Origin of the sequence: Chitinophaga sp. CB10, assembly GCA_001870995.2 — a bacterium.
Taxonomy (GTDB): domain Bacteria; phylum Bacteroidota; class Bacteroidia; order Chitinophagales; family Chitinophagaceae; genus Chitinophaga.
In genome coordinates this window covers 173,014-230,684 of record MLAV02000009.1, presented here as the reverse complement: position 1 = coordinate 230,684, position 57,671 = coordinate 173,014, and the positions used below count along the sequence as shown (strand labels likewise).

The window sequence follows — 57,671 nt, the reverse complement described above, 5'->3', positions numbered from 1 at the left end:
GCCGGAAGAGGAGGAGGAAGATTATACGGAAGAGGAACTGGCGGCCGCAGGGCCTATGCTCTACATCGACGAATCCGTGGAGAAGGCCCAGGACCTGGCCATGACCCAGGAGCCGGTAGCCAAAAAGAAGCACAACGCGGAGGAAGTGACGTTTGAAATCAAATCCACCTACAGCGATGCGGAAGAGGAAGCGGAAGAAATTGTGCCTGTGCGGGAAGCCGTGCCGGTAGACCCTTACGATCCTTCGCTGGACCTCAGCAATTACCGCTTCCCCGGCCTGGACCTGCTGGAAAACCACAACGCGGATAAAGTGATCGTGCAGGATACCACGGAGCTGGAAAAGAACAAGAACCAGATCATCGATACGCTGAAAAACTACGATATCTCTATCCAGAAGATCAGCGCTACCGTAGGGCCAACGGTAACCCTATACGAAATTGTGCCGGCGGCGGGGGTGCGTATTTCCAGGATTAAGAACCTGGAAGACGACATTGCCCTGAGCTTATCCGCCCTGGGTATCCGTATCATTGCGCCGATCCCCGGTAAGGGTACCATCGGTATCGAGGTGCCGAATGTGAAGAAGTCCATCGTATCGCTGAAAGCCCTCCTGGCCAGCGAAAAGTTCCAGAACAGCACGATGGACCTGCCGATTGCCATCGGTAAAAAGATCGACAATGAAAACTTCATTGCCGACCTGGCCAAGATGCCGCACCTGCTCATGGCAGGGGCCACCGGCCAGGGTAAATCCGTGGGTATCAACACCCTGCTGGTTTCCCTGTTGTACAAGAAGCATCCTTCCCAGCTGAAGTTTGTACTGGTAGACCCCAAGAAGGTGGAGCTCTCCCTGTACAAGCTGATTGAAAAGCATTTCCTGGCCAAGTTGCCGGGAGAAGACGATGCCATTATTACCGATACCAAGAAAGTGATTCATACCCTCAATGCGTTGTGCATTGAGATGGATTTGCGTTACGACCTGCTGAAGGAAGCCGGTACCCGCAACATCCGCGAATACAACAGTAAATTCACGCAGCGCCGCCTGAACCCGCAGAAAGGCCACCGCTACCTGCCGTTTATCGTGCTGGTGGTGGACGAGTTTGCGGACCTGATCATGACGGCCGGCAAGGAGGTGGAAATGCCGATTGCGCGCCTGGCCCAGCTGGCCCGCGCCGTGGGTATCCACCTGATCATTGCTACCCAGCGTCCGTCCGTAAACATTATCACCGGTACCATCAAGGCCAACTTCCCGGCCCGTATAGCCTTTAAGGTATCCTCGAAGATCGACTCCCGGACCATCCTGGACATCGGGGGCGCGGAGCAACTGATCGGCCAGGGGGATATGCTCGTATCCTTCAACGGGGAGCTGGTAAGGCTGCAGTGCGCCTTTGTGGATACGCCGGAGGTAGAGAGCGTGGCGGAATTTATCGGTAACCAGAAGGGCTACCCGGATGCGTTCCTGCTGCCGGAGTATGTGGATGATAAAGACCCAGACGGCCGTGAGCTGAGCCTGAGCGACCGGGACCCGCTGTTTGAGGAAGCCGCCCAGGTGATCGTACAAACACAGCAGGGGTCTACCTCTTTGCTGCAGCGCCGGATGAAGCTGGGGTACAACCGGGCGGGCCGCCTGATGGACCAGCTGGAAGCCGCCGGTATTGTGGGCCCTAACATGGGCAGCAAGGCCAGGGAGGTACTGATAAAAACCGAATCAGAATTACAGGAAATCCTTAATGATTTGTTATAATCATTATAAATAAATCAAATATGATGGTGCTTTTCGTAAGATTTTGCGAATTTTGGACCCTCAAATGACTCAACCAGCCCTGACGGCATAGCTTTTGACTATACGGGGGTAAATTAAAAACGAACTACGATGAAGAAATTTTTATTAACAGGATTGTTACTGAGCGGAATCATTTTCAGCGGTATGGCGCAGTCTAAGCAGGCGAGCGATCCTAAGGCCAAAACCGTACTGGATGGCGTAAGCTCCAAATTCAAAGCCCTGAAATCCGTAGTCGCCAATTTCGTGCTGAAGGTGGAAGGCGCCAACAACAGCGTGGCCGAATCCAAGAAAGGCACTGTATATATGAAAGGTTCCAAATACAAGGTAACCATGGAAGGCCAGGAAATTATCAGCGATAACAAGACCTCCTGGACCTATGCGAAGGATGTGAATGAGGTGACGATCAACAACGTGGACCAGAGCAGCGGCGCGATGACGCCGGCCAAGCTGTTTACCAATTTTTACGATAAGGACTTCCTGTACCGCCTGACACCGGAAACCACCGAAAAGGGGAAGGTGCTGCAAAACATCGAAATGACGCCTACTGACAAATCCAAGAACATCTTCAAGGTGATCGTGTCAGTGGACAAAAAAGCCCAGAATATCGCGAAAATGAAGGTTTTCGAGAAAAATGGCAACCGTTATACTTACGAAATCACCAACTTTACGCCAAATGCGGCCGTGAATGACGCAACTTTCGTGTTCGACCCTAAGAAATACCCGGGCGTGGAAGTGGTAGACCTCCGATAATTAATTCCGGATGTGGAATTCAATAATTAATTTCTACCTTTGGCAAGTTTTATAAAAATTAAACAATATGGCATACGACGTTATCGTAATTGGTAGTGGGCCCGGCGGATATGTGGCTGCTATCCGTGCTTCACAGCTGGGATTTAAGACCGCTATCGTGGAAAGAGAAAACCTGGGTGGTATCTGTTTAAACTGGGGCTGTATTCCTACTAAGGCATTACTGAAATCTGCACAGGTATTGGAATATATGCAGCACTCCAAGGACTATGGTATTACCGTTGCTGACGCACAGGTGGACTTCCCGGCAGTAATCAAACGTAGTCGTGGCGTTGCTGATAAAATGAGCAGGGGCGTACAGTTCCTGATGAAAAAGAACAAGATCGATGTGATCATGGGCAATGGTAAACTGAAAGCCAAAGGCCAGGTAGAAGTTACCGATAAAGATGGTAAAGCTACCGTATATGATGCAAAACACATCATCCTGGCTACAGGCGCCCGTGCGCGTGAACTGCCTAACCTGAAGATCGATGGTAAAAATGTGATCGGCTACCGCGAAGCACTCGCCCTGCCTACACAGCCTAAATCCATGATCGTTGTAGGTTCCGGCGCTATCGGCGTGGAATTCGCTTATTTCTACTCTACCCTGGGTACCAAAGTAACTATCGTTGAATTCATGCCTCGCATCGTTCCGGTGGAAGATGAGGATATCTCCAAAGAACTGGAAAAGATCTACAAGAAGAAAGGTATCGAAATCATGACCAATTCTTCTGTAGAAGCGGTAGAAGCTACCGGCAACGGCGTGAAAGCGAAAGTTAAAACCGCTACCGGTGAAATCACCCTGGAAGCAGACGTGGTACTGAGCGCGGTAGGTATTGCTGCCAACATCGAGAACATCGGTCTGGAGCAACTGGGTATCAAAACTGACAAAGGTCGCGTTGTGGTAGACCAATACTACCAAACCAACGTTCCGGGCATCTATGCCATCGGCGACATGGTTCCTGGTCAGGCGCTGGCGCACGTAGCTTCCAAAGAAGCGATCGTTTGCGTGGAAGCACTGGCTTACAACGAGAAAAAATACGCGCACAAACCAGCTACTATCGACTACATGAACATTCCGGGCTGTACTTATTGCGCGCCTGAAGTAGCATCTGTAGGTTATACCGAGAAAGCTGCACGTGAAGCAGGTTACGAAGTGAAAGTGGGTAAATTCCCATTCTCCGCATCCGGGAAGGCAACTGCTGCCGGCGCTACAGACGGTTTCGTAAAAGTGATCTTCGACGCCAAATACGGCGAGTGGCTGGGTACGCATATGATTGGCGCCAACGTTACCGAGATCATCGCTGAAACCGTGGTGGCACGTAAACTGGAAACTACTTACCAGGAAGTGCTGGATTCTATCCACCCGCACCCAACTATGAGCGAGTCCGTAAAAGACGCGATCGAAGTTGCTTACGGCGAAGCAATTCACCTGTAACCGGTATTCATCCGAATTACTTTAATTAAGCATATAGATGAATAAGCCCTCGCATCAGCGAGGGCTTTTGTTATTTGTGGCGATGTGGCTTTCAGCTATTTGGCGGCGGTTTCTCAAGGATCCGCTTACTGCTTTATAAACTTCCTGTTGAATATCCGCTGCCCGTTATAGTAAATCGTACAGTTATACATCCCTGCCGGCAGCCGGGATACCCCTATCCCCTCCAAACTATCCGTTATCGTTACCCGCATGCGTTCCCGCCCGCTCATATCCGTGATCACTACCTGCCGCTCCCTTACCTGCGGGTCCATAATACCCAGCGTATTTACCACGGGGTTAGGGAATACCATGATATGGTCTGATTTGAAAATCTGTACTGTAGACACGCCGGAGTAAAACGCCCGCCCATCGAAGGTATTGAGCTGCACCCGGTAGTGCATCAGGCCTTCCCAGGTATGGGAATCGGTCTGGTAATACAGCAGGGCGCTGGTAATAGGCGTGGTGGCCAGGTTCTCCCAGGTTTTACCGTTGTAACGCTGCCATACTACTTCTTTCAGCTGGTAGGTACTGCCGAGGATGAGGGTGAGCGGCACGGCATTGTCCACCGTTCTGTCCGCGATGAGGCTTTTTACATAGCAATCCACGCCCTGGGTGGTAAAATCTACCGTATAGCTGCGGTAGCCTTCCCAGCCGGCAGCATGCACGGGGCTCACGGCGAAATTGCTGGATGCGGGTTGGGATTTACCGATGAATAAAAACGTATCGGCGGTTTGCCGGTATGGCTGCAGCTGGGTTTTGCCCATATTATAGATCTCGTAACGCTCAGCCCCGGGGATGGGGTTCCAGAAGATGAAGGCGCTGTCTGCACAATTAAAGCCCGTTTGTATGCCCACCTTCGGGGAAATGATGAAGGCAGGGCTGGCAAAGCTGGTATCCGGCAGCTGGAAGCGCAGCAGGGCTTTGCTGAATACGTTCGGCACGTACCAGTTCAGGTAGCCGCTGCTGACGGGATAATCCGTAATGATGGTCTGCCAGGTGGCGCCACTGTCCAGGCTGTACTGCAGCTGCCCGTTGCCGCTCATGGTGCTTTCCCAGTAGAGGTCTACGTTGGTAGTGGCTTCCATGATGGTATGTGCGTCCGGGTGATGCCAGGCGAAAGTGGCCTTGGGTACACATTCATACGCGATGTACCAGGGCTGCGCAGCGCGCAGCTGCCCGGCGCTGACGGTGATGTGCGCCTTGCCGGCCGCGGGGTTGGAAATAGTCACCTGTTCCACATTATTCAGCGTATCCCTGCCGCGTTTGGCGGGCAGGGCGAGGGAGTCCGGCGCTGGGTTTAATATCCAGGGGAGATATAAACTACCATCGGCAGCGGTTACACGTAAATCCAAATCGTGTACGAGCGCTTTATGCCCATTAACGGCGCCGGGTATATCATTCCAGTACAAAGTTACCTTCAGTTCGCGGGTATTATCCGGGACGTTAATGTCGATGCCGGTAGCGCCGTTGCTGGTAGCGCTGCCTTTACTGTAGCGTTTATCCGCCAGGGTTTGCAGGGCATGCAGCGCGTTGGCGCTGCCGTAGCCGGAGCGGTAGTCAGGCCCGGCGCCCGGCGCCCGGGTGGCGCTGTTGAGCAGTATTACCTTCAGCAGGGCGGAAGGCATGGCGGTGAAGGTTTGTTGCTTCCAGTAGTCCTGCAGCAGCGTGCTGATGCCTGTAATGGTGGCCGCTGCGCCGGAAGTGCCGTCCTGCCCGAAGGCGGAGAGCTCCGGCTTTATGCGCCCGTCGTAAGCGGGGCCGTGGCTGGACAGGGAGATGAAGTTGCCGGCAGCGTCCGTACCGCCTACTACGAGCAGGTTTTTAGCCTGCTTCACGTTGCCGGTGAGGTTGGCATAAACCAGCCCTTTATAAATGCCGTCAGTGGCAGGCTGCGCGCCTACGTTGCCGGCGGAAAACACATGTTGCAGCGTATCCGCTGCATAGATTTGCTGATCGTATGCGGCGGCATCGGGCCCGTAAAAGTTTTCTATTTCCGTACCGTAAGAGTGGTTTTGCAGGGTGATGTTATACTTGCGGTAGTAGGTGGCTGTGTCAGGGAGCAGGGTAATGTTAAAGTTGGAGCTGCTGAGGCCTGCCGCCGGCGCCGCTCCCAGCCCCAGTGCGCCTGTATTGCCGGCCCCTGCGATGATGGTAGCCATGGTGGTGGCGTGGGAAGTTAAGTTCGTAGAGGCGTCCGGGTTATAGATGATGCGCCCGGCAAAGTCGAGGTCCGTCGTATCAAACCGGTCCTCTTTAACGCTAACGGCTATACTTTTTCCATCGATGCCGGGATATTTTTCCCGGGCGATGTTGATGCGGTTTACATAGGGATTGGCGCCGTTGAGTATCATTTCCGTCCGGGCCTTGCGGGGCTTATCCGCGAAGGCGATCATCGTGTCCGCGATGAATTGCGGCCACCGCTTCACGGGCAGTTGAACCATCGCGATATTATAATCTTTCCTGGAGCTGATTACTGCCACATAAGCGGGCGCAGTCCATTCATTTTTCAGACTAACCCTGACGGTGATGCTATCGTCCGGGGAGGCTTGTTCCAGCTGCTGCAACAACGCTTCACTTGCTTTCCAGTTGCAGTTGGCAGGCCCCTGGTAGGAGAGTTGTTTTGCCAGTTCATTATCAGGGATTTGCTGTTGTATAATATACGCTTTACCGTTAATGACTTTGCGCAAACCGTAGGCTTCGAGGCGTTGCGGCGGAACGGATTTCTTAAAGATCACGAGCCAGTTTTCCGCCGTAGTCTTTGCCTGCGTTTCAGCAATCGGTTGTAATGCGTAACGGTACCGCACACTGTCTGCCGGTAAATATTGCTGCGCGGAAATGTTGCGGCAGCATAACAGCAAAGTGAATAGCAGAACGGATTTGGGCAGATAGTGGTTCATGCGGGACAAAGCAAATATTGCGTTTAGAATGGCAATGGACTTTCTAATCTACTGCAATAAATTGTTTAGTCCAATTTTTTTCTGAAGAGTTTTGCAAAATGTTTTTTTAAATAAACCGAAAGTTGTAATATTGAATACGTAAGTCGTAATTGAAAAACATCAACAAAATCTGACTAGATCGCACAACAATTAGTTAGTTAATCTGAAGAGCAAATCTGAATTATTACCGGTTCACGCCGGCGTCGTAAATCATCACCAATCATTAAGAAGAACTGCCGTTTATGGAAGCCTCCTCGTGAGCTGTAGTTTTGCTATGAGAACAATTGAGAGCCTTTACTTGCCCGCAACAAGTACGCACTGTAAACTATAGCAATCACCGAGTTACCATCAATGTTAGTTTCATAGCGTTAGTAAATTCTGCCTGCCTGTAAACAGGCGGGGTGAAGATATTTTTTTATTCTAAAAACCCAAAATCTGAGTCTATGAAAAAACAAACACTTAGTGTTTTATTCTGCCTGCTGGCAGCATTCGCCATTGTATCCTGTCAAAAGAGCAACACAAACACAGATGCGAAACCCCAGGAAGTATCAGACGACGTGTTGGCCCAAATCAAAGCCTATGGCTTCTCTACAAACGATGTACATGCAACCGACGGGGGCGTGATCGTGGAAGGGGATATCTTCCTTTCCCATGATCAGCTGAAACAAAAGGTTAGTGGTCCTACCTTACAGGTAGCGCAAACCGAACAGTATCGCACCACCCGGCTGGTAACCGGATTGCCTCGCGTCATCAAGGTTAAAGTATCCGGTTTAGGTACTGCCTTCATTGCCGGTACTGATACCGCCATTGCCCGTTACAACAGGCTGGGGCTGCGTATGACTTTCCAGCGCATCACTTCCGGTACCGCCAACATTACTATCCAGGGCTTCAATGAAGGGCCAAGCGGCGGTTACATTACCCTCGGTTCTTCCGGTTTCCCGACTGCTAACGGTAACCCTTACAGCCAGATCCTGATGAACACTAACCAGTATGCCTATGGCACCAATCCGGATGTGCTGTATGTAGGCTCCGTTATCCAGCACGAAATTGGCCACTGCATCGGTATGCGCCATACGGATTACATGAACCGCGCTTACAGCTGCGGCGGTACGCCTACCAACGAAGGTTCTGCCGGCGTGGGCGCTATCCTGATCCCCGGTACGCCTTCCACTGCTGATCCTAACTCCTGGATGCTGGCTTGCTCCAACGGTGGTAACCGTACCTTTAACGCAAACGATATTATCGCTTTAAGATACCTGTATCAATAAGGTATCCGCTTATTCCTGCCATTCATCCTGCAGGTTAAATTCCCGGGAGGCGCAGCCAGGGTTTGCCCCGTATCATATTTTGGGTGTAAATCTGTCGAGCAGAAAAGTGCTGCGCCTCCTTTCTTTACCAATTTGGTAATACGGCAGCAGGCATCGCTATTTATGTTCGCGGCCGATGCACTATTCTGTCAGCGGCAATTTTATCTCCATATAAACCCACCAATTTTAAAACAACATGATAGTACCCATCCTGCTCTTCTGTGACCAACGTATAGCGGTCGGGGTAGAGATGGTCCAGCCGTTGTATCGTGTTGGCAATGCCAACACCGGTGCGGCTCTCCGGTTGCCCTAACCGGAATATCCTGTTGCTGCAGTTGAACTGCACGGCATCTTCCTCTATATGCAACGCAATGTGAATCGTGCTGGGTTCATGATTGCTGATGCCGTATTTAAAGGCATTTTCCACAAAGGGCAACAGTATCAGCGGGGCAATGCATTTAATCCCCGCTTCCCCGGAAACGGCAAAGCCAACGGAGGTTTGCCTGCTCAGGCGCAACCGTTGTAAGTCGACATAATCATTCAGGCAGGCAATTTCGTGCTGCAGCAATACATAGTTTTTATTTTCTTCCGTCACGTACCGCAGCATATTGGAGAGCTTCATGATGCTGGGGCCGGCAAACTCGCTGTGCGTAATGGCCAGGGAGTAAATATTGTTCAATGTGTTAAAGAGGAAATGCGGGTTGATCTGCGCTTTCAGGAAGGACAGCTCCGCCTGCGTTTTACGCGTTTCCGCATACAGGGCCCGTTTCTCCGTTTGCCTGCGGCGGTGCGTGGTTTCAATGGCCACGCTGAGCGCGATGGTCAGCAGGAAGAGGAACATACTGAAATAATCAAAATGAAACCTTACCGGCGGCGGCCCTGGCAGGTGCAGGTGCGGCCCCTTGAAACGGCGGAACAAATGATCGAAAGGCTGCATCAGGTTCACCATCAGCAACAACAGCAGCAGCGACAAAAAGTACAGTAGGTAATGCTTCCGGAAAAATAACTGCGGGAACAGGAAGTTGGTATGAAAGTAAAAAAGCGCGGAATAGGTGAAAATGAAAACGAAGAACTCGGGAGAGCAGAGTACTTTCCAGGCCCGGTCATCGTCCGCCTGGCCGCTGGTAAAAAACAGCGACAGGCAAACCAGGATCAGCCACCCGGTCAGGTGAGAGAGAACGACAGATGATTTTAAGCGGATCATGCACGACAGAATTTAATACGCTATCCGAAATTTGGGTCAATCTGCCCAATAATCTGTCAATAACTCTTCAAACCGGGGGATTATGTCGATGAATGATGTAAATTGCCAGCTTTATTAAAAGAATATCAGATATGTTGTTAAAATCAGTGAAGTCAAGCCTGCTGCTGGTACTCATGGTACTATCGCAGCACGTGTATGCTACTGAGGGAATGTGGTTACCGCAGTTGCTCTCTAATCTCAACGAGAAGGAGATGAAGGGTATGGGTATGAAAATCAACGCCTCAGATATCTATAGTATCAATAAAGGCAGTCTCAAAGACGCGATTGTTAGTTTCGGCGGTTTTTGCACGGCGGAAGTAATATCTTCCCAGGGGCTTATACTGACCAACCACCACTGCGGCTACGGCTCCATCCAGAAGCATTCCTCACTGGAACATAATTACCTGGAAAACGGGTTCTGGGCAAAATCTTTTGCTGAAGAGCTGCCAAACCCCGGGCTCACGGCTACTTTCATCGTCCGTATCGACGATATTACCAAAGAGGCCACTGCCGGCGTCACCAAATCCATGTCAGAAACGGAAAGGCAATCCGCCATCGACCGGAAGCTGGCCGAAATCCGGCAATCCGCCAAGCGGGAAGCCTGGCAGGATGTGATGATCAAACCTTTCTTCGAAGGCAATAAATACTACCTGTTTGTAACGGAAACGTATAAGGATGTACGTTTGGTGGGCACGCCGCCCTCTTCCATCGGGAAGTTTGGTTCCGATACGGACAACTGGGTATGGCCGCGCCATACGGGCGACTTCAGCATGTTCCGCATTTACGCCGGCAAAGACGGTAAGCCTGCGGAGTACTCCAAAGACAACGTGCCTTTAAAGCCTAAATATTTCCTGCCTATCTCCATGAAAGGCGTGAAAAAAGACGATTTTACCATGGTGATGGGCTTCCCCGGCCGTACGATGGAGTACCTGCCTTCCGAGGCGGTAAAACAGACCGTAGAGGTCCTGGATTTCGCGAAGGTGGAAATGCGCGATGCCGCCCTCAAGATCATTGACGGCTACATGCGTAAGAATGAGCAGATTAAAATCCAATACGCCGCTAAATTCGCCTCTACCGCCAACTACTGGAAAAAATGGCAGGGCGAAATGCTGGGTATCAAAAAGACAGACGGCATCGCTAAAAAACAGCGCTATGAAGCAGCATACAATCAACTGCTGCATGCCAACCCGGCCCTGCAACAACAGTATGCAGGCGTGCTGGACACCCTGAACGCCCTCTACATCCGGATCAACCCGTATGCGCAGGCCCGCGATTACTACAGCGAACTGACGAAGAATGCGGAGATCTACAGCGCCATCGATAAATTCATGGAGTTTACCGACAATGCGGAAAAGCAGAAAGCTAACGCGGACGGCTATGCGAAAACACGCGCGGCCTTCCAGGAAGCGATCCAGGCATTTTATGCCAACTTCAACGCCGGCGTGGATAAAGATGTGTTCATCAGCCTGATGGATATTTATGTGAACAAGGTACCGGAGCAGTTCCGCGATGATAAATTCAATGCCTACTGGAAAAAATTCAACGGGGATAGCCGCAAGCTGGCGGACTACGTGTATGCGACTTCCGCATTCACCGGCTACGACAAGGTGAACGGCCTGGTACAATTACCATTTGACCAGATGATGCAGCAGGCGGTGAACGACCCGGCCGTACAGCTGGCCATCTTCCTGCGGGAAGGCTTTGCCCGAAAAGTAGCGCCTGCCCTCAACGCCCTGCAGCTGGATATCAACAAGCGGCAGCGCACTTACATGAAAGCGCAGATGGATGTATTTGAAGGGAAGAAGAACTTTTACCCGGATGCCAACAGCACCCTGCGCGTAACGTACGGTAAAGTGGATGGCTACAGTCCGAAAGACGCCGTGGAATACGATTACTACACCTGGCTGGATGGCGTGATGGAAAAATACATTCCGGGGGATTATGAGTTTGACGTGCCTGCGAAACTGATTGAGCTGTATAAGCAGAAAGACTATGGCAGATACGGCGTAAACGGCCGTATGCCGGTATGCTTCATTGCTTCCAACCATACTACCGGCGGCAACTCCGGAAGCCCTGCGCTGAATGCGTATGGCCAGCTGATCGGGCTTAACTTTGACCGCACCTGGGAAGGGACGATGAGCGATATTAATTACGATCCTTCTATCTGCCGCAATATTATGGTGGATATCAGGTATGTGTTGTTTATCGTGGATAAGTTTGCCGGATGCGGCAGGCTGGTGGATGAGATGAAGCTGGTGAATTAAAAGGATGATACTGGAAAGAGGTGGCCTTTCAGCCACCTCTTTTTTTATTTCACTACAATTTATGCTTCCAACTTACACTCATATACGATCGAGCTGCATCTCTCCACCTGTTTCAATCCTCTCCTGTAGGACCTCAATCCGTGTATAAACCCTTGAAACAGCCTGCTTTTCCCCGTCTTATACTTTTCGCTTAACAGACTTACATAAAACCCGTCAAACACCATGGGATGTTTTTTCACGACCTTAATCCCGTGAAATGCCAGCAGCTGCTCCATCGAATCAGGGGAGAAGTGGTAGAGGTGCCGCGGCACATCATACGCCGCCCAATACGCTTTATAATATTCCGCATCCAGGGATGTGTAGTTGGGCACGGCAATCAGTATTGCGCCTTCGGGTTTTACCAGCTGGCGGATTTGTTTGAGATAGGCATGCAGTTCGTGTACATGTTCGAGTACGTGCCACATTGTGATTGCATCGTACTGCTGTTGCGGCAGGTGAAACAACTGGTCTACCGGCAGGGCTTCTACCTGGTAAAGTTGTTTGGCGTTGTGGCGGGCGGTTTCGTCCGGCTCCAGGCCGGTTACTGTCCAGCCGCCGGCTTTCATATAGTGCAGGAATGCGCCGGTGCCGCTGCCGATGTCCAGTACGGAACCGGTTTTCATGCCGGTGGCATTGCGTACCCAGTTCTGTTTGGAGCGCAGGGTGATCTTACGCACGCTATGGTATAAACGATTGATGAGGCCTTCTTTTGTTTCGGAATGGGAGATGTATTCCTGGGATTGGTAATAGGCGCCGATGTGCGCGCCGTCCGGCACATTTTGGGTAAAGCGGCCGGTACAGGTACCGCAGTGCCAGATACCAAAGCTTTCTTTAGATACTGTGTAGTCTTTTGCAGTTAATACTTCATGGATCTGGGAAGAACCACAAAGCGGACAAGTATTACGGTAAATCAAGTTATGCAGTTATTTTGTGTCGCAATTTAATATTAAATATTTTTTTCCTTAATGATATTCTCCCCATTCGGCGCGAAGGGCGTCGGCAATTTCGCCGAGGGTAGCCAGGTTTTCCACGGCTTCCACTACGATGGGCATTAAGTTTTCCGTCGTATGCGCTGCGGCGCGGATGCGTGCCAGCAGGGCGTTTACGGCTTCGTTGTTGCGACGTGCGCGGAGGTCCGCCAGCCGCCCGGACTGCACCTTACGGATGCTGTCATCAATCCGGAATACTTCCGGCGGATTGTTGTCCGTGGAGGTGAATTTATTTACGCCTACAATGATCTTCTCCCCGCTCTCAATATCCTTTTGGTAGCGGTAAGCGCTTTTTGCAATCTCATCCTGGATGAATCCCTGTTCGATTGCGCTGACGGCGCCGCCCATGGCATCTATCTTTTGTATCAGCTCCCATGCCTTGCTCTCCACTTCATTGGTGAGGGCTTCCACGTAGAAGGAGCCTGCCAGCGGGTCTACCGTATCGGGGATGCCGCTTTCGTAACCCACGATCTGCTGGGTGCGCAGCGCGATGCGCGCCGCCTCTTCGGTAGGGAGGGAGAGGGCTTCGTCGTAACCGTTGGTGTGGAGCGATTGCGTGCCGCCCAATGTGGCGGCCATGGTTTGAATGGCTACCCGTACAATATTATTGAGCGGCTGTTGCGCTGTGAGGGTGCTGCCGCCGGTTTGCGTGTGGAAGCGCAGCATTTGCGCCTTGGGGTCCGTAGCGCCCAGCTCCGTGGTGATCTTCGCCCACATGCGCCTGGCCGCGCGGAACTTTGCAACTTCTTCAAACAGGTGGTTATGGGCGTTGAAGAAGAAGGAGAGGCGTTTGGCGAATACGTTGATGTCCAGCCCTTTTTCCAGGGCCGCTTTCAGATAGGCCTTCCCGTTAGAGAGGGTGAAAGCCAGCTCCTGTACGGCGTTGGCGCCGGCCTCGCGGATGTGGTAGCCGGAAATGGATATGGTATTCCATTTCGGTACTTCGCGGCTGCAATAATCAAATATATCGGTAATGATACGCATGGAAGGCTTGGGCGGATAGATGAAAGTGCCCCTGGCCGCGTATTCTTTTAAAATATCATTCTGGATGGTGCCGGAAATCTTTTTCAGATCGGCGCCCTGCTTTTTGGCAAGCGCGATGTAGAGGGCGAGCAGAATGAAGCCGGTAGCGTTAATGGTCATGGAAGTGGAAATCTTTTCCAGCTCTATGCCTTTGAAGAGCCGCTCCATATCTTCCAGGGAGTCAATGGCTACGCCTACTTTTCCTACTTCCCCTTCGGACATCGGGTGGTCGGAGTCGTACCCTATCTGCGTAGGCAGGTCAAAGGCCACGCTGAGGCCCATCACACCCTGGCTGAGCAGGTAATGGTATCGTTCGTTGGATGCTTCCGCTGTGCTGAAACCTGCGTACTGGCGCATGGTCCAGAGCTTGTCACGATACATGGAGGCATGTATGCCGCGCGTAAAAGGAAATTCCCCGGGAAGTTCATGCATGGGCACTTCCTGCGTATATACCGGCGCAATCTGAATGCCCGAATCGGTTTGTATTTGCTTTTCCATCGTAGATTGGTGCTGACGTTGCAATGTTACATAATTATTATGGTACTTCGCCGTGGAGAAAAATATTGATATTTTGCAGTAAAGTTAACGCCACCGATGATCATCTACCTGCTGCTTGGCATTACGTTACTCCTGGCTTTTTTCAGCATCCGGCTTATCTGGAAGTCGGGCCGCCGCCCGCTGCCGGCCGCTTACAGCACATTATTGGCAGGCTGCGCGCTCGCCGTGTTCCTCTATCTCTTTGGTACCTGGGTGTACCTGACCATCTATGCAGGCTATGCCTTTGGGGTACTGGCCTTGCTGGCGCTGGCAGGGAGCTGCTTCCGGAAAAAAGATCAAACACTGCCGCCGCCGCGCCGCTGGAAGGTAAGGCTAAACCTGTTTTTTACTGGCTTACTAACGGTATTGAGCATACTCTATTTTACCGGCACCACCGGCAAGCCGGATGTAATTGAGCTTTCATTCCCGTTTAAAAAAGGCAGTTACTTTGTATTACAGGGTGGGAAGGGGCTGCCGACTAACCTGTTTCATTTTAGCCTCCGGGGCGCCGTGTACGCGATGGATATTGTAAAGCTGAACCGCTTCGGCGGCCGGGCCAACCGCATCTTCTCCCGGAACCTGCATGACTACGAAATTTTTGGCGATACCGTGTACGCGCCCTGCAATGGCCGCGTGGTAAGGGCTTACAGCAACAACCCGGATAATATCCCGCCGAATATGAAGCGGGGGCCTAAGAACACCAACCAGGTGCTGATTGAAACGGCCAACTGTTATATTTTTATGGGGCATCTGCGAATGAACAGCGTGCTGGTGCACGAAGGGGAGGAGGTGACTACCGGGCAGCCGCTGGCTAGCATCGGTAACTCGGGCTTCAGTACGGAACCGCACCTGCATATACAGGTGCATTTTAAACAGCCGGGTATCCCCTGGTACCTGGGCTATCCGCTCTATATTCACTTCAATGGAAAAGGCTACCTGATGAATGAGGTGATCCGCGTCAGATAGCCTTTTCGGGAATTATTTCATCAGCTTTTTTGCTTCGGTATTGATGATCTGCGCTACCAGCTCGGAAGGGGAGGCGCCTGCTTCGGCAAATACTTCCAGCAGCTGCTTGTTCAGCTCCATGGCCGGCGCATCCGGCGGCAGCGTGGCAGCCACCTGGTTGATCACGGAAATGGTTTGTTCCTTCAGGGTTTTGATGGCATCCCAGGTTTGGGCGGATACATAGATTTGCTGGGTAACGTTATGATCGTATTCCGCTTTGATCTGCTGCACCATGGCCAGCTGCATATCCACCGTGGTCATGCCCGGCTGATAGATGCGGCTGATCAGGCTTTGCGGCGATATTCTTTCCACGTACAGCGCCATGCGCTCATAGGCTTGCAGCTGCAAAGGCAATATGGTGCTGCTGTTGCTGTTGTTATTGGAAGGCGCCGGCTCCCCCGGCTCTTTGGATGGCTTCTTCTTGATCAGGTCTTTGGCGGTACTGTATATCATATACCCGGCGCCAAGCGCCAGCACGATGTACAGTAGTTTCTGAGTATCCATGTATCTATTCAGGTTTTTGCAGATACAAATGTAGAAAATAATTATATAAATAATGGAGAGAGGGGAAGGGACCTTTTCGATCTCTTCCCCTCTCTGAATAATGTTAGTATAACAATCTGCCGGAGTTAGCTCAGCTTACCTAACCATTCCTTCATGCGTTTTACGCCTTCCTGCAGTTTGTCCATAGAGGTGGCGTACGACAGGCGGATGCAGTTGGGCTGCTGGAAAGCCGCGCCGGTAACGGTGGAAACGTGCGCGCGGTGGAGCAGGTACATGCAGAGGTCATCTGCGTTATTGATCGTCTGCCCTTCGTAGGATTTACCGAAGAAGGCGCTCATGTCCGGGAACATATAGAAGGCGCCTTCCGGATCATTCACGAGTAATCCCGGGATTTCTTTCAGGGCTTCGTGAATAAAGGCACGGCGTTTTTTGAATTCAGCTACCATGGCATGTGCGGAGCTGAGGTCGCCGGTGAGGGCGGTAACGGCTGCGCGCTGCGTAATGGAGCAGGTGGCAGAGGTGAACTGGCTCTGGATTTTATCGCATGCCCTGGCGATGTCCAGCGGTGCGGCCAGGTAGCCGAGGCGCCAGCCGGTCATGGCAAAGCCTTTGCTAAGGCCGTTGATGAGGATGGTCCTGTTTTTCAGGTCCCCGAACTGGGCAATGCTTTCATGTTTGCCCACGTAGTTGATATACTCATATATCTCATCGGAGATGATGTAGATATTCGGATGTTTTTCGAATACTTCCGCCAGCGCTGCCAGCTCTTCTTTGGAATATACTGAACCGGTAGGGTTGCAGGGGGAAGAGAACATGAACAGCTTGGTTTTAGGCGTGATAGCGGCTTCCAGCTGTGCGGGCGTGATTTTATAATTGTTTTCGATGCCGCAGGGCACAAACACGACTTCGCCCTGGCAAAGTTTCACCTGTTCGGAATAGGTGACCCAGTAAGGCGTAGGGATGATGACTTCATCTCCCGGGTCTACCAGTGCGAGTACGGCATTGGCCAGGCATTGTTTGGCGCCGGTACTCACCACGATCTGTTCCGGCGTATAGTCAAGACCGTTATCGCGTTTCAGTTTGTGGATCACCGCCTGGCGCAGGTCAGCGATGCCCGCAACGGGGGTATAGTGGGTAAAGCCTTCGTCGATCGCCTTTTTGGCAGCTTCGCGAATATGCTCGGGCGTATCAAAGTCAGGTTCTCCAATACTAAGGTCTACAATGTCTATTCCCTGGGCTTTCAGCTCTCGGCCGAGCTTCGCCATTTTGATGGTTTGAGGCTCGGAAATCCGGGACAGCCTCTCTGCAAGTTGATTCATAAGTTAATATCGGATTGACCAGGACAAACCTACACAAAAAAAAGAAAAATCTCAGGGAAAGATATCCGCAGCTGCCGTATAAACGCAGAAGGGGCCGGATGATCGGCCCCTTCTGCGTTCAAAGGAATGAATATTTTCAGGCGATTAGTAAGCGCCGTAGATAACGTTGGTGCTTGGCTTATCGTTGCCGGTGCTGCCGGCGTTACCGGTAACATATGCGGTGTAAACGCCGCCGGTTTGCAGGCTGCTGACCTTCAGGCTGTTGTTGGTGGCTACTACCTCGTTGGTACCAGCTTTTTTAACAGTGATCACATTGCCTTCGGTAATATCGTTGAAAGTGGTGAAATCCGGACGGAAGTAACCATCTGCGTAAACCACGTTTTCAAATACTTTTTTGGAACCCATGTACACGTCAACCGGGCCAATGCTGGCGGACAGGTTGTAGAAACGCAGGTTAACGGAGGTAGGGCTGTAGTTGGTCAGGTTGGATTCCACGAAAGCCGCTTTCACCGGGTTGCCGCCATATACCATGTAAGTATAGTAATGCAGGCTATCCAGCTGGCTGCTGGCAGTGGCCAGTACGGAATCTTTACCGGCAACGGTCATTTTCATTTCGTGAGGACCGCTGTAACCGCCGATCACTTCGGAGAAGAAGCCGGTGATACCGGTATTGGTGATTTTTTTACCATTGTCGTACAGGTCCATCGTACCGGAGTAGGTCGACAGGTTTGCCACATTCAGCCAGAATGTAGGGCGCTGCGGTGTCGTGTCCACATTGTTCTTCAGACAGGAAGTCATTCCCATAGTCGCGGCTATCAGCACTACAATAGCCCATACACGATTGATCTTAGTTAGCATCTGCTCTCAGTTTTTAAAGTATGTGTGAATTTAGCTGTTTAAAGGCTTACCGATCGCGCCCTATGGTTGAAAGCGGCTCAGATCGGGTATTATTGGCTTTGGTCTTTCCAGTTCTATCGTGTAAATCAATTCGCCCAGCGCCTGTAAAAACGGTTTCCCGATTTCTTCGAAGGCCCGCTGATCATCCCCCAAAATTCCGTCATGGTTGACATGTACTGTGGCAGACAGGAGAAATTCGATGTTATTTCCAAAGTCAGCAATATAAGCAGTGTCCGTCAAAAATCCATACGCCCATCCCGGTTTATTGAAAATGCGTATTTCCGGGGGGATCACCGCCTGTTGACTTCCGCCGTAGAGCAGGAACTTGCAATAAGCCTGGTGATACTGTTGGTGATCATAAACAGGGTCCTCCGACGCTGTTGGATATTGCGACATACAACGATACAAAAATGAATAGTCGCCATCCGTTAAACGGTAGCGCTGCTGATTTGTTACAGCCTCCGGAAAAAAAATACTCCGCATGATTTCATGGAGGCTGGCTAAGGGCAGCCGGTTGCGGATGGAGAAGTCCATCGGGGCCCGTTCCACCGTGCCTTTATGGGTGCGCCAGGCTTTCCCGGCCAGGTCGTGCCGGGGCGCAAATGCCAGCGTGCTGCAGGCGGCCGGCTGCTCATAAATCACCTGGTTGCCGCGCTTGAACTTCATGGCATTGGTATGCCGGTTTGCCGCTTCGTGGAGGGGAAGGCCCAGGCGGTGGCGTATCTGTACATCCGTGTAGCCGTTTTCCCAGAGGCGGCGGTTAAATGCCTCCTGGCCAATGAATTCATAGAGCCGGTTATAGGCGTCGTTATCGCTTATAAGAAATATTTTTTTAATATAGTGAGAGATACAAGCCAGCCCCCGGGACGCCGTTACGTCCCGGTGAACGCCGGTGTTGATGCCGGCTAACGGGTTGATAAACATAGCCGTATGCATGTCCAGTCCGGGAATATCGAGGTCGCGGAGCTTCTCCAATGCCAGGATGGCCGCCGGCAGCTTTACCGTCGATGCCGGGTAGGAATAAACGTCCGGACCGGCCTGGAACCTGAAATCCCGGAACCGGGGCCGCTGTTGCTCGTCCCGGTCGATCTGCGTATAAATTACCTGTAGCCGGAAAGGCTCCGCCCGTCTGAAAACCTCCTCCAGTATGCCCTTTTTTCTCCTCCACCAGCTTTCCGGGAAATAATCTGTTGTGCGATAATGAAGGGTTTGCATATATTTGTCGGTATTAACGTGCTGTAAAGCAATGGAAATATATTAAAACCAGCAGAAACCAGAATCGCAGATTTGTAAAATTTATGTGCCAACAGTCCAGCAAACTCAAGCCGGCAGCTAATTTGCGCCTATTTTCGAAAGGGCTTTAATATATCAATTTAAATTCTATCTTTGCAACTCTTAAAAATTTTTTATTATAAACCCGAAACAAATAGTATGCAACTTAAAGGACTGGTAAGATTTTTTGCCATCGCACTGATCCTTATCTCTTTGTACCAATTGTCCTTCACGTTTTTGGTGCGGAACTATGAGAAGAAGATAGAGCAGCAGGCCGAAAAGGACATCGCCAAACAGTATCCCTCCGCCGCGCAGAAGTATCCTGGAAATTCGCAATTACAGGGTTTTTATGCCGACACGCTTAAAGGCTATGTAAAACAAAGAAGACAAGAGATCGTGGATAGCACCAGCAATAAAGAGATTGCAGGGTTTCCATGGAACGTGACCTACAACAAAGCGAAGGAAAAAGAACTGAACCTCGGTCTTGACCTCGTGGGTGGTATGAACGTAGTACTGGAAGTAAGCGTAGAAGATGTAGTACGCGCTTTATCCGGTCAATCCAAAGACCCGGCTTTCAACAGAGCGCTGGATATGGCTAAGGAAAGAAAGAAAACCAGCCAGACCGACTTTGTTACTTTGTTCGGACAAACGTATGCGGAAGTTGCTCCCCAGGGCAAATTGGCGAACATCTTCGCAAATGCGTACCAGAAAGACATCAACTTTAACTCTTCCAACCAGCAGGTGCTGGACATGATCCGCAGGGAATCCAAAGCGGCCATCAAAAACACCTATATCGTACTGCAAAAACGTATCGATAAATTCGGTGTGGCACAGCCCAACATCAGCCTGGACGAAAATAAAGGTCTGATCTCCGTGGAGCTGGCCGGTGTGGACAACGCTGAACGCGTTCGTAAATACCTGCAGGCTACCGCTAACCTGGAGTTCAGAGAAGTGTACAAAAACAGCGCGGATGTACTGCAGAACATCCTCTCCCCAATGAACGACGCCATCAGAGTGGCCCTGGGAGATGCTCCTGCAGCGAAAGACACCGCAGCTGCCGCTAAAAAAGATTCAGCCGCTGTTGCCAGCGCGCCTGCCGATACCGCTAAAACCGGTAGCCTGAGCGATTACCTCGCGAAAGACAGCGGTAAAGCAAAAGCTGATACCGGCCTGGCTTCCCAGGAAAAACTCATGAGAGAACAACAGAAACAGAATCCGCTGTTCGCTGTACTGTTCCCCCGTTACGACCAGCAATCCGGCTCCATCATCCCTGGCCCGTCCGTGGGTATGATGCTGCCTAAGGATACCGCTACCTTCCGCCGCTACCTGGCCCTGCCGGGCGTGCAGGCAGTACTGCCAAAAGATGCGGTGTTTGCATTCGGTCCTGAAAACAAAACTGATAAACACGGTCCGCTGGAAGTGTACATCCTGAAAGTGAACCCGGCTAACCCTGCTCCGCGTGTTGGCGGCGAAAGAGTAATCGAAGCCCACCAGGACGTTGACCAGAACAACCAGCCTGAAATCAGCATGACCATGGACAACCAGGGCGCGCACGAGTGGAGAAAACTCACCGGCGAACTGGCTCCTACCAATCCGAAAGATCCGTTTACATTCAACTACGTTGCCGTAGTACTGGATAATATCGTGTACTCCGCTCCATCCATCCAGGGCGAAATCTCCGGTGGCCGTTCTTCTATCACCGGTAGCTTCACCCCTGAAGAAGCGGGCGACCTGGCAAACATCCTGAAATCAGGTAAAATGCCGGCTCCGGCGAAAATCGTTCAGGAGCAGATCGTAGGACCTACCCTCGGCGCTGAATCCATTGCCGCAGGCGCTAAATCCTTCCTGATCTCCTTTGCCATCATCTTCGTACTGATGCTGGTATATTATAACACTGCCGGTTGGGTAGCCAACATCGCGCTGATCCTCAACCTGCTGTTTACCTTCGGTATCCTCGCTTCCCTTGGCGCAACGCTCACCATGGCCGGTATCGCCGGTCTGGTACTGACCATCGGTATGGCAGTGGATACAAACGTAATCATCTTCGAAAGGATCAAGGACGAGCTGACGCACGGCCTCTCCTATGCGGACGCGGTGCAGAAAGGTTACAAACGTTCCCTCGCTCCTGTACTGGACGGTCACGTTACCTCCCTGCTCACTGCCTGCATCCTGTTCTACTTCGGTCTTGGTCCTGTACTGGGCTTCGCCACCACCCAGATTATCGGTCTGTTACTGTCCCTGTTCTGCGGTATCCTGGTATCCCGTATGGTGACTGACTTCTGGATGAAGAAAAAACGTCACTTCGAATACTTCACGCCAATTTCCCGTAAAGTATTTAAACACGCTGCTTTCGACTTCGTAGGCAAACGTAAATATGCATACATCATTTCTGCCATCGTGATGATCGCAGGCGTATCTTCCTTCTTCCATGGTTTCGATCACGGTATCGACTTCTCCGGTGGCCGTAGCTTCACCGTACGTTTCGAGCACCCGATGAAATCCGACGAAGTAAGAGCTGCCCTGCACCAGGAATTCGGTTCCGAGCCTTATGTGAAAACAATTGGTAACACCAACCAGCTGAACATCACTACCGCTTACAAAATCGAAGAGCAAAGCCTGGAAGTGGATAAGGAAGTTACTTCCAAACTGTTCCATGGCCTGAAGAAATTCTATGATCCTTCTGTAACGGAAGATGCTTTCACCAACCGTTATATCGTAGGTTCACAGACCGTTTCTCCAACCATCTCCGATGACCTCCGTTCCGGTGCGATTAAAGCGACCATCCTGTCCATCGTGGTGATCTTCCTGTACATCCTGCTGCGTTTCAGCAAATGGCAGTACTCAGTGGGTACCATCTTCTCCCTGCTGCACGACGTACTCGTTACCCTGGCAGTATTCTCCTGGTGCAGAAGCTTCGTACCGTTCACCCTGGAAATTGACCAGCACTTCATCGCTGCGATCCTCACTGTAATCGGTTTCTCCATGAACGATACCGTGATCGTGTTCGACCGTATTCGCGAATACTTCCGTACCGGTACGCACGGTAAGGATCGTGACACCGTTATTAACAAAGCGATCAACGATACCCTCAGCCGTACCGTAATGACTTCCCTGACGGTATTCCTGACCATCCTGATCCTGTTCGTGTTCGGTGGCGAGGTAACCCGCGGTTTCGCATTCGCTATGCTCGTGGGCGTTATCACCGGTACTTACTCCTCTATCTTCGTAGCGGCGCCTGTACTGGTAGATTTCGACAAGCACAATCAACTGGCCAATGAAAGCGAGTCAGTACCTGCTTCCAAAAAAGAAGTAGCTGCCAAGTAAGCTTAACTGGAAAAATGTTTGATAATATATAAGGCTGGCTCGATAGAGCCAGCCTTTTTTCATGACTGCATGCCTGAAGAAAGCTGCCAGGCCCACAAGCTGCAAATCCCGCAAGCCGCCACCCCCTGCAAGCCGGTAATCCCCCACACCCCAGCCCACAAAAAAGGCCGGCCCCAGGGCCAGCCTATTCCTGATATAAAACTGTATTTACATTATTGCGGTGCGGTGAAAACAAACCCGCTGCTTTCGTCCTGCTGCCGGTAATCGATCTCCATACCGGCCAGGTACATGGTATGCGCCTTTTTCATGATCACCGGGATGCCGGCGATCTCCATTTCGATATCATCCGCTGCCTTCTGATCAAATCCTATCATATAGCCCATGCCGGAACAGCCGCCTCCCTTCACGCCTACGCGCAGGTAGGGCGCCGTTGCGATGCTGTGCAGCAGTTCCTTCACCACGGCTTCTGCGGCCGGTGTGAACTGCAGCGCTACGTTAAAACCTGCTTCCATTTGTCTTTGATTTTAAGCAAAGGTAGGTAATTGAGGCATAAGGGGGATGCACGGAAATGTCAGGCTTTTTCAGCCGCCAGCTGCAACAGCTTTTGGTGCAGTTCCAGCACCTGGGGAATGACCATATGCTGCTCATCGTTATAGATAACGTAGTCGCTTAAACGCATTTTGATGGTTTCGTCGATCTGCTTGTGCATCCTCGCCAGCACGTCGTTGCGGGATACATTGTCCCGCTTCATGACCCGGAGTATGCGCAGGGGCTGGGGGGCGCTCACGCCAATGATTTTATCCAGGTGGTGGAAGGATTCGGTTTCAAATAACAGGGCGGCCTCCTTGAGTACGTAAGGCGCTTTTTGTTCTGCGGCCCAGTTGTTGGAGTCGCGTATCGTAGCCGGGTGTACGAGGGAATTGAGCAGTGCCAGTTTGTCCTTATCGTTAAACACGATATTGCCCAGCAGCTTCCTGTTGAGGGCCCCGTCCGCCTCATAGACTTCAGGGCCGAAGTGCTGTTTTACCTGTTCAGCCAGTTCTTTATCTCTAACCAGAATGTCTTTTGCTTTATCATCTGCGTAGTAAACCGGCACCCCCAGCAGTTCAAAAATTTTGCTGACGGTACTTTTGCCGGAGCCGATGCCTCCTGTGATTCCAACCTTTAACATAGCCTGAACAAGTTAGCAAAAATTGCTAAAAACAAAAGCCTGCGCAAAGAAAATTCCCTGCGCAGGCTTTTAGTATAAGTTGTCGGATTATTACGCTTTTACGTTGGCGGCAGGCTGGTTCAGCGCTGCGGAGTACTCCATGCTGATGGTGGAGCGCTCGATGGTCAGGGTAGTACCCGGCGCCACTTCCATAACGAGGGTTTTACCGTCGTCATTGAATTTTTTGATTTTACCGTGGATACCGGCAATGTTTACGATTTTGTCGCCTTCTTTCAGGTTTTCGATAAATTGTTTCTGCATTTTGGCTTTTTTGGTCTGAGGGCGGATCATGAAAAAGTACATTACCACGATCATACCACCAAAGATCAGCATCTGTGGGAGCGCGCTGCCACCGCCTTGTGCAGGAGCTGCTAATAAAACATTCAGCATATTCATCTATAATTGATTTAATAGTTTATTAAAATTATTTCTTTACGATATTGCAACGGATGATGGGTCCTACATGATAGCCTGCGCCATCGTTGAGTTTGAGCGCTACTTCCTTCTGCGTATAGCCTTCCTTGCCGGCGCTGTCAAAAATTACTTTGATATAGGCGGACTGGCCCGGCTTCAGTGGTTCTTTCGGCCATTCAGGTACGGTGCATCCGCAGCTGGAAATGGCGTCTTCGATAACCAGGTCGGCCTTGCCGGTATTAGTGAATTTAAAAGAGTATTCCACTTTTTCGCCCTGGACGATTTCTCCGAAATCGTGGGTTTTTTCTTCAAAGGTAATAGCGATGTCCTTGCTGTTGATGGTTTTTTGCCTGATGGAGTCGATGGCGGCGGCTTTGCGGCCTTCTTCGCCTCCGTTACAGGCGGTCATTACCAGGCAACCTGCGGCAAGGACATAGAACAGTGCTTTCATGATGATGCAATTTGAGTAAAAATAGCTATTCCGGTTATTTTTTCGGACGATCCTGTTTTTTTACCAGCTGTTCTTTTTCCAGGTCCTTCAGGATGTTGTCCAGGATGCCATTGATGAACTGACCGCTTTGTGGCGTGCTGTACGCTTTGGCCAGGTCGATATACTCATTGATGGTCACCTTGGTAGGGATGGTAGGGAAGTAGAGGAATTCGCAAACCCCCATTTCCATCAGTAGCATGTCCACAGCGGCAATACGTTCCGGATCCCAGTTCTGAAGCTTTGGTTTAATCAGCTCCAGGCAGTATTCTTTTTTATCGATTACCGTCAGCAGCAGCTCTTTGGCATAATCCAGTTTCTCCTTGCTGATCAGTTGCATAAAATTGAACAGGTGCGGTTTGTTGAAGTAGTTGCTGAGCAGGATGTTCATCATGTCCGCATCATCGCCCCAGTGCAGGAAGTTGTCTTCCATATGCTGGAGGAACAATTCGCTTTTTGCCAGTATTTCTTTATAGATGAACTCCAGTATTTCCTTTTCCCCTGCTTTGCTGCGCTGTTCATCCGCAATATAGGCTTTGTAGGTATCGGTAGCTACCAGCAGGTTGTACATTTTACGTATCAACTCTTCGTCTGCCAGGTGACGCATCTTCCACTGTTCCAGGTTTACCTGGAAGCCCTTGTCGCTAATCAGCTGGTAAAGGAATTCGTTACCGGCAATTTTGGTATTTACCTGCAGGTCTTCTGCGGATGGCAAATGTTTGGATGCACGGGCCGCGGAGTCAATCTCTGCGTATTGTGCTACCTGTGCTACCGAATAAAGTAAATAAGTAAAGATCTGGCAGGTCTGATCCAGCTTTTCGTTTAAAAGTCTGGTAGCCGTACCCGGCTTAATACTGCTTTGCTCCATCGTTTCCAGGGCGTAAAGTGTTTGCATTACTTTAACCCGGATATTTCTTCTACTGATCATCGTATAAAAAAGAACTGGTATAAGGGCGCAAAAGTAGATAAAAAAATCGATATTTACGGATTCCCGTCCTGTTGTGGGCGTTAAATTCCGCTTAAAAGCACGGCGCTCTGTCATTTTTTCCTGGGTTCAGGGATGATTTGTCAGTATGAATGGCACATACGGCCTGGAAAGGCTGAAAATTTGACCCATATTGGCCCTTGGCATAATTCTCGTGGGCCTTGAGAACACAAAAAATTCAACTACTTCTTTAAATAAAAACTACTATGGCTAAAAAATTAAGTATTAAACCTTTAGCTGACAGGGTAATTGTGAAACCTGCAGCGGCAGAAGAAAAGACAGCTGGTGGTATCATCATCCCGGATACTGCAAAAGAAAAACCTCAGAAAGGTACTGTTGTGGCAGCTGGCCCTGGCAAGAAAGATGAGCCTGTAACTGTTAAGGTGGGAGATACAGTACTGTACGGTAAATACTCCGGTACTGAGATCAGCATCGAAGGTGGTGACTACTTAATCATGCGTGAATCCGATATCCTGGCAGTGGTTTAATCCAACCCCTCCTGATGATATCCGGTTAATTGTATCAAAATCTAAAATACTTTAAAGAATCATGGCAAAGCAAATATTCTTCGATATAGACGCCCGCAACAAAATGAAAAGAGGCGTTGACGTTCTGGCAGATGCAGTAAAAGTTACCCTGGGTCCTAAAGGCCGCAACGTGGTAATCGAAAAAAAATTCGGCGCTCCTGCTGTAACTAAAGACGGTGTTTCCGTTGCAAAAGAAATCGAACTGGAAGACCCCATCGAAAACATGGGCGCCCAGATGGTAAAAGAAGTAGCCTCTAAAACTGCTGACCTGGCAGGGGACGGTACCACCACTGCTACCGTACTGGCTCAGGCAATCATCAGCGAAGGTCTGAAAAACGTTGCCGCAGGCGCCAACCCAATGGACCTGAAACGCGGTATCGACAAAGCGGTGAAAGGCATCGTTGAAAACCTGAAAAAACAATCCGAAAAAGTTGGTAACGATACCAAAAAAATCGAACAGGTTGCTACCATCTCTGCTAACAACGACAGCGAAATCGGTAAACTGATCGCTGAAGCAATGAAAAAAGTTACCAAAGACGGCGTTATCACTGTAGAAGAAGCAAAAGGTACCGATACTACCGTTGAAGTAGTAGAAGGTATGCAGTTCGACCGTGGTTACCTCTCTCCATATTTCATCACCAACAGCGAAAAAATGCAGGCTGAACTGCAGAACCCTTACATCCTGATCTACGACAAAAAGATCAGCACCATGAAGGATATCCTGCACATCCTGGAAAAAGTAGCTCAGCAGGGCGCTCCGCTGGTAATCATCTCTGAAGACCTGGAAGGCGAAGCACTGGCTACCCTGGTGGTAAACAAACTCCGCGGCACCCTGAAAGTAGCTGCTGTTAAAGCTCCTGGCTTTGGCGACAGAAGAAAAGACATGCTGCAGGACATCGCTGTACTGACCGGCGGTATCGTTATCTCCGAAGAACAAGGTTACAAACTGGAAAACGCTGACCTGACTTACCTGGGCCGCGCTGAATCCGTAACTATCGATAAAGACAACACTACCATCGTTGGTGGCCGTGGTCAGAAAAAAGATATCCAGGCCCGCATCGGCCAGATCAAAGCGCAGATCGAAGTAACTACTTCCGATTACGATCGCGAAAAACTGCAGGAACGCCTGGCTAAACTCTCCGGCGGTGTAGCCGTTCTCTACGTTGGCGCTGCTACCGAAGTAGAAATGAAAGAGAAAAAAGACCGCGTTGATGACGCCCTGCACGCAACCCGCGCTGCCGTTGAAGAAGGTATCGTGCCTGGTGGCGGCGTAGCTTACATCCGCGCTATCGAAAGCATCGAAAAACTGAAAGGCGACAACGAAGACGAACAAACCGGTATCGTAATCGTTAAACGCGCCATCGAAGAACCGCTCCGTCAGATCACCGCTAACGCTGGTATCGAAGGTTCTATCGTAGTGCAGAAAGTAAAAGAAGGTAAAGGCGACTTCGGTTTCAACGCCCGCACCGAAACCTACGAAAAAATGCTGTCTGCCGGCGTAATCGATCCTACTAAAGTGAGCCGCATCGCCCTGGAAAACGCTGCATCCATCGCTGGTATGCTGCTGACTACCGAATGCGTGATCGCTGACAAACCAGAACCTAAATCCGCTGCTCCTGCAATGCCAGGCGGCCACGGTATGGGTATGGATTACTAATCTGATTAATAATCAGCATATTAAAAAAGCTCTTCCCCTACAGGGAGGAGCTTTTTTTTATGCAGCGCCCCCTCCGGCGCAGCCCCTCCTGCCCGCTGCTACTCCGGATATACGGCATACCGCTTTGCGCCGCCTGCCCCAAACGGGCAGCGACCGCCCGGCAGCGCCGGATCTTTCGCCCCATAAAAAAACCCAACAGCCCCTTCCCAGCGGATGTACGGTTAAATTTTCGTATTATGTAACTTTACAGGATCATAAGCCGTTTAAACAGCCAGAGAGAAAATCAAAGACGCGGATGAAATATCTATTTTTACTCCTTACTTCCCTTACTATAATCACTTTGGGCAGCAGCTGTACCAAAAGAGATGACATTAATTTTGAAGCTATCTACCGCGATGCATGGACCTCCGATAGCACTATCCGGAGCATCATCGGGCAGAAAAATGAATCGGCCTACAGGGACCCCTCCGGCCTTTATTACGTCATCCTCAAACCCGGGGATTCCGTGCATTACCTGACGCCTACTTCCATCCCCATCGTGTCCTACTCCTACCAGCTGCTCAACGGCAGCGTGGTGGCCAGCTCCTTTGGCCCGACGGATTTCGATAACATGCAGCTCAAAAATCATATCGCCGGCTGGCAGATAGGCCTGCGCAAAATTTCCAAGGGTGGCCGCATCCGCATGTATATCCCGCCTGAACTGGCTTTTGGCTCCATCGGCGTGCCCACGCAAAACATTCCTCCTAACGCAATCCTGATCTCCGAAGTGGAACTGGTAGATATCCGGTAAACTATTCGGGCAATTTTATATTTTCACGACAACTAAAAACAGCGCCAAACAACTACAATGAAGAAATTTCTCCTCCTGGGGCTCGCCGTTATCGGCATCCTCAGCGCATGTAAAAAAGACAAGGCAGACGATTTTGATGCACGTGCCCAGTTCGTTACTGACTCTACCAAGATTGAAGCTTACCTGGCCGCCAACAACATTACCAATGTGATCAAGGACAGCAGCGGGGTGGTCGTTGAAATAAAACAACAGGGTACCGGCAATGATACCATCCGGTGGACCAGCTATCCCACCGTTGCCTACGCCGGCTACCTGATGAACGGTACTACCCAGGGGGCTAAATTCGATAGTTCCGACTCTACCAACTTTGGCCTGCAGTCGCAAATGAAAAACCTTATCCCCGGCTGGTATATCGGGCTGCGTTATGTAAGGAAAGGCGGTATCGCACGCCTCTATATTCCTTCCTACTGGGCCTATGGTAAAAGCGGATACGGGAATGTGCCGGGTAATGCCGTGCTGATCTTCGATATCAGGCTGATCGACTTTTCTGTAGGTAACTAACCTTACCACTATTACATAAAAAGCCCCCGGTAATGCGTTACCGGGGGCTTTTCGTTATTTTTCAGCCAGTTCCAGCGCCTTGTCCAGCACCTCGTCCTTACCGGCCGCCAGGCCCGCCAGTGTAGGCGTTACCGGTACCTGCGGTACAATGCCTTTCAGGTGATGCTTGCTGCCATCATGGTTTTTCACGAGCATGCCGGTAAAGGCAAAGAAATAACCGCCTGGCAAATCCACCTGGTTAATATTGCCGTTGGTACCCGCCGTAGGCCCGCCAATAATGGTTCCCAGCTTTTCGTCCTGCACATAGCCCAGGTAACTTTCCGCGTAGCTAATGGCGCGGCCGTCCGTCAGGAAAAATACCTTGCCGCCTATATGCGGTTGCTCCGGCGCCAGGTTCCAGCCCAGGCCTTTGAAAGTCATATCCTGCTGATCCGGCCGGTTAAACCGGGGTACAAACATCCAGTCCCTGCTCTCTTTGGTGGTCATCAAATGCGGAATCAGCCCGTGGTTGAAGTTCGGATACCCCCGCAAATCGCATATCAGCGCCCGGGCGCCCGCTATTTCATGGATATGCCGGCGGATGGAATCCATGGGCTCCCGGTCCAGGTCAATATAATACACGCCCGGCTTCATCCATCCCATAGGGTAGGCGCGCCTGGTGGCGGCGGCATACGCCTGCGGCGTTAGATTTCGTGTAGCCGTTACCGTTTTAGGAATGCCGTTGTGCAGGATGTCCAGCTTTACCTCCGTGTCCGGCGCGCCGGAGAGCAGCCGGTCCATCGCCCTTTTGTCCTTCACCTGCGCGGAGCCGCTCATCAGGGCTACCTCCTGCGCCACAAAGGTTTCCACGGGTATGTTGTCGATGGCGGTCACCACATCCCCGGGGGCCAGCCGTCCTTCCAGGGACGGGCCTATGAGCCGGCTCACAGCCACCTTGCCGTCCGCCCGGGCAAACGCAGCCCCAACCGAATAATTTTGCGGCATATTGGCCATAAACACCCAGATATGCCCATCATTCAAAGGGGCCATCATTTTTTGCAGGGTAACGAGGAACTGCGCCGGCGTTTTATCCGTAGCGGCGGATTGCAGCGCCTGGCGCAGCAGCTGGTCCGGCGTGGCGGAAGCATCCTCCCAGTAAGGGAAAAAGTGTTTGAAAATATTCCACGCGATGATCACGTCCGCAAACCGGATGCCCGGCAGGTCCGCCGTTTGGCCTTTTTTGTACGTAATAGCCAGTGCTGTTTTTAGTTGTTGGAGAGAGATCGAATCCCCCATAGGGTAAGTATGCGCGTCCGTGCCATATAAGGCCAGGGGCACTGCCGCTTTGACCCCGCCGCCTAAGGCCACGCGTGCGTATTCCCCCGGTTGCGGAAAGCCATCGAACAGGGGAGCGGCGATCCCTTTCTGCAGCATCTTGGGTGCGAAAATCAGCGCCATAGCGGCTTTCCCGCTGCTGACATCCGTCGTATCCGCCTGCATGGAAAAGCCTTCCGCCTCTTTGCCTATATACCATTTTTCCGGTGTAAGGTTGCCATTATAGGCTTCGCAATCGCCGTTTGCCACGGGCGCCGCTATCCACCTGCCATCCTTGTTGATTTCCAGTTTGATATCGTCCGCCAGCACTTTACCGGGGTTCAGCGCCATGATGCCAAACGCCAGCACATCTGCATCCGCATTGATACGGCCGGTAATGGTATAGGTGGCCCACTGGCTGGCAACGGCCGGCCGGTCGTTCATGTTGTCGAAAAAGCCGTTCCGTTTTTTATTGTCGACCCTGAACCAGAGCTGGGCTCTCCCGCTGTAGTCCGAAAGGACTTTCAACCGGGCGGAATACCGGAATTCGCAATTGCGGTAAGGCTCCGCGTTGATGGATTGCATAACGGTAGACCAGCCGTTGCTGACCACTGCCGCCTCCGGCCGATTGATACGCCTGCTGCTATAGATCTGGTTTTTGTTCATTTCGTTGGAGATGCCCACGCCTTCATGCTGCCAGGCAACGGGCTTATACCCTTTTTTTGCCGGCGGCGTAATGGAGGGCAGGGCAGGTTCCCGCCCGCTGTACGCCAGGGCTGCCGGCGCTATGGGTTTGAAAAGCCGGTTCAGCGTATTGACCAGCTCCTCCGTGTTGCCGGCTTGTAAGACTTCCAGGCTGCCGTAATTGGCGAATTGCTCCCAGGAAATACTGCTGGCTTCATCGGAAGGATGGAAGTACCTGACGTAGCCGTAAAGCTTTGCAAAGGCTGCCAGATTAGTTTCCTGCCGGGTGGTGAGGGCCTGTTGGGCCAGGGAGGGTTGCTCACTGAAAAGCGCCGCCAGCAGGGCGGTAGCGGAAAACAGGACGCGGATAAGGTTCATGGAAGTGAAGGATTTGAAGCGACTGATACAAATAATGAGCCGTTCCCGGCGGCGGAGGCGCCGCTAGATAATTTACTGGAAAAAATTCCTGCTGCCGGCAGGCCAAAACTTATGATAAGTATAACTGCCGCCCGCGTTTTATCTGCTCAAGTTGCCGTATTTTTACAGATAAAATAAATTCATATTAGTGGCACACGAATGTATTTCAGTATTCGACATTTTTAAGATTGGCGTTGGCCCTTCCAGTTCCCATACCCTTGGTCCATGGCGCGCAGCGCTGCGTTTCCTGCACGACCTGGAAACAGCCGGCCGCCTGCCGGCCATCTCCCGCCTGCAGGTGCTGCTATACGGCTCCCTGGCTAAAACCGGCCATGGTCACGGTACTGACATTGCCGTTCTGCTGGGCCTCTGCGGCGATGATCCCGTTACCTTTGATGTAAACCAGATCAATCCTAAAATAGACGCTATCCGCCGTAACCGTAAAATGACAGTAGCGGGCAAATATGAAATTGACTTCGACCCTATGGAAGATGTCACTTTCCTCTTCGAAGAGTCCCTGCCATTCCATCCGAATGCGCTCACCTTCCTGGTGACCTTTAACGATGGCGAACAGCGGGCGGCTACCTATTATTCCATCGGTGGCGGGTTTGTGGTGCAGGAAGGAGAAAACGGCAGCAGCGCCAACCAGGTGGACCTGCCATTCCCCATCGATACCGCCCGGCAGTTGCTGCAATGGTGTATTAAAACCGGCTACAGCATTTCCGAGCTGGTAATGGAAAATGAACATGCCTGGCGCCCGGAAGCGGAAACCCGCGCCGGCGTACTCAATATCTGGCGGGTAATGCAGGAATGCACTTACCGCGGCTGCCATACCACCGGGGAACTGCCGGGTGGACTGAAAGTAGCCCGCCGCGCCGCGGCGCTCAACAAGAAATTACTGAAAGGCCGTACCTATACGGATTACGCTTCCTGGATCGACGCTATCCGCGCCGGGGGCGAGCATTTTACCTATACGCTGGACTGGGTGAGCTGTTTTGCCCTGGCCGTGAATGAAGAAAATGCTTCCTTTGGCCGCGTGGTAACCGCCCCTACGAACGGCGCCGCAGGCGTAATCCCTGCCGTGCTGCAGTATTTCATCGCCTTCTGCGATGGCCTTCACGACGATAAGATTATCCAGTTCCTGCTCACCGCTTCTGAAATCGGCAGTATCTTTAAAAAACGGTCTACCATTTCGGCGGCCATGGGTGGCTGCCAGGCGGAAATAGGCGTATCCTCCGCGATGGCGGCTGCCGCGCTGACGGAGTGCCTCGGCGGCTCCCAGCGCCAGGTGTTAATGGCTGCCGAAATAGCCATGGAACACCACCTGGGTCTTACCTGCGATCCTATCGGCGGCCTGGTACAGGTGCCCTGCATAGAACGCAATACCATGGGGGCTATCAAGGCCATCACCGCTTCCCAGCTGGCGCTGCAAAGCAATCCTGAACTGGCGAAAGTATCCCTGGACGCAGTGGTGAAAACCATGTGGGAAACCGCGCTGGATATGAACTCTAAATACAAGGAAACCTCTGACGGCGGATTGGCGGTGAATATCCCGATCAGCCTGAGCGAGTGTTAATATCTGACACCTATGCGCTATTTACCCGTCGCGTTACTGACGTTGACATGCCTGCAACTTTCTGCACAACAATTCGGAGGGAATCCCTCCAGCCTGAAGTGGCAACAGATCAATACGGATACCGTCCGGGTGATATTTCCTGCCGGCCTGGGGCATGCCGGCGAGCGTGTAGCCAACATCGTTACTTATCTGAACAGGTACAACCGCCTGTCTATCGGCCCTTTGCAAAAGAAAGTCAACATCGTACTGCAAAACCAGACGATGGAATCCAATGGGTATGTGGCGCTGGGACCATTCCGCTCGGAGTTCTTCCTTGCGCCGCCGCCAACCTCCTATAACCTCGGTTCGCTGAACTGGGTGGAGCAGCTTTCCCTGCATGAATACCGGCACGTACTGCAAAATATGAACTTCCGGCAGGGGGCTTCGAAAGTCTTTTCCTGGCTGGGTGGGGAAATGGGGCAGGCTGCCGCTACCAACATCGCGGTGCCAAACTGGTTCTGGGAAGGGGACGCAGTAACCATGGAAACGGCGCTGAGCCAGCAGGGCAGGGGGCGGCTACCCGCCTTCTTCGATGGCTTCCGCGCCCTGGCGCTGGCGCAGAAGGATTATTCCTACATGAAGATACGCAACGGCTCCTACCGCGACTATACGCCGGATCACTACCCGCTGGGTTACCTCATGAGCGTCTATGGCCGGGAACATTACGGTACCACTTTCTGGAAAGAGGTGACGACGGATGCCGTCCGCTTCCGCGGGGTATTCTACCCTATGTCCCGCAGCATGAAAAAGCGTACAGGCATGAACGTTACCGGCTTCTATCATGCCGCGATGCAGCATTACGACTCCATCTGGACGCGCTATGCGCAGCGGCCGGAGATCACGCCGGCGCAGCCCCTGCTGCCTGCGCCAAAAGTTTTCACGAATTATAAATACCTCTATCCTGCCGGTACGCCTAACGAATACGTGCTGCTCAAAGCCAGCTGGAATACCGTCCCCGGCTTTTACCTGCTGAAAGCGGATGGCAGCGCCACGCTGCTGACGCGGCCCGGCATCGTCTTCGACGATTACTTCAGCTACCGCAATAACCGCATCGTATGGGCAGCCGCCCGCTTCGATGCCCGCTGGGGCTGGAAGGATTTATCCGCCATCCGTATTTATGACAGAACAACCGGCCGTACCGCAACGGTGCCCGGCAAAGGCAAATACTACGCGCCTGACATCAATACTGCCGGCACAAAAGTGATAGCCGTATCCGCCACGCCGGATATGCAGTACAGCCTCCGGCTGATCAATACCGCTACCGGCGAAGTGGAAAAGATACTGCCCAACCCGGACAACTATTACTATACCAACCCGAGGTTCAACACCGCGGAAGATGCCGTCATCAGCGCTGTGCGAAATGCCAAAGGCGAAATGGCGCTGGTTAGCCAGTCGCTCGCCACCGGCGCCATCACGCCGCTTTCCGGCTTCTCCTATCAAATCATTGGCGCGCCGGTAATAGCCGGGGATACGTTGTACTTTACTTCCGGCGTGAAAGACGTTAACAACGTATATGCGATGACGTTATCTGGCCGGAAAACCTGGCAGGTTACGGACCGTCCGAATTCAGCCCTGTTTATGGCGCCATCTGCCAATGGCCTGGTGTTTAGCGAGTTTACGGCCGGGGGGTATCAACTGCTTACCACGGCATTTACTGCTCCCTGGAAAGAAGCAGACATTACCCGCGCGCAACAAGGCAGCTGGCTGCACCCGGATTTGAAGGAAGGCGGCAACATCCTGGACAAAGTGCCGGCGGACTCCCTTCCTGTAAAGCCATACCGGAAAACGACCGGTTTCTTCAACTTTCACAGCTGGGTGCCGTCGTTTAACGATCCGGAGTACAGCATCAGTTTGTTGGGGAATAATATCCTGAACACGACGTCTACCAGTGTCGGCTATACGTACAACCGCAACGAAGGCACGTCCACCGTAGGGGCTAACTTTACTTACGGGGCCTGGTTCCCCTGGCTGGGTACCGGGTTCGACTATACGATTAACAAGAATGCCTTGCTGAAAGGCAAGCGCTATTACTGGAACCAGCTGAGCTGGCATGCCGGCTTTACGATACCGTTGCAGCTTTCGTCCGGGATGTACAGCCGCTCCCTGTCGTTATCCTCCAACTACTACATTCAAAAGCTATACAGCGATCAGCTGCGGTTCCGCGTAAATCCGCAACAGTACAGCAGCAGCTCGCTCGTGTTCAATAACCAGCGGATTCGCGCCACACAACATATCCTCAGTCATTTCGGGCAATACCTGGCGTTGCAATACAACCACTCTATTGGTGCGCAAAAGGGCGAGCAGCTCTATGGCCGGTTTGACCTGAACCTGCCAGGCCTGGCAAAAAGCCATAGCCTGCAGTTGCAGGCGGCTTATCAGCAGCGGGATACGCTGGGTAATTACAGCTTTACGGATCGCTTCGTGTATGCGAGGGGGTATAATACGCCGTTTTACAATCGCATTTATAAGGTAGGGGCTAATTATCATTTCCCGCTCTGGTACCCGGATTGGGGCTTTGCACACCTGCTGTATTTCACGCGCATCCGGGCAAATGCCTTTTATGATTACAGCAGCGCGCATAACTACCTTGTGAAGCGGGATAACCTGTATCGTTCTACCGGCGGGGAGTTGTACTTCGATACGAAGATCGGCAATGTGATACCATTTACGTTCGGGATGCGGGTGAGTTACCTGGTTGATCCGGACCCGGCGGATAACGCGAAAACGAGAGTGGAGTTTATTTTACCGATACAACAGTTGTTTGCCTATTGACGGCAGCTGAGTGGCTTTGTTGCCTCAGCATGCCGCGCTATCGTACAATAAACTGCAGGGATGGCGCTTTGTATATCTTATCCTCACTGTACTTAATGAGTATCTCATCAAAATACAGGATGTTGCCCTTATCCAGCTTTTCTTTCATGCCTTTACGCCAAACGCTGTCCATACGGGCGTCCTGGAAGTTGTTCCCGATATAATCCTTGTAGATGCCGGGCTGGCCGGTAGTATCATTGAGGTACACTTCCCTGGTTTCGTAGGTAAAAGCGAAAGAGATCACGGGGTATTTCACGCCTTTCTCATCTCTTACCACCAGTGCGGAATCCAGCAGTTTGGTCAGTTCGTTTTTAGGAAGGGAGTCGCTCAGGAAATTGCCCCAGGTGCTGATCAGCTTTGCCGGGCGTTTACCGGAGCTGGCGGCAGCCGGCTTTTTGGCAGCGGGTTTGGCCGCTTGTCCAAAGCTGTTGATGGTGGCCATCAGGCAGGTAATCAGTAACAGGTGTTTGATCATAGTATAAGCGGCAAAAAAAAAATCGCCCGGTATTTAACGACCGGGCGATTGGAAAAATTATAAAGCTTTCAGACTTTCCTCTATCGCCCTGATTTTGGCTTCGGCGTCTTCTTTCTTTTTACGTTCTATATCCACCACTTCAGGTTTGGCGTTTGCCACGAAGCGTTCGTTGGAAAGTTTCTTTTCTACGGAGGCGAGGAAGCCCTGCAGGTAGGCCAGGTCTTTTTCCAGCGCTTCTTTTTGCGCGGTGGTATCCAATTCTGATTCGGTGCCCAGGTAGAATTTATCTTTCTGTACCACGAGGGTGATGCAGCCTGGAACCGCTTCTGTCACATAGATTACCGCTTTCGCGTTCACCTGTTTTACGAGGATGCTTTCGATTTGTTTGAAGGCATTTTCGTGTTTGGTTTCGATATGTAAAACGATCGGATCTTTTGGTTTGATCTGGTGTTTCTGTCTGGCTTCGCGGATGCTGCTGATTACTTCCTTGAGCAGTGCGCCCTCGGTGAGGGTGGCGTGTACCGGCGCTTCAGGCGTGGTAAACTGCAGGAGCATCAGGGAGTCGTCCGGGTTGCGGAATTTCAGCTGCTGGTAAATTTCTTCCGTGATGAACGGCATGTAAGGGTGCAGCAGTTGCATCAGCGCTTCGAAGAATTGGATGGTTTGCTGGTAGAGGGAAGCGGCGATCGGTTGTTCGAAGCCAGGCTTCACCCATTCCAGGTACCAGGAGCAGAAGTCGTCCCAGATGAGGCTGTACAGCGCTTTCAGACCTTCGCTGAGGCGGAAGTCCTTATGCAGGCTGGCCACTTCTGCCTGCACTTCGCGCAGGCGGCTCTGGAACCATTTCACCGCGAAGTGGTTGGCGGCGATGTTGGTTTGGTCTACTTCCTGGCGTGCTTCCCACATTTTCACGAGCTTCAGGGCGTTCCATAATTTATTACAGAAGTTGCGGCCCTGTTCACAGCTGGAATCGTCGAACAGCAGGTCGTTACCGGCAGGGGAGGCGATCATTACGCCAAAGCGCACCGCGTCCGCGCCAAACTGGTGGATCAGCTCCAGCAGGTCCGGCGAGTTGCCGAGGGATTTACTCATCTTACGGCCTTGCTTATCGCGCACCATACCAGTGAAGTACACATCGTTGAAAGGCTTCACCTGCTTGTATTCCAGGCCGGCCATGATCATACGGGCCACCCAGAAGAATATGATATCCTGTCCTGTTACCAGTACAGAAGTAGGGTAATAGTAGTTAATGTCCGCATTATCCGGTTGGGAAATGCCGTTGAACACTTCCATTGGCCAGAGCCAGGAGGAGAACCAGGTATCCAGGCAGTCTTCGTCCTGTTTGAGATCCGCCGCGCTCACGGTGATACCGCGTTTGGCAAATTGCGCCACGGCTTCTTCAGCGGTGGCAGCCACTTCGAAGGTACCGTCGCTGGCGTACCAGGCGGGGATCTGTTGTCCCCACCAGAGTTGGCGGGAGATGCACCAGTCCTTCACGTTTTCCATCCAGTATTTATAGGTGGCCAGGAATCGGTCGCCCGGGTGGATGTTCACATCGCCGTTTACTACTGCGTCCAGGGCAGGTTTTGCCAGGTCGGCCATTTTCACGAACCATTGGGTGGAGATGCGTGGTTCCACTACCGTATCCGGGTTGCGCTGGCTGTAGCTGAGGCGGGTGGTGTATTCCTGCTCTTTTACCAGCAGGCCTTCTTCGGCCAGGGCGGCGATTACTTTTTTGCGGGCCACGAAGCGGTCGTCGCCTACAAATACCTGTGCAGCGGCGCTGAGGGTACCGTCTTCATTGAGGGTATCAATGATTTCTAGGTTATGTTTCAGGCCGAGGTTATAGTCGTTCAGGTCGTGCGCAGGCGTTACTTTCAGTGCGCCGGTACCGAATTCCTTATCCACATAGCTGTCGAAGATGATCGGGATGCGGCGGTTCACCAGCGGCACGATGGCGAAGCAGTCTTTCAGATGGGCATAGCGCTCATCTTCCGGGTTTACGCAGATGGCGGTATCGCCCATGATGGTTTCCGGGCGCTGGGTGGCGATGGTAATGAATTCGCCGGTAGCGTTGCCGGCAGCATCCGTGAGGGCGTACTTCACGTGATACAGCTTACCCTGGATATCCTTGTATTCTACTTCTTCGTCGCTGAGGGCAGTTTTGGCCTTCGGGTCCCAGTTGATCATCCGGGCGCCGCGATAGATCAGTCCTTTATTATAGAGGTCTACGAAAACTTTGATAACGGCTTCGTAGTAGTGGTCGTCCATGGTGAAGGTCACACGGTCCCAATCGCAGGAGCAGCCCAGCTTTTTGATTTGATGGTAGATGATACCGCCGTATTTCTCTTTCCATTCAAAAGCATATTTCAGGAACTCTTCGCGGGTCAGCTGGGATTTGTCGATCCCTTTTTCCCGTTTGAGCATATCCACTACTTTGGCTTCAGTAGCGATGGAAGCGTGGTCGGAACCGGGCACCCAGCAGGCGTTGTATCCGCTCATGCGGGCGCGGCGCACCAGGATGTCCTGTACGGTTTCGTTGAGGGTATGGCCCAGGTGGAGTACACCGGTCACATTTGGCGGAGGGATGACGACTGTAAAGGGTTGGCGACCGTCCGGTTTTGAGCGGAAGTAGCCTTTATCCATCCAATGCTGATACCATTTTTCCTCAACCGTTCCAGGTTGGTAGTTCTTTGAAAGTTCCATGCTATTAATAATATAAGTCTGCAAAAATAAAGGAGATTGGGCAGAGATGGAAATTCTGCCCGAATATTTGTGAGCCCGGTTTATTTTTATGATTGTCAGTTAATTACAGTGCCTCCAGTACTTTGCAGGTACGTTCCACCATTTCCGGGGTGATGTCCAGGTGCAGTACCATTCTGACCTGGGTGGGGGAGATGGGGATGACGAGGATGCCTTCGGATTTCAGGTATTCCGTCAGCGTTTTAGGCGTGAACCGGCCTGTTACCTCGAAGATGATGATATTGGTTTCTACCGGCAGGAACTGGCCAACGAAAGATTTTTCCTTCAATACGCCGGCAATTTTTTTCGCATGCAGGTGGTCTTCAGCGAGTCTTCCTATATTGTTCTCCATGGCATAGATGCCGGTGGCTGCCATGTAGCCGGCCTGGCGCATGCCTCCGCCGAGTTTTTTACGTACGCGGCGTGCGGCCTTGATAAAGTCGCGGTCGCCCAGCAGTACGGACCCCATCGGGCAGCCCATTCCTTTGTTGAGGCAAACGGAGATGCTGTCGAACGCCTGTCCGTAAACTTTGGGATCCTGCCCGGTGGCTACGAGCGCGTTGAAGAGGCGGGCCCCGTCGAGGTGGAGGGCCAGGTTATGCTGGTCGCACACGGCGCTGATGTCAAGTATATCCTGCATGTCATAGCAGCAGCCGCCTCCGAAGTTGGAGGTATTTTCCAGGCATACGAGGCTGGTATGCGGTTTATGCACATCGTCCGGCTGGATGGCTGCCTGCACCTGTGCAGCGGTGATCATGCCGCGGTCGCCCGTGATGGTTTGCACCTGTGCGCCGGAGTTGAAGGCGATGCCGCCTCCTTCGCTGACGTACACGTGGGCCAGGTTGCTGCAAATGACCTCGTCGCCGGGCCGGGTATGTACATTGATTGCTATTTGGTTAGACATTGTGCCGGAAGGGCAGTAAAGGGCTGACTCTTTGCCAAAGTAGTCTGCCAGGATGGCTTCCAGTTTGTTAACGGTGGGATCTTCCCCGAATACGTCATCGCCCACTTCCGCCGAGGTCATCGCCTGTAACATGCCATGGGAGGGACGTGTGAAAGTGTCGCTTCTAAAATCGATCATATTATTGGATAATTTGCAAATTCCGGAACCGAAAATTAGTGAATACAATTGGTTTTATGATAAATTCTTACCAATTGTTAAAATTTGACTAAAGCTGCTTTATGAAAGAACTAAAGGGCTATGATATTTCGTTTATATAAGGTAATTTGTTAGATGAATTGGCAGGGGGAAGAAGATTTGGAGAAGTGGTTGCTTAGCACGATCTTTGCAGGCTAATTCGAAACAAAAGAACAGATAGAGCAGGAAAATTTGTAAGTTATATAATTTTCGACTTTTGAACAAAACAAAATATTTCTTTCTCTGTTACTTTATTATTAAACCAATACAATTTTTCATATGAGGCAACTTAAAATTGCCACCCAGATCACCAACCGTGATTCGCAGGCGGTAGAAAAGTACCTGCAGGAAATCTCGAAGATCCCTTTGTTAACACCTGAGGAGGAGACCGTTTTGGCGCAGCGTATAAAAATGGGCGATCAAAAGGCTCTTGAAAGATTGACTACAGGAAACCTTCGTTTCGTAGTTTCCGTGGCAAAGCAATATCAACATCAGGGGCTCAGCCTCAGCGACCTTATCAATGAAGGTAATTTGGGTTTGATTAAAGCAGCGCAACGATTCGATGAAACAAAAGGTTTCAAATTCATCTCTTATGCTGTATGGTGGATTCGCCAGTCCATTTTACAGGCGTTAGCAGAGCAAGGTCGTCTTGTTCGTCTGCCGCAGAACAAAATTGGCACCTATAACAAGGCAAACAAAGCCTACATGGCTTTTGAACAGGAAAACGAGCGTGAACCGTCTACCGAGGAACTCGCAGAAATCCTGGAAATGTCTGAATCGGAAATTAACAATATCTTCCAGAGCAACACCCGCCATATGTCACTGGACGCGCCAGTACATGAAGCTGAAGACGTAGCAATGGGCGATCTGCTGGAAGGTGGCGACATTACCGATGACGATGTTATGCGCGATTCATTACGTGAAGAGATCCGCAGGGTACTGAAATCACTGAGCCCGCGCGAAGCAGAGATTGTGAACGCATATTTTGGTCTGGATGGTGAAAACGGAGCAACGATTGAACAAATCGGTCAGAAATATGATCTGACAAAAGAAAGAATCAGGCAAATTAAGGAACGCGCTATCAAGAGGCTGCAAAAAGCCCGCTATAGTGGCGCTTTAAAATCCTATCTGGGATAATTCATTTTGGAATTCTCTTGATCCTGAAAACTGGCAGCAATTCCAGTTTCTTACATCAGAAAATAAAGAAATCTACATATCCTCTTTATTCTATAAAGACACCGGCCTTGTAATTACATGGCCGGTGTTTTTATATTGGCCCAAGCCTCGTATTTTTGCAGGCTAATATCATCATACACCAATCATTAAGCAATAATATTACACAGTAACTTAGAAGTATGGAAAACAAGAACCAGCAAGAGCATGTGCATTTATTGATAATCGGTTCAGGCCCCGCAGGCTACACCGCCGCAATCTATGCCGCAAGAGCTAACCTCAAACCAGTACTGTACCAGGGTATCCAACCAGGCGGTCAGCTCACTATCACCACCGAGGTGGAAAACTACCCCGGCTACCCCGAAGGTATCCAGGGCCCGGAAATGATGGTGGACTTCGAAAAACAGGCTACCCGCATGGGCGCCGATATCCGCTATGGCCTGGCCACTTCCGTTGACTTTAGCAAACAGCCATATAAAGTAATCATCGACGAAGAAAAAGAAATCACCGCTGATGCCATCATCATCGCTACCGGCGCTTCCGCCAAATGGCTCGGCATCCCGTCCGAACAGCGCCTCAACGGCAGCGGCGTTTCCGCCTGCGCCGTGTGCGACGGTTTCTTCTTCCGTGGTAAAGAGGTAGCCATCGTAGGCGCCGGCGATACCGCCGCCGAAGAAGCGCTCTACCTCTCCAAAATGTGCAGCACCGTACATATGCTCGTACGCCGCGACGAAATGCGCGCCTCCAAAGTAATGCAGGACCGCGTCCTCAAAACCTCCAACATCATCGTGTACTGGAACTCAGAAACCGATGAAGTACTGGGCGAAAACAAGGTAGAAGCAGTACGCATCCGCAACAACAAAACCGGCGAACTGAAAGAAGTGCCCGTAAGCGCCTTCTTCGTAGCCATCGGCCACCAGCCTAACTCCGCGATCTTCAAAGATTACCTGGAGCTGGACGAACAGGATTATATCGTTACCGTACCCGGTTCCACCCGTACCAGCGTGGAAGGCGTATTCGCCTGCGGCGACGTACAGGATAAGATCTACCGCCAGGCGGTTACCGCCGCAGGCAGCGGTTGTATGGCCGCTCTGGACGCAGAAAGATACCTCTCTGCCAAAGAACACCATTAATCTTCCTGTCCATATACAATATCCAATGCCGGGCCGGTCATCCCAACCAGCCCGGCATTCGCTTTAAATCTCCCGATCATGCTCACCATCGCACTGGAAAAAGCCTCCTTCCACGCCTTTCACGGCTACTACCCGGAAGAAACCATCATCGGCAACGAGTTTATCCTCGACATCTCCGTTCGTTTGCCCGGTACCGTGCCCGTAGACGATCTCTCCGAAACGGTGAACTACCAGGGCCTGTACGAAACCGCCAAAGCCATCATGGCCGTTCCCAAACCCCTGCTGGAAGAAGTGGTGTACGCCATCACCGACGCACTCAAAGCCCGCTATCCCAACATCACCCACAGCTACGTCGCCCTCCGGAAGATGAACCCGCCAATGGGCGCTCCCATCCGCAACTCCATGGTTTCGCTCGAAAAAGACTACTGAGATTTTATCTAAACCTTACCCGTTTGGATTTGTTATTTTAGTATTTTTATATCTATAACCTGATCATTACTTACACAAAACTAAAACCTGTCCTATGGTGAAAAAGATCATAACGGCATCCATGTTCCTCCTCGGCGCCCTCATCTCCCAGGCTCAGACGGTTGATGAAATGGTAGCGCAGGCCAAGCAACTGGAAGTGCAAATGAAAGAGCAGGAAGCTTTTGATAAGGATAAGGAAATCCTCAAAATACAACCCACCCAGCTGGACGCCCTCATCCAGGCCAGCGAAATGGCTTCGCGCATTGGCAACCGCCAGAAGGATAAAGCCGCCAAAACCAATTACTTCAACCAGGCGAAGGATTATGCCGGCGCCGCCCTGAAAGTAAATCCCAACAGCGCTATGGCCAATTACGCCATGTCCGTTGCCATGGGCAGGATGGCCCTCATTTCCGGCGCAAAGGATAAAGTGGCCGCCTCCAAGGATGTGAAAAAGTACGCGGACCTGGCCATCAAGCTGGACCCCGGCTTCGGCCCTGCCTACCACGTGCTGGGCAAATGGAATTACGAAGTAGCCACCCTCAACGTATTTGAACGCAGCGCCGCCAAAATGCTGTTCGGCGGCATCCCGGAAGGCTCGCTCTCCAATGCGATCGCCAATTTCGAGAAATGCCGGCAGCTCGCGCCAGGCTTCATCCTCAACTACTACGAGCTGGCCCGCGCCTATAAAGAAAACGACCAGGAAGACAAAGCGGTGGAAGTGCTCAAAAAAGCGCTCACCCTCAGAAATACGACGTATGATGATGCCAGTATAAAAGCCGATATCAAGAAGATGCTGGATGACCTCCAGTAATACCGGCTTGACTTACAGGCATCAAAAAAGCGGAAGCGCCCAGGGGCATTTCCGCTTTTTTGCTATATCCGGCGGTGCGGCAAAGGCCATCACGCTTATCGCTGCTGCTGCTTACCGTCATGAAATATTAAATCTCTTTCCCTTTCCACCTGCCACTCTGCAAATACCAGGCGCTCAACCCGAAAATAATCGTCCAGTAAAAGAAATCCGCTCCCCAGGCCCAGTGCAACGGGCTCCGCATCCGCTCAATCACGATGTAACAATAAACCAGGTATCCTACCACGGCCACAATTTCCGTCATCAGGTTCATGCGCGTATTGCCTGTTCCCGTAACCCCGCTGAGCGCCACAGCCGATACCGCCATCAGAATAGTGCTGAGCGAAATGACCCGGATACTCGGCAATGAATCGCTGATCAGGCTCGCATCTCCCGTATAAATATGTAATAACGTAAACGGGAACACGTTCACCAATATGCAAACAACGATGGAACAACTAACCGAATAGGCAATAATCCGCTTCACCGCCCGCAGCACCTGGTCCTGCTTACCCTGCCCGATCAGGTTACTCACCATCGTATTGCAGGTAGCCGCCAGCGCCCAGGTAAAGATCCCGAAGAACCCGAAAATACTGCGCAGCATATTCGAAATAGCCAGCGGCCTTTCCCCCATATGCTCAATGAATATGAAGAACACAAACCAGCCGCCAATGCTGAACAGGAACTGTACAATAATAGGCGCCGATACGTTCAGGATGTTCTGCATCACGCCCCAGGCGGGCTTCAGGTAGCTGAATAAAGAGTACCTGCGGTGAAACCCCCGGATAAATAAAATGCTGAAAGCCACCACAAAACCGGTACTCTCCGCAATGATACTGGCCAGGGCAGCGCCGTTGAGCCCCATCGCCGGCAAATGCAACCTGCCGAAGATCAACCCGTAATCGAAGTAGATGTTCATCGCCTCCTGGCAAAGGGAAGTAATAGCCAGCACCCGGGAATGCCCGCTGCCAATATAAAAGGCATTGGCCATACTGAGCATCATCAGCATCGGCAGGCCCCAGATACGGATACGTATAAACGAAACCGCCGCTTCGTAAATCTCTTTATTGTGTAATGTATGCGAAAAGAATGCAGGCGCAAACAACAGGGTAATCCCTATCGCAAACAACGCACTGAAAAGCCCCAGTATCAACCCGTTGGAAAACAACTGCCCGATGCCGGCATAATGCTGCTGCCCCGCACGCCGGGCAATCAATACCTGCATGCCGTTGTTCAGCCCATAGGCAATCATGTACATCACCAGGTAATAAATCCCCGCAATGCCGTTGGCCGCCAGCTCAAACTCGCCCAAACGGCCCAGGAACGCAGTATTGGTCATGTGGTTAATCTGCGGGATGATCAGTGCCAGGCATATAGGTGCTGCAATCTTAATAATATCTCTGTTCGAAACTTCCAGTTGCATGGTACGGGTTCGGATATTGATGCAGGCAAAGATATACTTCCTGCAAGGCAATTAAAGTAAAAAGTTTATTATTGTAATTCATTTGAACTCTATAATATGCCTGTGGCCTATAACATCCATCCTGCATTTACAGTAGACGATGAAACGCTGCTGGAAACCGATCTTACTGCCTGTCACCTCCTGGTGCTGGTAGGCAGCGGTACTTTCAGCTATGTGGTGTATGAGCCTGTTGCTAAAAAATTCCTGGCATTGAAATCCTACCATTTCCAACCCCAGAAAATAGCCCTGGCGGACCTGGAGATGATCGAGGAAGTGTTTGAGATAGATAAACTGTTGTTTACAGCCTTCCGTTCCGTGCTGCTGGCCTTCGATACCGGCAGCGGCGTACTGGTGCCCCAGCAGTATTTCAATAACAGCCTGAAAAAGGACTACCTGCACCTGGTACAGCCGGAAAAAGTGCAGGAAGCCATCCTCACGGACCAGGTGAACGGCCAGCCGTTCGTCAATGTCTATAGCCTGGATAAGGACCTGGTAGGATTCCTGCGGAAAGAATTCTCTTCCGACCTGGTGATCCACGCCAGCTCAGCCTTGCTGATGGCCTATCCGCTGGACCTGGATTTCCATTACGCTAAAGGGATCGTGTTTGTAGAGGTACAGCGCAACGCAGTTTCCATCACCATCTACAAGGGAGGCCAGCTGCAAATCCACCAGGAAGCGGAATACCAGAGCGGACTCGATGTGGTGTACGCCGTGGTTAGCACGCTCAGGCTGCTGGGCCTGGACGAAAAAGAGGTAAAAGTGAAACTGTCCGGCGCTTTGGTGAAGGACAACGCCGTGTACCAGGAAATGTATAAATTCATACCTAACCTGGAATGGGCGCAGCGACTACCGGGATTTTCCTACATCAGCAAAATGCAGGAAATACCGGGCTATTATTTTCATAATTTGTATGCGTTAGCATTATGCGTATAATCGGAGGAGCGAGTGGGGGCAGGAGATTTCAGCCACCGGCAAAAATGCCTAATACCAGGCCTACTACAGATATTGCCAAAGGCGGCTTATTTAATATCATCGAAAACAACCTGGACATTCCGTCTTTAAAAACGCTCGACCTCTTTGGCGGCACCGGCAGCATCAGCTACGAGCTGGCCAGCAGAGGGGCGACGGACATGACCGTGGTGGAAAAAGATCCCTCCATGGCGGAATATATCAATAAAACCGCCCGGGGCCTGGATATTACCACCCTCAAAGTCGTGAAAATGGACGTCTTCAAATACCTGCAGCAGTGTACGGAGCAGTTCGACTTTATCTTCGCTGATCCGCCCTACGCCATGGATACGCTGGATAAGCTGCCCCTGGCGGTTTTCGAAAAAGGGCTGCTCAAACCGGAAGGCTGGCTCGTGATCGAACATACCAATCACAATAACTTCAGTAAATATTCATACTACCGCACGGAAAGGAATTACGGCGCCACCATCTTCTCGATTTTCATTAACCGGGAAGAGCTGAAACGCTAGTACGGGCGGAGCTTTACAAATAAAACCCATATGAAGATTTGTCTTTTTCCCGGCACTTTTGATCCGATTACCTACGGCCATACCGATGTGATTGACCGTGCCCTGGACCTCTTCGATAAACTGGTGATCGGCATCGGCTACAACAGCAACAAGCAGCCTATGTTTCCGCTGGAAGAAAGGATGCAGTGGATCACGGAGCATTATAAAAATGACCCGAGAGTGGAAGTGGCTTCTTATACAGGACTTACAATAGATTTTTGTAGAAAGATTAAAGCCCGCTTTATTCTGCGGGGCATACGTGGAGTCGGCGATTTCGAGTATGAGAAGGCCATTGCCGACGTGAACCGGACTATAGACCCGTCCGTTGAAACGTTTTTCCTTACCTGCTCTCCCATGTATGCCAGCATCGCTTCTACGCTGGTGCGGGATATCTACCGCCACGGCGGCGAAGTGAACGCTTTTGTGCCCCCGGCTGCATTGGAAGGTATGAATCGACTGAAAAAATAAATTGCTTATATATGAAAGCCATCTGGCATTCCCTGAATGTATCACTGGATCAGCTAAACGAAATGGGCGCCGGCACTATGGCGGCCTGTTTGGGCATGGAGTTTACGGAAATAGGTCCCGACTACCTGAAGATGATGATGCCGGTAGATCAGCGGACCGTACAGCCCTACGGGTTACTGCATGGCGGCGCTTCCGCAGCGCTGGCGGAAACTATCGGCAGTGTGGGCTCCGGGCTGATCATTGACCCGGAAAAATCCATTTGCGTAGGCATGGAGATCAACGCCAACCATATCCGGGGCGTGCGTAGCGGGTATGTGCACGCTACCGCCAAACCCTTGCACATCGGGGCTTCCAGCCATGTCTGGGATATCCGTATTACGGACGATCAGCACCGCCTCGTTTGCGTGAGCCGCCTCACGGTTTCCATTCTTGCAAAACGATAATCTCTTTTAAATCCTGTATTACTGTGCGTTATCTTATCCCTCTGCTGATTTGGCTACTGCCGGCCGGCCCGCTGCTGGCGCAGGACGCCCTGGTAAGTACTACCGATATCCCGCTTTTCTGGAAAGCTTATGATGCTGTAACCGCTACTGCGGACAGCGCCAGGAAGGTGGAGTTGATCCAATCCATGTATTTCGATAAGGCCGGGGAAGGTTTCAAGGCATTGCGACAGGTAAGGAACTACACGGCAGCGGATTATATCCGGGCGATCGACAATTATCCCCGTTTCTGGGCGGCCATCCGGCCCAACATGCAGCGGGTGAATACCTACGCGGCGGATATCAACACCGGCATTGCCGCGCTGCGAAAGCTCTACCCGGCAATGAAGCCGGCGCATATCTATTTTACCGTGGGCGCCATGCGCTCCAACGGCACTACGCTGGAGCAAAAAGTCCTGATCGGCAGTGAGCTGTCCCTCGCGGATGATAAAACCCCCACGGACGAATTCCCCGCCATGTTCCGCCACCTGAAGGCTTACTTCAGCCAAAACCCGGTACAGCAGCTGGTTTTCCTGAATGTGCATGAATATGTGCATACCCAGCAAAAAACTACCATCGGGGATAACCTGCTGGCGCAATGCGTGCTGGAAGGCGTAGCGGAGTTTGTGGCGGAAAAGGCTTTACGGACCGCTTCTCCCAACCCGCCGATCGCATATGGCAAGGCCAATGACAGCGCGCTGAAAGCCGCCTTTGTAAAACAGATGTTTTCGCCCAATACCGGCTACTGGTTGTATAGCAACAGCGCCAACCCCTTCGGGATGCGGGACCTCGGCTATTACATGGGCTATGCCATCTGCGAAAGCTACTACAACAGGGCGGCGGATAAGAAAGCGGCCATTCGCGACCTGATTAGGCTGGATTATAATAACGAGCAGGCGCTGTTCCACCTGGTGGACAACGCCCGGTATTTTGACGAGCCGGTAGCGGCCTATAAAAAAGCGTTCCTGGCGGAAGGCCGGCAGTGATCCGGCCTTCGCTGCGGCGAGTTACAGGATATAGCCCGGTTCTCCTTTGGTCAGCATGTTCGCCGCCTTGAACACCTCGCGGATGTTTTCGTAGGAGAACTGCAGGTATTTGCCGACGTTGTGCGGTTTCACCCACTGGATGTCCAGGATGTCCTCTTCGATTTGCGGTACGGTGAGCTCCGTGCCGGTGAATTCCATACGGTACCAGTGCGTATGTTTCAATACCTTTTTATTCTTCATGGGGTAATAGTGGAAGGTTTCCGTGATCTTACCCGTGAGTTGTATGTTATGCAGGCCGGTTTCTTCCGCCACTTCGCGGAGGGCGCAGGTTTCCAGGTCTTCCCCCGGGTCCTGTTTGCCTTTGGGCAGGTCCCATTTGCCCCTGCGGAACATCATCAGCACTTCTTTTTCCTCGTTGGTTACCAGTCCGCCTGCGGCTACCAGTACGGTAAAGTGCAGGGAAACTTTTTTGAGGAGCTGCTTCACGTCTTCCCGGATAAATACGGCTGCCTGGCGTTCGCCTTCTTCCAGTTGCACCAGCACCTGGTCGATGGTTTCGGTGTTGGGGTCTTCGTACACGGCGGCGTCTTCATAGCCGGCCGGAATGGATGCACGGTCCGCACAAAGCAGGAGCGGGCGTTCGTTCAGATATATGGTGGTGTTTGTGGTCATGATTGCAAAAGTAATACGGATGAATTATTCGGCAGACATTCCAAGGTGGAAATAATTAGAAATTAAATCAATAATTTTGGCGCTTGTATGACTAAAATAAGCGAAAAACAAGTTGCAGAAAAACTGCTGCAGGTGCAGGCAGTAAAGTTGAGTCCGGCGCAGCCTTTTACCTGGGCTTCCGGCTGGAAATCTCCTATCTATTGCGATAACAGGAAGATCCTTTCTTATCCTTACGTGCGCGACTATATTAAATCCGAGTTGTGCAACGTGGTATTCGAAACATTTCCGGATGCGGCCGTAATTGCGGGCGTGGCTACTGCGGGTATTCCGCATGGCGCGCTGGTGGCCGATCAGCTGAAACTGCCGTTCATTTATGTGCGTTCCAAGCCAAAAGAGCATGGCATGGGCAACCAGATTGAAGGAGTACTGCAGCCAGGGCAGCAGGTGGTAGTCGTGGAGGACCTGATTTCTACCGGCAAGAGCAGCCTGGAAGCCGTACAGGCTATCCGTGCCGCCGGCGGGGAAGTGATCGGGATGGTTTCCATTTTCAACTACGGGTTCGACGTGGCGGTGAAAGCATTCGAAGCTGCCGGCGTTCCTTTCCACTCCCTGAGCAACTACAATGCGATGATCGCCCTCGCGGAGGAAAAAGGCATCGTAAGCGCGGACGATATCGCTACGCTGCAGGCCTGGAGAACCGCTCCTGATACCTGGGGTAAATAGTTGATGTATAGTGAATTTTTAGTATATTCATAGCGTAAAATGAAAACTATGCGTACTTTGAAATTAGTGCTGGTATTGATGCTCGCCACTTTTGGCATGGCGTCCGCCCAGCAGAAACAGAAAACACTGGCAACCGTTAAAATAGCTACGCCAACGGTGCAATGCGAATCCTGCAAGAACCGTATTGAAAAGTACCTGTCAAGGGAAGAAGGGGTGGAAACCTCCAAGGTGGATTTCAAAAAGCACGTAACCACCGTGAAGTTCTGGACAGACCGTACCAACGTAGAGAACATCAAAACTGCCATTGCAAACTGCGGTTATGATGCCGATAATGTGGCCGCGAACGAAGAGTCTTACAAGCGCCTGCCGCTCTGCTGCAAAAAGCCGGAAGACGGTGGCGGGATGCCCGATAAAAAACATTAATTGCATAGAAAAAGCCAGTCGGTCCGACTGGCTTTTTTAATATCCACTGCAGTAATGACTATCCTTAAAAGAAATTCAGCGCCTGTTTCGTTTCGCATTTTATCGGAAACGGCAGATAAACCCCGCCTTTCCCTACTTTGCATTTACCGGTAGCCTTGATTGTTACTTCCTTATTGCTGAATGCGCTGAACGCATTTTTGAAAACGTTACCCATGTTCACCTCCAGTTTTACCGGGAAATAAAAAGTATCCCTTGCCGGGATGTTGATGATGGTATCCTGTACGGAATGGCCGACCTCGGTATCGTCGATAAACAAATCAAAATCGGCGTCCTTGAGTTGGAGGCGGTAATTATTCGGATTGTAATAAGCCAGCGTCAGGTTAACGATGCTTTTGGACATACCGAGCTCACCCAAAGTAAACCCGGCTACCCTGACGAACTGTAAATCCTTATTTTTTTCGCAGGAAGAAAAGATACCCCAGGTGATCAATACTACTACTATAAGACGGATGTATTTCATGCTTTTACAGGCTGACTAAAAATTTTACCAAACCTACATCAAAAGAAAAATATCTCAAAAGCGAGTGGTCAATTTAGGAAACAATTAACGGTAGGAGGTAGCGGACGCTCTTCGCTTAAAATTTAAGATTTATATAAAAAACTCCTGTTTTTAGAAAAATCCGCTATCTTTGAAATTCCTCCACAGTTCGCTAAAAATCAATTCGTAAGCGACTAATTTCTTTAGTATTTTTGCATTTTTCCAGGCAGGCTGGGCTTTAAGTAAAATACTAACACCATTAGCATATTTATTTATTTTCTATGAATTGTTAGTCATTTACTTAAAGTAAATTATTAAGCGTAAAACTTTAAGCATTTCAGGGCCGCCGGGGGCTAATTCCGGACCTTAGCAATTGAAAATTTGACAATATGTCAGTGAGTGAAAATAATTCAACTTTGTTGATTGAATCCCAGTACTTTCCATCAGTTGATTTCTATAAAACTTCAATTGAGTACGATATATTATTACTGGAAAAATATGAACACTACCAGAAGGTAAGTTACCGTAACCGTTGTTACCTCGCGGGGCCAAACGGCAAAATGATCCTGAGCGTACCGCTGACCAAAGGCAAGAACCAGCGGACGGTGATGAAGGATGTGCGGATCAGCAACGAGGAACGCTGGCAGTCATTGCACTGGAAAACGCTCGTGTCCGCCTACCGCCGCTCACCTTGGTTCGAATATTACGAGCCGGAGCTGGAAGCATTGTACGAAAGGAAGTTCGACTACCTGCTGGACTGGAACCTGGCCTGCCTGGAGTGGGTGCAAAACAAACTGGCGCTGCAGCAAACAATATCATTCACGGATGGTTATCAGAAGGAGGTTGCCGGCGTGACGGATATGCGGGACCAGCTGCAGCCGGGAAAGGTACAGTTCCCTGGTATTCAATACGCCCAGGTTTTCGAGGACCGCACCGGCTTCCTGCCGGGCATGAGTATTCTTGACCTGCTTTTCTGCGAAGGAAAACAGGCTTTGGAAGTCCTCCGGAGCGCTAAATAAAATATTAATCATTATTATTTAAATTCCTGGTTCATAATAGTTTGTATATTTGCAGTTTGCACCTATCTGATTTGAGAAAAAAATTAGTGGAGCAATCGACAAAATATTTAGCTTTGCAACCAATTTTGCTGGGGTTCGAACTGACGTAGGTGTGTAAACCAGGAGTTTTCCAGCGAGGGGAAAGGAGCATTTATCCTGAAGTTTAAATTTTATTACTAATTCCTAAAATTCATTCTCAGCATTAAATGAATAGCACCTACACAGACCTCGTTAAACAAACTTTTGAATTCCCTCAGGAGGGCTTCGAGGTATCAGATAACTACCTCCAATTCAATGGTTTGGATATTAAGGCGTTGATCGACAAGTACGGTACACCATTCAAGCTTACGTATCTGCCCAAAATCGGGATGCAGATAAATAAAGCGAAGAAAATGTTTAACGATGCCATCAAAAAGAACAGGTACGGGGCGGATTATTATTACTGCTACTGTACGAAAAGTTCGCACTTTTCTTTCATTATGGAAGAAACGCTGAAACATGGCATCCATATCGAAACTTCATCCGCATACGATATTGATATTATCAATAAGCTGTATGAACGCAAAAAGATTACGAAAGATACCTTTGTAATCTGTAATGGTTTCAAAACCAAACCTTACACCCGCGCGATCTCCAAGCTGATCAACACCGGATTCAGGAATGTGATCCCGGTGCTGGATAACAAAGAGGAGCTGGAAGAGTATCAGAAACTGGTGCGCACCAAGGAAAAAGTAAAACTCGGCCTCCGTATAGCCGCAGAGGAAGAACCTACCTTTGACTTCTATACGTCCAGGCTAGGTATCCGCTCCCGCGATATCCTGGAGTTTTATGTGGACAAACTGAAAGGTAATGCGAAGTTTGAGCTGAAAATGCTCCACTTCTTTATGAATAAAGGGATTAAGGACGACATCTATTACTGGAGCCAGTTCAACAGGTCCCTGAACCTTTACTGCCAGCTGAAAAAGATCTGCCCTGAACTGGACAGTATCAACATTGGCGGCGGGTTCCCGATCAAACACTCCCTGGGTTTTGATTATGACTACAACTACATCGTGAATGAAATTGTAGCGCAGATCAAAAACATGTGTAAGAAGAACAAGGTGCCGGTACCTCATATCTACACCGAATTCGGTTCTTTCACAGTAGGCGAAAGCGGCGCTGTTATTTACAGCGTGGTGGGTGAAAAGATCCAGAACGACCGTGAGATCTGGTATATGATCGACAGCTCGTTCATTACCACCTTGCCGGATACCTGGGGGATAGGTGAGAAGTTCCTGATGCTGCCCATCAACAAGTGGGAACAGGAATACCAGGAAGTACACCTGGGCGGTATCACCTGTGATGGTTACGACTTTTATACATCTGAAGAGCATATAAATGCCGTGTTCCTGCCTAAGCAGGGTAATAACAGCGAACCGCTGTACATCGGGTTCTTCCATACCGGTGCTTACCAGGATCAGCTGAGCGGCTACGGAGGTATCAAGCACTGCCTGATCCCTTCGCCTAAACACGTGATTGTCGGGTACGACAAGAACGGGCAGCTTAAAGACTGGCTGTACGCAAAAGAACAGTCCGCTCAAAGCATGTTAAAGATTTTGGGTTATTAAAATAATGGGTTAGTAATCCTTTACAAAGGGTGCGTCCGCCAGACGCGCCCTTTTTTTATGCGTTACCCTAAGGCAGCGTTCAGGCGATAATGGCCTCGTACGGGCAAAAAAAATGGCCTTCATGTGGAGATGAAGGCCGTCACGGCATAGGTTAGATTTAGCTAATTTCTTAGTATAAGGACAAAAGGAGTTATTTTTCTAACATTACAAAGGTACCATCGCCCCCATATATGAATAAGCCCAAAAAGTTGTAATTTTTTTAATGCGAATTTGATATGATATGATTGCCGCTTATGCCGTTTAATGCCCGCCCATACCGGGATGCTCTCATTACAGACCTTATAAAGCATACTAAACGAATGGTTTAAGTAATGTGCCGTCTCACACATCCGTGTAGTTTTCGGCCATATGCTTTCGCTCGCTTGACTCGTCCAGGTAATTAATAGCAATTTCGCACTGCTTTTCGATCTCCGTAAAACAAGCTTCCAGCAGTTCCAGCTCCCCGTTCTGAAAGGCCGTACGGCCGGAGCGGGAAAAGCCTTTTACCAGCATGAACTGCTTGGTGAGGTGCTGGTGTATGAGGCTCAGTTGCTGCTTTTGCTGCTGCTGGGTGCGTCTGCGCTCCATGTTGATCACATTCTGGTAGTACATGCCCATGGAACGGATGATGAAGAGCAGGTAGATGGTGATCACAATCGGGTTGGAGATATACAGGTAGCTGTTGGAAAAGCCGGACGACACGTACAGCACAATGCCATTCAGTTTAATGTAGGCAACCAGCACCAGGTAGGCCACAATAATGGCGGACCATAACACGGCCGTCAGCAGGTTGACGGTGATATAGCAGAAAAGTATGCTGACGATCCAGATGGTGGCATACTTGGGCGATATGTCCTGGTTGTTGAAAAAAGAGGAGAGTATCGGCATGACGATGGTGGACAGGGAAGTCAGCGCGCCCACCACTTTGGCGGAAACTCCGTTGCGCAGCAGGAGCAGGCAAAGGAACAGCATACCTATCAAAAACGGGATGACGATCAGGTTCACCTCGTTGGAGGTAATGATAGCCAGCGCGCCCACCGGCAACAAAGCCATCGTGTAATAGAAGGCGTAATCGAAAATCAGTTTGGCTTTTGCGTGTTCGTACAGATCGGCGCTACGGTTAACAATATTACCAAGAGCAGCTCTTTCGGCACGTTGGTAAATGCCTTTTATGAATATCCAGGTATTCCTGAAAAAATTTGCCATTATCCAAGCTTATTACTGCCAATTTATTGTATTAAAATAAAGGATCGATGAAACGTTCGTGTGAATTATGCATCAGTTTCAATATAATACAAATAAAAAGGGCCGCATAAAGCGGCCCTTTGTTTTCTAACCCCCATGTTATTAGCAATTCCGTTGAAATCACTACTAACCCTTATTCAACTACTATAGATTTCGGAGTGTCCTGCGCATTTTCCTTTTTAGGAAGGGTGATCTTCAGGACGCCGTTATCATATTTTGCAACAATTTTAGCGGTATCAATTACATCGCTGATGGTGAAAGAGCGTTTGAAGGACTTGAAGGTGAACTCGCGGCGCACCTGTTTGTCGCTTTCATTTTTTTCTTCCGCTTTCTTTTCAGCGCTGATGGTGATTGTTTTCGCGTCTGTGTTGATCTTGAAATCCTCTTTGCTGAAACCAGGCGCTACCACATCCAGTACAAAGCCTTCCTTGTTTTCAGTAATGTTTACCGGAGGCTGAGCGGTAAAGAAGTCGCTGGTCAGGAAATCATCTTTTGCAATTTTATTCCAGCTGTTATTGAAGATATCGCCAACGATGCCATTGATAGTTCTAGGTCCGAATGTTACGTGTGTCATAGTCTTAATTATTTTTTGGTGTTATTTTTTAATTTTTTGTTTTACACCCTATGCAGATCAAACGGGATACCATGCCATTAAAACTGCTATTTTGTTAGTAAAAACGTTACAGATTATGACTGTTTGTCAGTCTGATTGTTTGTTGAATGTCAAAAAGTCCTCTTTTGATTCCATTTTTTTATATTTTGAGTTGGTTTGATTAACTTTGATCAAAATTTCAACTAAAAAAATATTAATTATATGTATCCAGCGGAATTAGTAATGCCTAGAAAGGCCGAGCTGACCGATTATGGTTTTGAGGAATTGCTCACGAAAGGACAGGTAGACGAAACACTGAAGAAAGAAGGAACAACACTGGTTGTCATTAATTCTGTTTGCGGTTGCTCCGCAGGTACTGCACGTCCGGGTACGTTGCTGGCTATTGCGCACAGTGAGAAAAAACCAGACAGACTTACTACCAGCTTTGCAGGTTTTGATTTGGAAGGCGTAGCTGCAATTCGTGAACACCTGCTGCCTTATCCTCCATCTTCTCCGGCAATTGCCCTGTTCAAAGATGGTCAGCTGGTTCACTTTATCGAACGTCATATGATCGAAGGCCGCTCTGCTCAAATGATTGCAGCCAACCTCGTAGACGCATTCGAACAATATTGCTAACTTAATCTTAAAGAAATTTGAATTCTTAAATTCAAATTTGCAACGTACTTTGGTGGTTTGATTTTCCTTTTGATAATTCGGCTTTGTTCATAGGAAAACTCAGATCACCAATTTTTTTTGGCTATGTATCCAAACTTATATTACGCTTTTAAGGACCTGTTAGGTCTGGAAATCCCTTTCTTCAAGCTGTTTCAGACTTTTGGTTTTTTTGTTGCTATCGCTTTCCTGGCCGCTGCCTACGTATTGACGAAGGAGCTTAAACGCCGCGAAAAATTAGGCTGGCTGCATGGAGTGCCCGAAAAAGTACTGGTAGGCCAACCCGCCACCAACGCGGAAATCATTGGAAACGCCCTGGTAGGATTTCTCCTCGGTTTCAAAATATTAGGTCTATTTTTTCAGTGGGATACAGCCATGCAGGACCTGCAGTCCTATATGTTTTCCAGTCAGGGGAGCTTAGCCGCAGGTATCCTCCTCGCTGCCGCATTTGGCGGTTATAAATTATATAAGAGACAGCAAACCCTTAAAAATACAAAACAAAAGGAAGAGATCGTTACGGTGATGCCGCACCAGCGGGTGCCGGACTTCACGGTGCTGGCCGCCATCACGGGTTTGATCGGCGCTAAGATTTTCCATAACCTGGAAAACTGGAACGACTTCGTGCAGGACCCCGTAGGGGCGTTGCTCTCCTTCAGCGGCCTTACTTTTTACGGTGGCCTCATCGTAGCTGCTATCGTTATTATCGCTTATGCCCGTAAGAAAAAGATTAAGATCCGCCACCTGATCGACAGTGCGGCGCCTGCCCTGATGCTGGCCTACGGCATCGGCCGGATGGGCTGCCATTTTTCAGGGGACGGGGACTGGGGCATCTACAACAGCGCCTATTCCACCGATGCCGCCGGACGCGTGGTGAAAGTGGCCCCCGCACAATTCTCCGCTGAAGTGGAGCGTAACGCGCAATTTTTCCTGAATCAATACCCCAGCCTGGATCAAATCCCCCATGCCGCCTTCGAAAAGCCGGCAGCACTGGGCTTTTTGCCGGACTGGTTCTTTGCCTACGGCTACCCCCACAACGTTATCCGGGAAGGGGTGCAGCTGGCCGG

50 protein-coding genes (2 of these 50 only partly in view) are annotated in these 57,671 nt (G+C 50.7%); 28 read left to right on the top strand and 22 right to left on the bottom strand.

Features of this window, described 5'->3' with window-relative positions:
- The 3 genes from BOC67_RS14995 to lpdA form a co-directional block, all read left to right on the top strand.
- Positions 1-1,738, top strand: the 3' portion of a protein-coding gene (locus BOC67_RS14995) for a DNA translocase FtsK (RefSeq protein ID WP_291911377.1). 917 nt of this gene lie to the left of the window's left edge; only the last 1,738 of its 2,655 coding nucleotides appear in the window; its start codon lies off the left edge, out of view; its stop codon occupies positions 1,736-1,738.
- A 129-nt stretch (positions 1,739-1,867) separates the two neighbouring features.
- Positions 1,868-2,527 carry an outer membrane lipoprotein carrier protein LolA gene (locus BOC67_RS14990; RefSeq protein ID WP_291911374.1) on the top strand — a complete coding sequence of 220 codons (660 nt, stop codon included), beginning with the start codon at positions 1,868-1,870 and terminating at the stop codon, positions 2,525-2,527.
- A gap of 67 nt (positions 2,528-2,594) precedes the next feature.
- A complete protein-coding gene (lpdA, locus tag BOC67_RS14985; RefSeq protein ID WP_291911371.1) occupies positions 2,595-4,001 on the top strand; it encodes a dihydrolipoyl dehydrogenase in 1,407 nt (468 codons plus the stop codon).
- Between the two features lie 125 nt (positions 4,002-4,126).
- Here lpdA and BOC67_RS14980 read toward each other — a convergent pair whose 3' ends face one another.
- On the bottom strand, positions 4,127-6,937 hold the full coding sequence (locus tag BOC67_RS14980) for a S8 family peptidase (protein WP_291911368.1): 2,811 nt from the start codon (positions 6,935-6,937) through the stop codon (positions 4,127-4,129).
- 482 nt (positions 6,938-7,419) lie between these two features.
- Between BOC67_RS14980 and BOC67_RS14975 the strand changes: the two genes are divergently transcribed.
- Positions 7,420-8,244 (top strand): M57 family metalloprotease, encoded by an 825-nt coding sequence (locus BOC67_RS14975; protein WP_291911363.1) that lies wholly within the window; start codon positions 7,420-7,422, stop codon positions 8,242-8,244.
- Between the two features lie 160 nt (positions 8,245-8,404).
- Here BOC67_RS14975 and BOC67_RS14970 read toward each other — a convergent pair whose 3' ends face one another.
- Entirely contained in the window at positions 8,405-9,487 is a 1,083-nt protein-coding gene (locus tag BOC67_RS14970) for a sensor histidine kinase (protein WP_291911360.1), read from the bottom strand.
- A gap of 131 nt (positions 9,488-9,618) precedes the next feature.
- Between BOC67_RS14970 and BOC67_RS14965 the strand changes: the two genes are divergently transcribed.
- Positions 9,619-11,790, top strand: a complete 2,172-nt coding sequence (locus tag BOC67_RS14965) for a S46 family peptidase (RefSeq protein WP_291911357.1) — start codon at positions 9,619-9,621, stop codon at positions 11,788-11,790.
- Positions 11,791-11,849: 59 nt separating this feature from the next.
- Here BOC67_RS14965 and BOC67_RS14960 read toward each other — a convergent pair whose 3' ends face one another.
- Together BOC67_RS14960 and BOC67_RS14955 are read right to left on the bottom strand one after the other, a co-directional pair.
- Positions 11,850-12,743: a class I SAM-dependent methyltransferase gene (locus BOC67_RS14960; RefSeq protein ID WP_291911354.1), complete on the bottom strand. Its 894-nt coding sequence runs from the start codon at positions 12,741-12,743 to the stop codon at positions 11,850-11,852.
- Positions 12,744-12,791: 48 nt separating this feature from the next.
- Positions 12,792-14,339, bottom strand: a complete 1,548-nt coding sequence (locus tag BOC67_RS14955; protein ID WP_291911351.1) for a methylmalonyl-CoA mutase — start codon at positions 14,337-14,339, stop codon at positions 12,792-12,794.
- A 96-nt stretch (positions 14,340-14,435) separates the two neighbouring features.
- On the opposite strand from BOC67_RS14955, the gene BOC67_RS14950 reads away from it, so the two are divergent.
- On the top strand, positions 14,436-15,344 hold the full coding sequence (locus tag BOC67_RS14950; protein ID WP_291911348.1) for a M23 family metallopeptidase: 909 nt from the start codon (positions 14,436-14,438) through the stop codon (positions 15,342-15,344).
- Between the two features lie 12 nt (positions 15,345-15,356).
- Here the strand turns inward: BOC67_RS14950 and BOC67_RS14945 are convergent, their stop codons facing one another.
- The 4 genes from BOC67_RS14945 to BOC67_RS14930 form a co-directional block, all read right to left on the bottom strand.
- Positions 15,357-15,887, bottom strand: coding sequence for a hypothetical protein (locus tag BOC67_RS14945; RefSeq protein WP_291911346.1), 531 nt, complete (start codon positions 15,885-15,887; stop codon positions 15,357-15,359).
- A 125-nt stretch (positions 15,888-16,012) separates the two neighbouring features.
- Entirely contained in the window at positions 16,013-17,206 is a 1,194-nt protein-coding gene (locus BOC67_RS14940) for a pyridoxal phosphate-dependent aminotransferase (protein ID WP_291911343.1), read from the bottom strand.
- Between the two features lie 144 nt (positions 17,207-17,350).
- A complete protein-coding gene (locus BOC67_RS14935; protein ID WP_291911341.1) occupies positions 17,351-18,064 on the bottom strand; it encodes a DUF4397 domain-containing protein in 714 nt (237 codons plus the stop codon).
- 60 nt (positions 18,065-18,124) lie between these two features.
- Complete coding sequence (locus tag BOC67_RS14930) at positions 18,125-19,318, bottom strand: serine hydrolase (protein WP_291911337.1); 1,194 nt, start codon at positions 19,316-19,318, stop codon at positions 18,125-18,127.
- Positions 19,319-19,534: 216 nt separating this feature from the next.
- Here BOC67_RS14930 and secDF point away from each other — a divergent pair, with 216 nt between their 5' ends.
- Positions 19,535-22,699, top strand: coding sequence for a protein translocase subunit SecDF (gene secDF / locus BOC67_RS14925; RefSeq protein WP_291911334.1), 3,165 nt, complete (start codon positions 19,535-19,537; stop codon positions 22,697-22,699).
- 212 nt (positions 22,700-22,911) lie between these two features.
- Here the strand turns inward: secDF and BOC67_RS14920 are convergent, their stop codons facing one another.
- From BOC67_RS14920 to nusB, 5 genes are all read right to left on the bottom strand, one after another.
- Positions 22,912-23,211 (bottom strand): iron-sulfur cluster assembly accessory protein, encoded by a 300-nt coding sequence (locus tag BOC67_RS14920; RefSeq protein WP_291911332.1) that lies wholly within the window; start codon positions 23,209-23,211, stop codon positions 22,912-22,914.
- A 59-nt stretch (positions 23,212-23,270) separates the two neighbouring features.
- A complete protein-coding gene (gene coaE / locus BOC67_RS14915; RefSeq protein ID WP_291911329.1) occupies positions 23,271-23,870 on the bottom strand; it encodes a dephospho-CoA kinase in 600 nt (199 codons plus the stop codon).
- A 90-nt stretch (positions 23,871-23,960) separates the two neighbouring features.
- Positions 23,961-24,305: a preprotein translocase subunit YajC gene (gene yajC / locus BOC67_RS14910; protein ID WP_291911325.1), complete on the bottom strand. Its 345-nt coding sequence runs from the start codon at positions 24,303-24,305 to the stop codon at positions 23,961-23,963.
- A 28-nt stretch (positions 24,306-24,333) separates the two neighbouring features.
- On the bottom strand, positions 24,334-24,774 hold the full coding sequence (locus BOC67_RS14905; protein ID WP_291911321.1) for a DUF1573 domain-containing protein: 441 nt from the start codon (positions 24,772-24,774) through the stop codon (positions 24,334-24,336).
- Between the two features lie 34 nt (positions 24,775-24,808).
- Positions 24,809-25,705: a transcription antitermination factor NusB gene (gene nusB, locus BOC67_RS14900; protein WP_291911318.1), complete on the bottom strand. Its 897-nt coding sequence runs from the start codon at positions 25,703-25,705 to the stop codon at positions 24,809-24,811.
- Between the two features lie 296 nt (positions 25,706-26,001).
- Here nusB and groES point away from each other — a divergent pair, with 296 nt between their 5' ends.
- The 4 genes from groES (at position 26,002) to BOC67_RS14880 (ending at position 29,330) form a co-directional block, all read left to right on the top strand.
- Positions 26,002-26,283: a co-chaperone GroES gene (gene groES / locus BOC67_RS14895; RefSeq protein WP_073079175.1), complete on the top strand. Its 282-nt coding sequence runs from the start codon at positions 26,002-26,004 to the stop codon at positions 26,281-26,283.
- A gap of 61 nt (positions 26,284-26,344) precedes the next feature.
- Positions 26,345-27,979, top strand: a complete 1,635-nt coding sequence (gene groL / locus BOC67_RS14890; protein WP_291911314.1) for a chaperonin GroEL — start codon at positions 26,345-26,347, stop codon at positions 27,977-27,979.
- Positions 27,980-28,274: 295 nt separating this feature from the next.
- Positions 28,275-28,769 (top strand): FKBP-type peptidyl-prolyl cis-trans isomerase, encoded by a 495-nt coding sequence (locus tag BOC67_RS14885; protein ID WP_291911311.1) that lies wholly within the window; start codon positions 28,275-28,277, stop codon positions 28,767-28,769.
- Positions 28,770-28,826: 57 nt separating this feature from the next.
- Positions 28,827-29,330 carry an FKBP-type peptidyl-prolyl cis-trans isomerase gene (locus BOC67_RS14880; protein ID WP_291911309.1) on the top strand — a complete coding sequence of 168 codons (504 nt, stop codon included), beginning with the start codon at positions 28,827-28,829 and terminating at the stop codon, positions 29,328-29,330.
- A 54-nt stretch (positions 29,331-29,384) separates the two neighbouring features.
- On the opposite strand, the gene BOC67_RS14875 is transcribed toward BOC67_RS14880, so the two are convergent.
- Entirely contained in the window at positions 29,385-31,685 is a 2,301-nt protein-coding gene (locus BOC67_RS14875) for a S41 family peptidase (protein WP_291911306.1), read from the bottom strand.
- 187 nt (positions 31,686-31,872) lie between these two features.
- On the opposite strand from BOC67_RS14875, the gene BOC67_RS14870 reads away from it, so the two are divergent.
- Positions 31,873-33,300: an L-serine ammonia-lyase gene (locus BOC67_RS14870; RefSeq protein ID WP_291911304.1), complete on the top strand. Its 1,428-nt coding sequence runs from the start codon at positions 31,873-31,875 to the stop codon at positions 33,298-33,300.
- 12 nt (positions 33,301-33,312) lie between these two features.
- On the top strand, positions 33,313-36,111 hold the full coding sequence (locus BOC67_RS14865) for a hypothetical protein (RefSeq protein ID WP_291911301.1): 2,799 nt from the start codon (positions 33,313-33,315) through the stop codon (positions 36,109-36,111).
- Positions 36,112-36,148: 37 nt separating this feature from the next.
- Here BOC67_RS14865 and BOC67_RS14860 read toward each other — a convergent pair whose 3' ends face one another.
- From BOC67_RS14860 to BOC67_RS14850, 3 genes are all read right to left on the bottom strand, one after another.
- Positions 36,149-36,625, bottom strand: coding sequence for a hypothetical protein (locus BOC67_RS14860; RefSeq protein WP_291911298.1), 477 nt, complete (start codon positions 36,623-36,625; stop codon positions 36,149-36,151).
- Positions 36,626-36,682: 57 nt separating this feature from the next.
- Positions 36,683-39,331: a valine--tRNA ligase gene (locus BOC67_RS14855; RefSeq protein ID WP_291911296.1), complete on the bottom strand. Its 2,649-nt coding sequence runs from the start codon at positions 39,329-39,331 to the stop codon at positions 36,683-36,685.
- Between the two features lie 103 nt (positions 39,332-39,434).
- The gene (locus BOC67_RS14850; protein WP_291911294.1) at positions 39,435-40,448 is read right to left on the bottom strand and encodes a low specificity L-threonine aldolase; all 1,014 of its coding nucleotides are present in this window, start codon (positions 40,446-40,448) and stop codon (positions 39,435-39,437) included.
- A 336-nt stretch (positions 40,449-40,784) separates the two neighbouring features.
- On the opposite strand from BOC67_RS14850, the gene BOC67_RS14845 reads away from it, so the two are divergent.
- The 4 genes from BOC67_RS14845 to BOC67_RS14830 all read left to right on the top strand — a co-directional run bounded on the left by BOC67_RS14845 (position 40,785) and on the right by BOC67_RS14830 (position 44,090).
- The gene (locus tag BOC67_RS14845) at positions 40,785-41,642 is read left to right on the top strand and encodes an RNA polymerase sigma factor RpoD/SigA (protein WP_012793808.1); all 858 of its coding nucleotides are present in this window, start codon (positions 40,785-40,787) and stop codon (positions 41,640-41,642) included.
- A 218-nt stretch (positions 41,643-41,860) separates the two neighbouring features.
- Positions 41,861-42,811, top strand: a complete 951-nt coding sequence (gene trxB / locus BOC67_RS14840) for a thioredoxin-disulfide reductase (RefSeq protein ID WP_291911234.1) — start codon at positions 41,861-41,863, stop codon at positions 42,809-42,811.
- A 78-nt stretch (positions 42,812-42,889) separates the two neighbouring features.
- Positions 42,890-43,240 carry a dihydroneopterin aldolase gene (locus BOC67_RS14835; protein WP_291911230.1) on the top strand — a complete coding sequence of 117 codons (351 nt, stop codon included), beginning with the start codon at positions 42,890-42,892 and terminating at the stop codon, positions 43,238-43,240.
- A gap of 94 nt (positions 43,241-43,334) precedes the next feature.
- Positions 43,335-44,090 carry a tetratricopeptide repeat protein gene (locus BOC67_RS14830; RefSeq protein ID WP_291911228.1) on the top strand — a complete coding sequence of 252 codons (756 nt, stop codon included), beginning with the start codon at positions 43,335-43,337 and terminating at the stop codon, positions 44,088-44,090.
- Between the two features lie 127 nt (positions 44,091-44,217).
- Here BOC67_RS14830 and BOC67_RS14825 read toward each other — a convergent pair whose 3' ends face one another.
- The gene (locus BOC67_RS14825; protein ID WP_291911225.1) at positions 44,218-45,549 is read right to left on the bottom strand and encodes an MATE family efflux transporter; all 1,332 of its coding nucleotides are present in this window, start codon (positions 45,547-45,549) and stop codon (positions 44,218-44,220) included.
- 96 nt (positions 45,550-45,645) lie between these two features.
- On the opposite strand from BOC67_RS14825, the gene BOC67_RS14820 reads away from it, so the two are divergent.
- Genes BOC67_RS14820 through BOC67_RS14800 form a run of 5 tightly spaced genes read left to right on the top strand, consistent with a single transcriptional unit; the run spans position 45,646 to position 49,038 of the window.
- Positions 45,646-46,521, top strand: a complete 876-nt coding sequence (locus BOC67_RS14820) for a DUF3822 family protein (protein ID WP_291911224.1) — start codon at positions 45,646-45,648, stop codon at positions 46,519-46,521.
- 44 nt (positions 46,522-46,565) lie between these two features.
- Positions 46,566-47,066: an RsmD family RNA methyltransferase gene (locus tag BOC67_RS14815; protein WP_291911222.1), complete on the top strand. Its 501-nt coding sequence runs from the start codon at positions 46,566-46,568 to the stop codon at positions 47,064-47,066.
- Between the two features lie 30 nt (positions 47,067-47,096).
- Positions 47,097-47,573, top strand: a complete 477-nt coding sequence (gene coaD, locus BOC67_RS14810; RefSeq protein ID WP_291911219.1) for a pantetheine-phosphate adenylyltransferase — start codon at positions 47,097-47,099, stop codon at positions 47,571-47,573.
- Between the two features lie 11 nt (positions 47,574-47,584).
- Positions 47,585-48,016, top strand: a complete 432-nt coding sequence (locus BOC67_RS14805) for a hotdog fold thioesterase (RefSeq protein ID WP_291911216.1) — start codon at positions 47,585-47,587, stop codon at positions 48,014-48,016.
- Between the two features lie 23 nt (positions 48,017-48,039).
- Positions 48,040-49,038, top strand: a complete 999-nt coding sequence (locus BOC67_RS14800) for a hypothetical protein (RefSeq protein WP_291911214.1) — start codon at positions 48,040-48,042, stop codon at positions 49,036-49,038.
- 21 nt (positions 49,039-49,059) lie between these two features.
- On the opposite strand, the gene BOC67_RS14795 is transcribed toward BOC67_RS14800, so the two are convergent.
- Positions 49,060-49,710 carry an NUDIX domain-containing protein gene (locus tag BOC67_RS14795; protein ID WP_291911212.1) on the bottom strand — a complete coding sequence of 217 codons (651 nt, stop codon included), beginning with the start codon at positions 49,708-49,710 and terminating at the stop codon, positions 49,060-49,062.
- An 87-nt stretch (positions 49,711-49,797) separates the two neighbouring features.
- Here BOC67_RS14795 and pyrE point away from each other — a divergent pair, with 87 nt between their 5' ends.
- Entirely contained in the window at positions 49,798-50,433 is a 636-nt protein-coding gene (pyrE, locus tag BOC67_RS14790) for an orotate phosphoribosyltransferase (protein ID WP_291911209.1), read from the top strand.
- A 48-nt stretch (positions 50,434-50,481) separates the two neighbouring features.
- Positions 50,482-50,856 carry a heavy metal-associated domain-containing protein gene (locus tag BOC67_RS14785; RefSeq protein ID WP_291911207.1) on the top strand — a complete coding sequence of 125 codons (375 nt, stop codon included), beginning with the start codon at positions 50,482-50,484 and terminating at the stop codon, positions 50,854-50,856.
- 64 nt (positions 50,857-50,920) lie between these two features.
- Here the strand turns inward: BOC67_RS14785 and BOC67_RS14780 are convergent, their stop codons facing one another.
- Positions 50,921-51,376 (bottom strand): LEA type 2 family protein, encoded by a 456-nt coding sequence (locus BOC67_RS14780; RefSeq protein WP_291911203.1) that lies wholly within the window; start codon positions 51,374-51,376, stop codon positions 50,921-50,923.
- A 407-nt stretch (positions 51,377-51,783) separates the two neighbouring features.
- Here BOC67_RS14780 and BOC67_RS14775 point away from each other — a divergent pair, with 407 nt between their 5' ends.
- Both BOC67_RS14775 and BOC67_RS14770 read left to right on the top strand, forming a co-directional pair.
- Positions 51,784-52,413: a WbqC family protein gene (locus BOC67_RS14775; protein ID WP_291911200.1), complete on the top strand. Its 630-nt coding sequence runs from the start codon at positions 51,784-51,786 to the stop codon at positions 52,411-52,413.
- Between the two features lie 245 nt (positions 52,414-52,658).
- Positions 52,659-54,059, top strand: a complete 1,401-nt coding sequence (locus BOC67_RS14770) for an arginine decarboxylase (RefSeq protein ID WP_291911197.1) — start codon at positions 52,659-52,661, stop codon at positions 54,057-54,059.
- Positions 54,060-54,440: 381 nt separating this feature from the next.
- Here BOC67_RS14770 and BOC67_RS14765 read toward each other — a convergent pair whose 3' ends face one another.
- On the bottom strand, positions 54,441-55,304 hold the full coding sequence (locus BOC67_RS14765) for a hypothetical protein (protein ID WP_291911194.1): 864 nt from the start codon (positions 55,302-55,304) through the stop codon (positions 54,441-54,443).
- 172 nt (positions 55,305-55,476) lie between these two features.
- The gene (locus BOC67_RS14760) at positions 55,477-55,917 is read right to left on the bottom strand and encodes an Hsp20/alpha crystallin family protein (RefSeq protein ID WP_291911192.1); all 441 of its coding nucleotides are present in this window, start codon (positions 55,915-55,917) and stop codon (positions 55,477-55,479) included.
- A 240-nt stretch (positions 55,918-56,157) separates the two neighbouring features.
- Here BOC67_RS14760 and BOC67_RS14755 point away from each other — a divergent pair, with 240 nt between their 5' ends.
- Both BOC67_RS14755 and BOC67_RS14750 read left to right on the top strand, forming a co-directional pair.
- Positions 56,158-56,571 (top strand): BrxA/BrxB family bacilliredoxin, encoded by a 414-nt coding sequence (locus tag BOC67_RS14755; protein WP_291911190.1) that lies wholly within the window; start codon positions 56,158-56,160, stop codon positions 56,569-56,571.
- 123 nt (positions 56,572-56,694) lie between these two features.
- On the top strand, positions 56,695-57,671 hold the 5' portion of the coding sequence (locus BOC67_RS14750; RefSeq protein ID WP_291911188.1) for a prolipoprotein diacylglyceryl transferase. 328 nt of this gene lie beyond the right edge of the window; 977 of the gene's 1,305 nt are visible here — the first part of the coding sequence; it begins with the start codon at positions 56,695-56,697; the stop codon falls past the right edge of the window.

Bases quoted from the DNA above. Each gene is read 5' to 3' on its own strand.
- BOC67_RS14850 (WP_291911294.1), bottom strand. From the start codon at position 40,448: ATGATCGATTTTAGAAGCGACACTTTCACACGTCCCTCCCATGGCATG.
- BOC67_RS14835 (WP_291911230.1), top strand. From the start codon at position 42,890: ATGCTCACCATCGCACTGGAAAAAGCCTCCTTCCACGCCTTTCACGGC.
- BOC67_RS14805 (WP_291911216.1), top strand. From the start codon at position 47,585: ATGAAAGCCATCTGGCATTCCCTGAATGTATCACTGGATCAGCTAAAC.
- BOC67_RS14855 (WP_291911296.1), bottom strand. From the start codon at position 39,331: ATGGAACTTTCAAAGAACTACCAACCTGGAACGGTTGAGGAAAAATGG.
- BOC67_RS14950 (WP_291911348.1), top strand. From the start codon at position 14,436: ATGATCATCTACCTGCTGCTTGGCATTACGTTACTCCTGGCTTTTTTC.
- BOC67_RS14945 (WP_291911346.1), bottom strand. From the start codon at position 15,887: ATGGATACTCAGAAACTACTGTACATCGTGCTGGCGCTTGGCGCCGGG.
- BOC67_RS14905 (WP_291911321.1), bottom strand. From the start codon at position 24,774: ATGAAAGCACTGTTCTATGTCCTTGCCGCAGGTTGCCTGGTAATGACC.
- groL (WP_291911314.1), top strand. From the start codon at position 26,345: ATGGCAAAGCAAATATTCTTCGATATAGACGCCCGCAACAAAATGAAA.
- pyrE (WP_291911209.1), top strand. From the start codon at position 49,798: ATGACTAAAATAAGCGAAAAACAAGTTGCAGAAAAACTGCTGCAGGTG.
- BOC67_RS14780 (WP_291911203.1), bottom strand. From the start codon at position 51,376: ATGAAATACATCCGTCTTATAGTAGTAGTATTGATCACCTGGGGTATC.
- groES (WP_073079175.1), top strand. From the start codon at position 26,002: ATGGCTAAAAAATTAAGTATTAAACCTTTAGCTGACAGGGTAATTGTG.
- BOC67_RS14760 (WP_291911192.1), bottom strand. From the start codon at position 55,917: ATGACACACGTAACATTCGGACCTAGAACTATCAATGGCATCGTTGGC.
- BOC67_RS14795 (WP_291911212.1), bottom strand. From the start codon at position 49,710: ATGACCACAAACACCACCATATATCTGAACGAACGCCCGCTCCTGCTT.
- BOC67_RS14930 (WP_291911337.1), bottom strand. From the start codon at position 19,318: ATGCAAACCCTTCATTATCGCACAACAGATTATTTCCCGGAAAGCTGG.
- BOC67_RS14880 (WP_291911309.1), top strand. From the start codon at position 28,827: ATGAAGAAATTTCTCCTCCTGGGGCTCGCCGTTATCGGCATCCTCAGC.
- BOC67_RS14765 (WP_291911194.1), bottom strand. From the start codon at position 55,304: ATGGCAAATTTTTTCAGGAATACCTGGATATTCATAAAAGGCATTTAC.
- BOC67_RS14775 (WP_291911200.1), top strand. From the start codon at position 51,784: ATGTCAGTGAGTGAAAATAATTCAACTTTGTTGATTGAATCCCAGTAC.
- trxB (WP_291911234.1), top strand. From the start codon at position 41,861: ATGGAAAACAAGAACCAGCAAGAGCATGTGCATTTATTGATAATCGGT.
- BOC67_RS14820 (WP_291911224.1), top strand. From the start codon at position 45,646: ATGCCTGTGGCCTATAACATCCATCCTGCATTTACAGTAGACGATGAA.
- nusB (WP_291911318.1), bottom strand. From the start codon at position 25,705: ATGCAAACACTTTACGCCCTGGAAACGATGGAGCAAAGCAGTATTAAG.
- BOC67_RS14970 (WP_291911360.1), bottom strand. From the start codon at position 9,487: ATGATCCGCTTAAAATCATCTGTCGTTCTCTCTCACCTGACCGGGTGG.
- BOC67_RS14830 (WP_291911228.1), top strand. From the start codon at position 43,335: ATGGTGAAAAAGATCATAACGGCATCCATGTTCCTCCTCGGCGCCCTC.
- BOC67_RS14875 (WP_291911306.1), bottom strand. From the start codon at position 31,685: ATGAACCTTATCCGCGTCCTGTTTTCCGCTACCGCCCTGCTGGCGGCG.
- BOC67_RS14990 (WP_291911374.1), top strand. From the start codon at position 1,868: ATGAAGAAATTTTTATTAACAGGATTGTTACTGAGCGGAATCATTTTC.
- BOC67_RS14965 (WP_291911357.1), top strand. From the start codon at position 9,619: ATGTTGTTAAAATCAGTGAAGTCAAGCCTGCTGCTGGTACTCATGGTA.
- BOC67_RS14920 (WP_291911332.1), bottom strand. From the start codon at position 23,211: ATGGAAGCAGGTTTTAACGTAGCGCTGCAGTTCACACCGGCCGCAGAA.
- BOC67_RS14935 (WP_291911341.1), bottom strand. From the start codon at position 18,064: ATGCTAACTAAGATCAATCGTGTATGGGCTATTGTAGTGCTGATAGCC.
- lpdA (WP_291911371.1), top strand. From the start codon at position 2,595: ATGGCATACGACGTTATCGTAATTGGTAGTGGGCCCGGCGGATATGTG.
- BOC67_RS14975 (WP_291911363.1), top strand. From the start codon at position 7,420: ATGAAAAAACAAACACTTAGTGTTTTATTCTGCCTGCTGGCAGCATTC.
- BOC67_RS14770 (WP_291911197.1), top strand. From the start codon at position 52,659: ATGAATAGCACCTACACAGACCTCGTTAAACAAACTTTTGAATTCCCT.
- BOC67_RS14825 (WP_291911225.1), bottom strand. From the start codon at position 45,549: ATGCAACTGGAAGTTTCGAACAGAGATATTATTAAGATTGCAGCACCT.
- secDF (WP_291911334.1), top strand. From the start codon at position 19,535: ATGCAACTTAAAGGACTGGTAAGATTTTTTGCCATCGCACTGATCCTT.
- BOC67_RS14815 (WP_291911222.1), top strand. From the start codon at position 46,566: ATGCCTAATACCAGGCCTACTACAGATATTGCCAAAGGCGGCTTATTT.
- coaD (WP_291911219.1), top strand. From the start codon at position 47,097: ATGAAGATTTGTCTTTTTCCCGGCACTTTTGATCCGATTACCTACGGC.
- BOC67_RS14845 (WP_012793808.1), top strand. From the start codon at position 40,785: ATGAGGCAACTTAAAATTGCCACCCAGATCACCAACCGTGATTCGCAG.
- BOC67_RS14980 (WP_291911368.1), bottom strand. From the start codon at position 6,937: ATGAACCACTATCTGCCCAAATCCGTTCTGCTATTCACTTTGCTGTTA.
- BOC67_RS14955 (WP_291911351.1), bottom strand. From the start codon at position 14,339: ATGGAAAAGCAAATACAAACCGATTCGGGCATTCAGATTGCGCCGGTA.
- BOC67_RS14755 (WP_291911190.1), top strand. From the start codon at position 56,158: ATGTATCCAGCGGAATTAGTAATGCCTAGAAAGGCCGAGCTGACCGAT.
- BOC67_RS14865 (WP_291911301.1), top strand. From the start codon at position 33,313: ATGCGCTATTTACCCGTCGCGTTACTGACGTTGACATGCCTGCAACTT.
- coaE (WP_291911329.1), bottom strand. From the start codon at position 23,870: ATGTTAAAGGTTGGAATCACAGGAGGCATCGGCTCCGGCAAAAGTACC.
- yajC (WP_291911325.1), bottom strand. From the start codon at position 24,305: ATGAATATGCTGAATGTTTTATTAGCAGCTCCTGCACAAGGCGGTGGC.
- BOC67_RS14860 (WP_291911298.1), bottom strand. From the start codon at position 36,625: ATGATCAAACACCTGTTACTGATTACCTGCCTGATGGCCACCATCAAC.
- BOC67_RS14940 (WP_291911343.1), bottom strand. From the start codon at position 17,206: ATGAATCAACTTGCAGAGAGGCTGTCCCGGATTTCCGAGCCTCAAACC.
- BOC67_RS14785 (WP_291911207.1), top strand. From the start codon at position 50,482: ATGCGTACTTTGAAATTAGTGCTGGTATTGATGCTCGCCACTTTTGGC.
- BOC67_RS14885 (WP_291911311.1), top strand. From the start codon at position 28,275: ATGAAATATCTATTTTTACTCCTTACTTCCCTTACTATAATCACTTTG.